The following is a 55,813-nucleotide window of genomic DNA, read 5'->3' on the forward strand; positions in this document are numbered from 1 at the left end:
ATCGCAGCTGATGAACCAGCTCGATTACCTGACGACGAAGTCCTCGCATCTCGTGGACAGCAGCGGCTTCCTGGACGGGAAGACGAAGCTCGAGGCATCCGAGATCAAGGACCTGACGGAGCGGTTCGCCAAGCGCTGGAGCGCGGGGTTCAAGCCCAAGCTCGGGCAGACGACGCATATGCTCATGTCCTACCCGATCGGCACCCGGGGCGAGGACGTGCGCGACATCACCGCCAATGTCGCGGAGCGGTTCTTTCAGTCCGACGAGGGGCATTTCGACTACATCATCGCAGTGCATGAGGATCGCGATCATCCCCACGCGCATATAGTATTGAACCGCCGGTCCCAGGAGGGCGAGTTCTTCTTCCTGGGTCGCGATCACAGGTTCAACTATGACGACTTCCGCCTCGCCATGGTCGAGGAGGCCGAGAAATTCGGCGTGCGTCTGGAGGCCACGCGGCGGCTCGACCGAGGTGTCGTGCACTACCCGCCGCGCACCCGCGAGGTCTATGCGGCCAAGGTTGAGGGGCGGGCCGCGGAACCACGGCCACGGGTCGGGGCAGACTTGGATCGCGCTCTCGAAGAGATCGCCAATACACGGATCATCTATCACTCGCTCGCAGCCGAGGCCTCCGCGGACAACCGCGAAGATATCGCCGATGCCCTGTTCCGGTCCGGAGAACTGCTGGCGAAGGGCGGCAAACTCACATCGGAAGGAGGGGTCTACATGGCTGAGGAGCAATCGTTCGACGACCTGAGGACCCGCTATGCCGATCAGGTCGCGCGCGTGCAGGGCATGATTGATGCGAAGCCGGAGGCCGAACGGCCGAGGCTCGAGCGCAGCCTCAACGAGATCCAGTCGCGGCTCGCGCATATGCAGCCCTTGGGGCTGCGCTCCGTGACACTGACCGAGAAGCCGTCCGACGGCGGGATCTATTCCGAGACCAATATCGATGCGGCCCGGCTCGACCGGTTGCGCGACCCCGAGGTGCGGGCGCATGTCGACACCGCGCTGCGCGGAACCGGGATCAGTTCGTCCGTGGTGGTCGCGCGGATGGAGACGGGCGCGCAGAACGCGGCGCTCGAGCGGCAATGGATCGCTGACGATCTGGCGCGGGTGGCCGAGAGGGACGGTCTCAACCTCGAGCGCCGCGCGGATCTGGAGACGGCGCGCGAGACCCTCAACCGGGCCCATGTCCAGCTCGGCGTCGCGCTGGAGCGGGCAGGGGTCTTGCGTGAGGACGGTGTCGTGGAAGATCGCACCGTGACGGAGAGGGTCCATTATCATCGGGACGCCACTGAGGACATGGAGCGCGCCATCCGCCAGGACATGCGTTCGGAAGGTCTGACCGAAGACCAGATCGAGGCGCGGGAGTCGGAGATCGTCTCCCGCGCGGAGCGGCGTATCGAAGAAGAGCAACGCAGGTACCTCGATGCGCATCCGGAACTCCTCGCGCGCCCCGGTGACGTGATCGACCGGTCCGTACCCTACCGGGAGCACATCACCGACGAGGATCGGGCCCGCGAGATCACCCGCGAAGTCGACCGGATCATGGAGGGTCGCGACGCGCGGACCCCCGTTGCGGAGGCCGTCACGGACGCGTTCCGCGCGCGCTATCCCGACATGCCGTCGCATCTTGCCCGCGGGCTTGGCGCGACCTATGCGGCCGTCACCGAACTGCGTGACACCGAGGCCATCGACCAGGTTCGCCGCGAAAACGAATTGCAGGAGGTGGCGCTCGACCTGCGCGACGGGCGGCTTTCGGACGTGCGCGAGGGGGACGCTGTCGAGGGCGCGCCGATTGCCGATCCGGACATCCGGCGGGTCGTCGACCATGAACGGGCCGGCAATCTGCATGGGCCGTTCCAGGATGACGGTCAGCGACTGGCCTATCGCGCCGCGGTCGAGCGCGAGCTGGACGCGGCGCAGATCGACCGGCTGCGGGACGGTGATGTCGACGTGCTGAAGACCCAGATCGAAGACCGTCTCGACCGGCTCTACGCCGCCAAGACCTACCTGCAGACGGATCCGGCCACCGCCAACAGCGAGGCGACCCGCGCCGTGGTCGAGGAGATCGCCGACCGCGAGTTCGAAATCCACCGCGCCGATCTTGTCGATGGTGAGACCGAGCGCGGGGAGACCCACTGATGGGAGGGATGGGGAAAGGCCGCCTCGCCCTCGGCGTGGTGCTGGTCACACTCGTCGCCATCGCGATCGGCTACGTCATCGCCTCGGCTGTCGTGACGTTCCGGGACCTGGGTTTCCAGGCCGAGATCGATTTCTTCTACATCGCGCAGAACTACCGGGCGATCGGTGCCGCCCGCCCCGATGATTTTCGCCTGATCAACCTGATCATGGGCGGGGCCGGGCTGGCGGGCCTCATGATGAGCCTGGCGATGTCGGGCTCGGCCCTCACCCGCTTCGGCTACACCCATTGGCAGACCCGCCGCGAGATGAAGCGGAACGGCTTCTTCGGCGCGCCCGGCACAGGTTTCGTGATCGGCAAGTTGGGCAAGCCCGGTTCCCGCGCGCCCTTTCTCTGCTCCCGGACCTTCCCACACGCGCTCATCGTGGCACCGACCGGGCGCGGCAAGACCACCGGCTTCGTCATCCCGAACCTGCTGACCTGGCAGGGATCGGCGGTCGTGCTGGACGTGAAGGGCGAATGCTTCGAGGCCTCGGCCCGCCACCGGGCGGCACAGGGCGACGAGGTGTTCCGGTTCGCGCCCACGGATTGGGAGGACCGGCGCACCCATCGCTACAATCCGCTCCTGCGCATCTACGAGTTCAAAGACCCGGCCCGCCAGCAGATGGAGCTGCAGCTCCTGGCCACGCTCTTCCTTCAGAACGACAACGACCGCGTGCAGGGCCTCCTGAAGGGCGGGATCGATCTCTTCGTCGCGGCCGGGCTACTCGCGTTCCAACGCCGCAGGCCGACGCTCGGGGAGATCTACCGCATCGCCGCCTCGGGCGGGCAGAAGCAGAAGGAGTATCTCGCGCGCGCCCATGAGGTCCAGAACGCCGCGGCGCGGCTGATATTCACGCGGCTGGCCTCGACCAACAACGACACGCTGACCTCCTATGTCTCGCTCCTGATGACCTCGGGCCTCGATCAGTGGCAGAACCCGGCGATCGACGATGCGACGGCGGTATCGGATTTTGACTTCCGGACGATCCGCAAGACACCCTTCAGCGTCTATCTCGTCGTGCAGCCCCTCATGGTGAAACCGCTGGCGCCGTTGATCCGACTGTTCTTCTCTGATCTTCTCTCCGCCCTGCAGGACAAGGAACCGGGCGCCGACGAGCCCTGGCCGGTCATGATCATGCTCGACGAGTTCAACCGGCTCGGAAAGATGCCGATCGTGGCCGAGAGCATCGAAGTGCTGCGCGCCTATCGCGGGCATCTCGCGGTGGTCACCCAGACCATCCCGGCCATCGACGAGATCTACGGCGAGAACACGCGGCGGGCGCTGCAGGGCAATGCAGGCATCAAGCTCTACCTCACGCCCTCGGACGAAAAGACCGTCGAGGAGTTGAGCAAGGCCGTGGGCAAGACCACCAAGACCGTGGTCACCCGTTCCCGCGCGGTCGGGAAGAACCCGTTCGAGGGTCGCAGCCAGTCTGAGCGGACGGAAGAAGTCGCGCTCCTGCCGGAAGACGAGGCGCGACGTCTGCCGCTTGATGAGATCGTGGTGGTCGTGGACGCGCAGATGCCGGTCCGGGCGAAGCGGGTCGTTTACTACGAGGATCCGTTCTTCAAGGGTATCCACTCGGCGCAGGAGGGGGATCTGCCGTTTCCGAAGGGGCCGGTCCCTCCGATGGGGGAATTGCCCCTGAGTGTCCGGGCGATGCCTTCAGCTCCGCGTGGGTCTGGTCTCACGGAACGCGATTTCGAGGCCAGGATGGGACTTACGAAAACCGAAGGAAATGCACCCATTGAGCCCGGCCCGGCTCAAGCGCTTCGGTGCGGTCGTGCCGCAGTCCTCGCGGACGATCAGCGGCAGTTCGAGATGGAGTTCGGGCGGCAGGCAGATCTCGAGGTGGAGGCTGCGACAGAAGACGACGTAGTCCGGGTGCAGGACGCCGTGAGTGATCTGGAGCGGCTGGAGGCGGAGATGTCCGGTTCGGAAGCAAAAGTCAGCGAGGCGGGCGAGAAATTCGGGCTTGGCTAAGCCGCCATGCGGGCGACACGAAAGCATGCCGCGATGGCGCCTTGTGCCCGCGCCCCGGAATCGACCATTGTCACGGGTGAAGAAAACCAGGATCGTCGCGCTCTGGTCGAGGGGCTCGCTCAATCGTCGCAGGGTCGATCTCACGCATCGTCAACTGGGCGTTCACCCTGCGGGCCGCGGGGCCCGCACGAAACCACTTCGCGGCGGAAGCCAGGTTAAAGCGCGGACGACGCTGCCCCTTCGCCGGCTTTGAGGCCTCCATCAGAACCTCGATCATTTCATCGATGCGGTAGAGGCCACCGGCAACGGGGAGGGGCATCTTGCGCTGCTGGAGCGCCTGTCGCTTCACCTCGAGCTTCTCGGCGACATCCGCGAGAGACACCAGGTCGGGACGGACCTCGCGCAGGACAGTGCCCTGCGGCAACGCCTTGATCAGCGCCCGCGCCGCTTCAAGGATCGCGCTCTCGGCCTCATCCCCTTCAAGTTCCAGTTCTACACCTAGGAGACCGGCGTGACCGGTGCCCACGAGCGCATCTTCAAAACCCGCCTCGAAGACCGCGTCAGAGAGCGCAAACGCATCGTGCTCTCCGTCGGGGAGCGCAAAGACCAGTTCGAATTCGAATTCTTCAGCCATCGGCATTACCTTCGTCGTTCTTCTGAAGCTTCACGCAGGCCAGAGCCTTCTGTCGGATCCTTTTCGCGAACTGCTGTGGATTCTTCGGGGTCGACCAGACAGACATCTGACAAAACTCGCAACAGCGGCAATCCTTATCGTTGGCCGGGCATCGGAGGATCCCCCACGCGTGCCCCTTGCCCTCAATAAGGTCCCATCCCAGCTCTTCGAGCTCCTGGATGACGGCCTCGATTTCCTTTGATGTGTGCTTCTTCCTTGGCACCTTAGATACTCCACTCTCTTAAATTGTCAAGTGACAAGTTAAAAATTCAACGAGAACATCGCGGCAATTTACTGCCCGCTACCGGCAATTTCCCAAAGGAAGCTTGCCGTCGAATGCTTTGATGTAAGAAGGGGATACAGGATAGACGTCCCAGACAGCAACACCGGCGCCGATGCCGTTCCACTTCACCCGGACATGGCATGATGGTGCCAAGGTAAATCCGTTCAGGCAGTTTGCCGCGAGCTCTGCTGAAGGCAAAGGTATAGGCTCGCAAAGAACATGTTCCCGCTGGTGAAGCCTTTGACGGTCAATGCTACCTTCGGCCCAGCCTGCTTAGGCGGGCCAACTGTGCCAGCATTCGCGCGCCTGAGCTGCCCGAACCAGTGTCAGGGTTCGTCGGAACGGTTTGGCTAACACCCGGCCTCTGCGGCATTGTCTGCACCCCGAAGAACTGCCGCGCACGCAGCGCAGCATATTCAGCGCCAGTCGCTCCTCCAATGAGATACCGATTATAAGCCTGCTGACTGCCGCCAAGCGCCCGACCGAACCCGTATGTACCGCCAAGGCCTGCTGATAGTGCTGGCATCATGATGTTCCCCGAGATCGCGCGGACAATGAACGGCGTCGCGATGATGAACCCCTTGGCCATGAGCACCATCATGAAAAATGGGATGAGGGCCCCGATGTTGGACGCGCCCTCAGGGTCGCCGAGCTCGCCGATCAATGCCGAACTGACGCCGGTGATTGTCGCGAAAACGCCTGCAACGACGATCGGATAGAGCGCGAAGGAGATCAGCGCCGAGAGCCAGCGCGCGAAATAGTCCTTGGTCACCTCGAAGAGGGTGAGGAAGATCATCACCGGCGCGATGCCTATCAGGAGTGCGATCATCAGCCGGGATGCCACGAGAATGAATGCGGCGAGCCCGCCCAGGATCGAGAGCAGGAGTACGCCAAGAACGTCAAGCAACGCCCCGGCCATCCAGTTCAGTTCAGAACCGGCCGCATTCAGGTATTCACCCAGTTCGGCGATCAGCCGGTCGAATTCCTCGGCGAAGGTCCCCGACGGTCCGGGCGTGCCGCCGCCGACCGAGGCGACAAGCGATCCGGCGATGCTGTCGATGCCGTTTAGGACAGCGGAGGAGAAGGCGTTAAACTGCACCCAATTTGTCGCGAAGACCCCTATGAGGCCGACTTTCACCGCGAGCCAGAACGCAGTGCGTCCATCCATGGAGCGGTACTGGTAGATCATGTTGACGCAGACCAGAATGACCACAAGCGTCGTTCCGAGAACCAGCATCGTGCCGACTGTCGCCGCCACCGCGCCGAACTGCGTCTCTGCGGCAGAATCCAGGTAGCCCTGGGAGGTCTCGACGAAGTAGGTGACGACGCTCATAATCTGCTACCAGTTGCCCTCGGCTTCGCAGATTGCCATCGCGTCAGGTCTCAACGCGTTGGCGCGCCGGTTGTAAGTGTCCGAGGCCTCCAGCATTTCCCATCGTTCGGCTGTGTTGAAACGCTCCCGAAACTCCGTTTCCGCCGCTTCCCAGGACGGGAAGCGTGTGTCGCAGGTGCAGGATCCGGTTTCGACGATACGTTCAAGGTTCTGAGCACGGTAAATGTCTTGCACCAGGACACGTCTGTAAGCCTCTCGCACGGTGATGTTCTGCATCCACTCAGGCTCAGCGGGCCGATCGATGCAGACATCCGACGTGCTGTCGAGAGAGGGGACGAAGTCGCGTTCGGCGGCAGCCGGAAACCCCACAACGGTGATCGAGATGCAAAGCAAGGCGTTTCTCATTTCGCGCCAGCTCCTTCGGCAATCTCGCGCTTCAGAAACGCGGTGTGGCCAAGATGCGCGAACTCTGACGAGCTGACCGATACGACTTCCCAGCCTTCTTTCCCACGTGCGTTCAGATCGTCCTGCATCGCGATCAGGCTGGTTTTCTTGTCCATCGGATAGGTGATGATCTGGTGTTCAAACCGCTTCATGGGTCATGCCTCCGCTGAGATCGGTTCCGGGGAGATAGAATTCGGTGATGCCGCGTTGGCCGTCCTCGCGGCCCGCCTGGATGATCACGTCGATCGAGCTTTCGATGTATTGGACCATGTCCTGGTAGGTCATCGGGATCTCGGTCTTGAGCGCGGCGATGGCGAGACGCTGGACGGCGAGCTGCGGGGTTTCGGCATGGAGGGTTGTCATCGAACCGCCATGGCCGGTATTGATCGCCTCGAGGAAGGTCATGGCCTCCTTGCCGCGCACCTCTCCGAGGATGATCCGGTCGGGCCTCATGCGCAGCGTCGCGGTTAGAAGCACGTCGGCGGATTGGAACTCCGCATCGCGGTTGGCGATCAGGGTCACCGCGTTCGGCTGAGCGGGGAGAAGCTCTGCGGCTTCCTCGATGGTGACGATCCGTTCCTCATCGGGAACGTAGGAGAGGATTTTTCGAGCCGCGACTGTCTTACCGGTCGAGGTGCCGCCGGAGACGATCATGTTGAGCTTGTTCTCGACGCAGAAGCGGATGGCCGCGTAGATGTCACCGGCGGCAACGACCTCGCGCAGCGCGCGGTTTTTCTCCTGGCGCAGTTCCTCGAGCTTGCGCTCTTCGCCATAGAGGAAACGAAGCTCGATATGGTCCAGCGGTAGGCTCGAGAAGAACCGGAGCGAGATCGACATGCCCGAGAGCACCGCGGGCGGGGTTACGACTTGGGCACGGATGGGGCGGCCCCGATAGGTGATCGAGACCGAGACGATGGGCTTGTCCTTGCTCATAGTCGTGTTGGCTGAGGAGGCGATCTGGTTGCCGAGATCGCGCACCTCCGTGACCGTCAGACGCTGATCCAGTGCCCGCATGAAGTGATCCCCCTGGAACTCACCCCAGCAAGAGCCATCCGGGTTGATGCATATCTCGATCACGTCATCGCGGGCGGCGTCCTTCAGCTTATCGAGCGAGGTCTGGAGGTAGGAGAGCGTCATCTCAGAAAATCTCCAGATCCCGGTCGACCATGACGGTGACGCGTGCGCCCTGGTCGACGTAGATGACGGGACCGATGGAGAGATATTCACCGATCACACTGTCGGTGGCGTTGGCCAGGTCGTCGCCCACATCTTCAAGTACGTCCGCGGTGGTCTCATCCTCGACCTGGGCGGCGGCCACACTCGGGGCGGCGGAGATAATCGAAATCAGTGCGGCAGAGCCGAAACGCTCGTCGAAGCGCGTGTCCACGAAACCGGTGACGCCCGAGCGCCCGAGTTCGTCGCCGCCGAAGGAACTGATCTGAACGGTCTGGTTGTTGGGCAGGATGATCCGGTCCCAGGCGATGGTGACCCGGCGCTGCGCGATCTCGATGCCGGAACGAAAGCGTCCGATGAGGCGCGAGCCGCGCGGGATCAGGAGCCGTGAGCCGTCATAGCTGAAGACGTCTTCTGAGATGATGGCACGGGTCTGCCCAGGGAGCGAGCTGTCGAGTGCGGTCTCCATCACGGCCTGGATCATCGTGCCCTGGATGACGGTGTTCGAGGGATTTGCGATGACTTCGGCTTGTGTGATGGCGCTCGGCAACGCGCCGTTCAGCACGAAGTCTGTCACCTCGCCGAAGGTGCGCTCGGTAAGTTCTGTCTCGCCCGCATTGGCGCCGCCCGTTCCGCCGAAGGCGATGACGGGGGAGGAAATCCGCCGTTCCTGGAAGGCACGCTCCTCCTCGGCCCGGCGTTGCAGTTCGGCCAGCCGTCGCGCCTCTTCCTCGCGCCGCAGCCTCTCTTCTTCGCGGGCGCGCAACTCTTCGTCGGTGGGTCCGAGCGGGGCGGGCGTCGGCTTGTTGGCCTCCAACCGCGCGAGGTCCAGGTCCATACGCAGCTGTTGCAGCTCTCGATCTCGTGCGGCGAGTTCGGCCTGGAATTGTTCCTGAGCATTCTCGGAGGCGTCCTGTAGGTCGGCGATCCGTGCGGTCAGCGCATCGATCGCCTCGGCGGCCGCGCTGTCCGCCCCGGCGTCGGAGTCCGGCGCATCGCGCAGTTCTTCGATCTGGGCCTGGAGCGCGGCGATCTGCGCCAGAAGTTCGGCGTTGGGTTCTGGTTCGACGAGAACGATCTCGGGTTCCGGGGCGGGTGGTGGCACGAAGAGTTCGATCTCTCCGAACCCGTCACCCTCGGTTTGGAACTCGTCCGGGGTGGCCGTCGGCAGGGCGACCTCTTCCCCAGGGCCCGAGAATAGCAAGAGGACCAAGCCGCCCGCAAGGATGAGCCCTGCGAGGAGGAGGGCGAGGAGCGGCGAGCGGCGTTTCGGAGCGGGTCCGAGGCGCGGGTTGCCCCGTTCAAGCGCAGCGAGGCGCTGTTCGAGATCCGGGTTGTTGTCACTCATGAGGCGGCCTCCGCGGGCGGCGTCGCCTCGATACAGACCACGTCCTCGCCCAGACGCAGCACCCATTGGCGCCCCACGCCCGAGACACGGATCACACCGTCTTCGACCGGGCCTGTGTTCACCGTGCGCTCGCGCCCGTTCGTGTACCGGAAGATCGCCGGGACGGGTGCGTTCCGCGGGAAGGCGAAATAGGTGAAGGTGCCGTCGTCCCAGACCCGGGTCGGCGTGAACTCCGTCCGTGCGCTGGCCGCGTAATTGGTGTTCGGTGCGGCGCGCGCGATGGCGTTGGAAGGGCGGCGATTGTCCTCGGGGTAGCGAAACTGCACGACATAGAAGGTCGGGCTCGAGACCTCGTTCACATTAAAATAATAGCTCCGTCTGTTGGTGTAGACGGTCACGTTGGTATGGACGCCGCGGGCAACGGGTTTAATAGCAAAGGCCCGCCCGCCGGGCACACCGTCGATCTCGAAGCCTTCCGTGTCGCCGGCGATGATTGAGCGGATGCTCTCGCCTGTCCCGAACTCGATGGTCGTGACATGGGTCAGGGAAACGTTCAGCCTGTAGACCTGGCCTTCCTGGTAGGATGCGACCCGGACGCGGTGGTCGTTGGGTCCCCCGCGCGGGATCGCCTCGGCTGACGCGTAGGACGCAAACAGTGAGACCATCAAAAAGGTCGCGAGGAACGCCTTGGCGTGTCCGGCGTGTTTCGCATTGCAAAAAGCCTGGCGCCTCTCGCGCTTTTGGGACGCTGGCAAGGCGTTCCCTGATTTCTTGTTCCGGAAGCGCACTTACTGGTTCTCCAATCTGTCCGAGCGGATCGCGTATTCGACGACCGTGAAGCCAAACGGGTTGGTCCAGACCTGGTCGATGGAGCGGCTCTCTTCGGGGCGGAACTCGAAGAGGAGCGTCGCGGTGAAGAGGCCCGCTTGGACCCCCTGGATCGAGGTCAGGCGCTTGCGAAGCCGCACCGTGGCCCGGTTGTTGCCGATCAGGTTGATGCTGAGAATCTCGACATCGAGCCGTGCATTTGGCCCGTAGACTGACGGCGGATACTCTGCATTGGCCGAGTTCCAGATCTGGCGCAGTGAGGCCCCTGCTGCACGGTCCGAACGGCGCAACACGCTGCGGATGCGCACGTCATTGTCGAGCTGGTTGTAGACCTCGCGGTCCGTCACGTAGCGGAAGACCTCCGCCTCGATAATGGCGCGGTTCTCGGTGACGGTGGTGGCCCCGACGGTGGCTTCGGGGAGGGCGAAGCCGGTGGCGGGATCGTAAGGCACAACAACTGGGGGCGGATCGACATCGAGGATGGCCACGGCGGCCGCGCTGAGGCAGCCCAGGATGCCAAAGCCGAGGCCGATGAGTCCCAGGCGCTGCCAGAGCCGTTCCCGTCTCAGTGCGCCGTAGACCAGTTCCTCCTCGATGATGGCGGTTTCTTCGTCCAACAATCAGTCCTCAATCCGCGCTCAGTTCCGGAAGCGTGAACTCCATGAAGCGTTGTTCTTCGGCGATGGTGGCGGCATCGATCACGCCGCCGGTGCCATCTCCTACGGTCTGGATCGCTTCGAGCTGCCACATGGCGACGAGCGCGATGGCGAGCTCTGCCGTCACCCGCGTGTTGAGATCGACGCTCTCCTTGAGCTCATCCATGTCGTCGATGAGCCCGACGAGCCGGTCGACACGTTCGAGCGACTGCCCGGCATCCTCATAGCTGTTCTGGGCCGCGGCCGAGACCAGCGCGCCGGTCGTGGCCTGTGTCGCCACGCGCACGGCCCCGGGATTGCCGCTGCGGGCCATTTCCGAGAGCGTGTCCTCGTCGAAGCCGAGATCGGCCAGCACCCGGTCCATCTGGGTTTCGATCTCGACGGCGCCGGATCCGGTGAGCCCGGAAAAATCCCCCGTCTTGATGGCTTGAATCGTGGCGATGATGTCGCCGAACTCCTGGTCCAGGAGACCGTTTAGTTCGTCTTCCATCTGTGTCCGGATGATCTCGGGCAACTCTGCGAGACGCGTTAACGCCTCATACGTTCGTTGTAGCTCGGCGAGCTGCTCCGTGAGCGTGGCAAGCTGTTCGCGGAGCTGCACGAGTTGCTCGTTTTGCAGGATCTCGTCCTCGATCATCTGCCGGAGCTGCTGGATGTTTTGGGCGATGTTCTGGGTGTCCACGACCGGCACGCCCTGGGCCAGGGCGGGGGCACTGGTCACGAAAGGCGAGCAAAGCGCCAAGACGCTGGCCAGGGTCAACGCGCGAAATGGTGCTGAAATGAACATTCTGCGGGCCATCAATCCAGATCCTCCAATGTGAACTCCATGAATTCGTTCTCGACCATGCGGGCCGCGGCCTGGGCCAATTGGGCCGCACTGAGCGGTTGGGTCCGTGCGGCTTTCAGGCGAATGCGCGCGGCCATCAGCCGGACCAGTTCGGCGCGGGCATAGGTGTTGAGCGCCATGCTCTCCTGGATGTCCTGGGTCGCGCCGATCATGGTGACGATGTCCTGGACGCGCAGGGCGGCCTGCCGGATGGCGGCGGGGGAATTGCTGCCGTAGAAGGCGGCGCCGAACCCGCTGAACGAGAGATTGGCGTTGGTGAGAAGCGCGGGGTCGATCGTGCCGAGCGCTTCGATGCCGCCGATCCGCGCGAGGTAGAGATTGTAGCGTTCGGGGATGACCCTGATGTAGTGCTGGGTCTCCTTGAAGGGCGGTACACCGCCATATTCGAACACACGGCCAGGCCCGGCGTTATAGGCCGCGAGCGCGTTGACGACGTTGCCGTCGAAGGTGGTGAGCTGGGCCGCGAGGTAGCGCGCGCCGCCCTCGACCTGCAGGTAGGGGCTGTCATAATATTCCGGGTTGATCCCGAGATCGCTTGCGGTGCCCGGCATGATTTGGGTGAGGCCGAAAGCGCCCACGGGCGAGCGTGCGCCGATGGAGAAGCGGCTCTCCTGCCAGATGAGCGCCTGCAGGAGGGCGCGCCATTGCACGACGGAAAGACCGGCCCGCCCGACCCCGGGCCGCCCGTGGGTCTCCTGGGCGACCCGGATGATCAGCTGCTCGATGTTTTCTGCCGCATCCCCGAACATACCCGCGCCGCCGGGGTTGGGATCGACATCGCCGGAGCCGTAGACCGCCGCTGCGGATCGGTCCGGATCGCCGCCGCCGCCCTCGAAGTCTGCGACCATACCCGGCAGCCCCTGGCCGCCGAAGCTCGTCTGCGCGTCGAGGATGGCGCGCAGCGTGGCGAGCTGTTCCCGTTCGATCTCGGTCAGCAACTCTTCGACGGTGAGTTTCTCACGCTGGACGGCGAGGTCAGCGTCCCGGTCGCCCGTCTCGACGATATCGCGGGCCGTCAGCCCGGAATCGTTGGTGGGAACGCCCTGGCCGAGCGCGGCTGCCGGCAGGAGAGCCGCAAGGAGGATATGTGCGACCCTAGGCCTCAACGCTGTCGTCCGGGTTTCCGATGGGTGTGAAAATGCAATCCGGCTCGGCGCGGTCGAGCGAGGCGCGGAAAGCGAAACAGTTGGCCTTGGGTTCGCGATATTCGGCGCAGGAAGAGAGAACGCCGAGCGCGGCGAGGAGGATAAGGGGTCGGATCATGAGAGCCTCCAGAAATCAGGACGGTCGCGGTAGTCGGGGCCGACGAGGGCCTCGCCCTTTTCCATGCCGCCGAGGATGGTGAGGAGGGGGCCGAGGGCGGAGAGGTCGGCATCGACCACCACCGAGCCACCGTCGTCACGGATGAGCGCGAGGCGGCTGTCGCTGCCGGTGTTCAGGAGCACGTCGAGTTCCTTCTCGAAGAGGTTCAGCATCGCGTAATCCGAGGCGTGCGCCCGGATGTTGGGGAGCAGGATCTGGGTTGGCACCGCCTCGACGATGGTCTTGCCGGTCCGCGTGCGTTCGAGCTGGCTCGCATATTGCGTCATCATCACCGCGACCGTGTTCTGTTTCCGGGCGGTCACCAGCCAGTTCGAGAGCCGTTCGGCAAAGTATGGGTTGTCGAGCGCCTTCCATGCCTCGTCGATCACGATGATGGTGGGACGCCGGTCCTCGATCTCTCGCTCAATCCGGCGGAAAAGATAGGAGAGCACCGCCATGCGCTCCTTCTCGCTTTCGCTGTCGAGAATGCCGGTCAGGTCGAACCCCACGACGTCGCCATCAAGCGAGAAAGTGTCCTCCAGGCTTTGGCCGAAAATCCAGCCGTATCGCCCATCCTCGGTCCATTCGAGAAGCCGCTGGTGAAGATCGCCATTGTCGTCGGTCGAGACAAAGAGCGAGGCGAAGTCCTTCCAGTTCCGCAAGGCCGGGTTGGTGGCTGTGGAGTTCTGGCGGACCACCTCCTTGATGCGGTTCGTTTGCGCCGGGGTCAGGGGCTTGTCGGAGCGGTAGAGCAAGGAGGCGAGCCAATCCGAAAGCCAGGCCGTGCCGCGCTCATCGATCTCGGTCCAGAGCGGGTTGAGGCCGGTCGCCTGTCCCGCCTTGATCGAGGCGTAGCGCCCGCCATTGGCGCGGACGGCCATTTCCATCCCGAGCCGGTAGTCGAAAACGAAGATGCGCGCGCCGACCCGCCGGGCTTGCGTCATGAGGAAGGCCGAGAGGACGGACTTGCCGGAACCGGGGCGGCCTAGAATGAGGGTGTGGCCGCTGGTGGGCTCCGTCTCGGGGCTGCCCTGCTCGTGGTAGGAGAACCGGTAGGCGCTCTGCTCCGGGGTCGGGAAGAGTGTAATCTCCTGGCCCCAGGGAAGCTGGTGTTTTTCCTTGCCGAGTTGCGTCCGGTGAAGTGCTGCGAAGTCCGCAAAGTTGCGGTTGGTGACGGCACTGGCGCGGACCCGTTTTGGCTGGTTGCCCGGATGCTGGCTGAAGTAGTGAGATTTCGCGGCCATCCGCTCGCCGATCATCTTCACGCCCTCGGCGGCCGCGGCGTTCACGATCTCGGCTCCGAGGGACTGCAACTCGTCAAGACTGTCACTGAAGACCGTCACGACCATGTGGTGCTCACCGAAGCTTTGGCGTTTGGCCTCAAGATCGTCGTGCGCGATGTCGAGCGCCTCGAGGAGCGAAAGAGCGGCATCCTGAGAGGCCTGCATTTGACGCTTCTGGCGTTTGATCCGGCCCGCCATCAGGTTTGAATTGATCGGCGTGAAGGAATGCGTGACGATCATGTCGACCGGCAGGTTCAGCATGTCGAACATCGTGCAGGTCGTTCCTTCGGCATATTCGCCGATGGTGAAGCTCTTGCCGAAGCGATGGCCGACAACGCCATTGGAAAGCTCGAAGTGATCTTCGAGAAACGTCACGCGAGTGTTGGCAATGTTGTAAGCCAGAAACCCGTAGCGGTTGGCGGGGTAAAGCGGCAACTCGCGGCCCGTGTTGAGCGCGCCGAGGAATCCAACCAACTCGCCAGAAGCTGCTGAAAGGATGCGGGGCTTGAGTTCCGCCAGGCCGGAGGTGAAGACCCCGACCGCCTCGTTGAGGCGCCTGATCCGTTTCGCGGTCTCCGCCTTAAAGCGTTCCGGTGCGGAACGGTTCACGAAACCAAGAAAACTACTGGGCGTCGGGCGGTGGATGATTGTGAGTGTGAGGGTCTTGTCCCGGAGACCTGCCGAGGCCAGCTTTGCGCGCCAGGCATCATCCACGGCGTGAGCGAAGCCGTCCCCCTTGACCGGGAGCAGGTCCGGCGTGATCGACTTCGAGACCTTGTGCACGTAGTAGCTGAACTCGGGGCCCAGCTGCGCGATGATCCGGGCAAAGAGCGCCGTCACCTTGTCGAGATAGGCGTCGTCCGTGGTGTAGCTGTTCACCCCGCTCAGGCGGATGCATTGGAAGAGTTCGTTGACCCGGGTGCGGACTGTCTGATCATCGACGAGGCTGACATAGGGCAGCATGTGCGCGAGGCGTTTCTCGCGGGCATACCAGGCCGGCATGAGGGTGCGTTCATCGACGGTCTCGTCCAGGGCTTCACTATGGCGCATAGCTATCGCCCCCGTGGATGGACCGGTTCCGCGTCGGCGGCGTCTCCTGCATCGCCGTCATCATCACGTCGATGAAACGCGGATCCCAGTCAGCCGCTTTCCAGAGAACCGGATAGAGCACCGCCGTGATGCCCAGGACAACCAGGTGCTGCACCCAGACGAAGAGCAGCACAGAGCCGAAGAGCCAGACCATGGCATACATGATCGGCAGGCCGAGGAGCTTGGGCGGGCGTACGAGGCCCAGAAAGAGCGGCGATCGTTCGGCCACGTTCGCCTCCTCTCACGACCCGAAGACGGCGGCAACGATGGTCGGCGCGGCCGCAACACCCGCGATGCCCACCAGCACCCAGAGGGCTTGGCGCAGATCGATGATGTTGAAGAACCAGCTGAGGAACACGCCGAGGACCGCGAGGGTGGCGATGACGACTCCAAGCGGTCCGGTCAGCGCGTCCACGATGCCCTGAAGCAAGCTCTGAATCGGTGAGAGGTCGATGCTCTGGGCCAGGGCCGGTTCTGCCGCAACGATGAGGAGAGCGGCAAGGGTGATCAGGGATTTCGTCAATGGCTTCATGGGGACGCTCCTTCCAGCCGGTTGAAGACGGCCAGCACCCGCTGGACGTGGTTTTGGGTTTCTCGAAACGGTGGAATGCCGGAATGCTCGCGCACGGCGTCGGGTCCGGCATTGTAGGCGGCGAGCGCGAGTCGCGCGTCGCCAAACTCGGCCAACATCAGGGCGAGGTAACGCGCGGAGCCGTCGAGGTTCTGTTTCCAATCATGGGGGTCGACGGCAAGAGCGCGGGCTGTATCGGGCATCAACTGCCCGAGCCCGACCGCCCCGACATGGGAGACGGCGTGCGGATTGTACGCACTCTCGATCTCGATATTGGCGCGATAGAGGTGGAGCCAGTCCGTGACGGTGATATCGGCTGCACGGAGCCCAGGGTGGCTCGCATAGCGCAGTCCGGTCTCCTCGATCGCGGCGAGGATATCCGGGCGTGGTGTGAGCGCGCGAGGGATCATCGCCGCGACGCGCACCCCTTCACGTCGCTCAGTGCGGCGCTCCTCGCCCAAGATGCGCAAACCGTCCGAAGCCGAGCCAACGCCAACCCCGTCATTGTAGTTGCGCGCGAACCGCTCCTGGGCGCGCGACGGCGAAAGAGAACCGTCCCCCGCCATCACCAGGACCATGTCTGCCGATGCCGGGAGGCCCAGGTAGGAAAGGAAAAGGGCGCTAAGCCCGGCTGGCAGCCATCTCTTCGCTGGAGAGTTTGTGAACCGTCCGCTTGCCCTCTTCCAGAGGCACGTCGGCGTGCGAGAAACCGATCCCTTGCAGGAAGGAGATGACCCCGGTGACGGTCTTGATCTCGCGGATCTTGATGTCGTTGCGCGAGGTTCGGGTCCGGGCCGTGACCAGAAGTTTCTCGATCCCATCGTCGCTGACAGCGCGCATGATCCAGACCCCATGCCAGTTGGGGCCTTTCTTGAAGGCGTCTTCCTTGCAGACAACTTCGACGCGATAGCCGCTGGCGACCAGATCGCGGAATCTGGGTTCGGTGACCACATTCGGGGCTTCTTTTTCTAGGTCCATCACCCGGATCACGTTCTCCAATAGGGCGAATGACCAGGCTTCAGGTGTTGAAGTCCAGGCATACGATGATATAGTATTGGCGCACAAGATAAACTTTTGATGCGACAAGCGGATTGTTGCTCAATTGACGAATAGACGGTTCCCATGCATTTGATCAAGAAAATAAGGGGCTTGGACGCCTTCAGGTTGTGCGTGTCGATCATGGCACAAGCTATACTTCTGGTCGCGTGCCTGGCAGGCGAAGTCTCCGCCGCGTCCTGTTTGCCGCCGCCCAGGCCGTTCGTGCCAAGCGATTCTCAAGCCGCGCGGGACTATGTCGATCTCATCCGCAGCGACTTTGAGATCTACATGCGGGACATCCAGAGCTACTTTCGGTGCCTTGAGGTTGAGCGCGCGCGGGCGTTCGAAGAGGCGCGCGAGGTGAGCCAGGACTACGGACGCTTCCTGGAATTGATGGACGAGTGAATTGGCCGCGACCTTTTCGAAGGGCCGCCGTCTTGTGAAATCTGGCCGTATCGGCGGCGTGCAGTTCGGAGTCTCTATCATCATGTAAACGCCCACTATCCACTTTTTAGATAATCTATAAAGTAGATTAGCCCTGTCACAAGAGGTTTGTGACACGTGGCGAAAACGATCAGGAGTTCGGGACATGAGGCACTTCGCGACGCTTTGATTGCGGCGCGGAAGGCGGCTGGCTTAACGCAGGCCGAGCTCGCTTTACGTCTCAGATGCCACCAGTCCTTCGTCGCTCGTCTGGAGAGCGGAGAGCGTAGGGTCGACGTAGTTGAGTTGATCGTACTCGCGCGTGCTCTGCAGATCGATGCGGTTACGCTACTGGCAGCGGCCGAGGCGGCGACGGAACTCGATCACCGGATTTAAGACGAGGCGAAGGGCTGTCGCCTCGGATGGTATGACGAAATCAAGCCTCGGTGGGACCGAAGGGCAATGATAACAGCGGATTGTTATGGGACGCTGCGATCCACGGTCTCAAATGCAGGTTTGGTGCAGAGGACAACGTCTTAGTAGTTCACCTGCTCGAACCCGTAATTGCCCTCATAGTCTCGCCAGTCGACGAACACCGAGCGGTGATAGATGGAGGGGCAATGATCGCCCCAACGTTCCAAGCCGACATGCGCCTCGGGCAACGCGGCGACGGACGAACGAGACCAGTAAAAATCGCCCTGGATTCCATAGGAACCGAGAAGGACTGTTTCGAAACGGCTGCAATCGCTGTCGCGGGATTCGTGTTGGCGCGCATACCGAACATCGAAGACACGGATCGAGCGGATGAAGTTGAACTCCGGTCCACTGATGTCGATGTCGGCTCGGTCCTGGATCAGATGTAACGCAAACCCGTCAGGGTGAGGTAGTGGCTCGACGCCTTTCGACCGCACGACGGCAGGCAAGAGGGCGCCAGCTTTTTCGGGGTCAGATTCCGCGAGGTTCTGGGGCAGGGTAGAAGCGTTGGAGAAGAGGATGTCAATGACACGCCGAGTGCGACCGGGGTCGTCTACAGGTTCGAAGGAGGCCCCCATGGGGCAACGCCAGATCTGGAGGGGAGGCTCGACAGGCCATGGCGTGATCCGTCGTATGAACTCTGCACGTGCCCGCGAACAGGGCTCTGATGCCGGCCAGCCGCCGGAGAGGCAGAGCAGGATGGCGCAATCGATCGGGTAGGTCTGCGCCGACGCGCTGTTTCCACCTCCGCTCAGCGAGGCCGTTCCCGCGACGACAGCGAGAAAAAAATTACGAAGGAAATTGCGCATATCCAAGAGCTCGATTGACTGTGATGCAGAATCTGAGGATTACGATAATATACTATCGTCGAGCGGTCAAATTCGAATTTTTGTAACTGTCTTGGAGCGCCTTGATGCTAAAGCAGATCGGCTGAGCCCCTGAGCGACAGCTCCTCCAAAAGGTCAGTAACCTCATCGGTGGTGACAGTCTTTGCATTCGCAATCGTGTTCCGGCTTAACGGGGGATCGATATGGTGTGCCGTACGTTTGGGATCGAGCCAGAGGATGGACAGTTCTGACGTATTCCAGCGATAGACCCAACCAACGGTTCGATCACTGCGACCGTCAACAAGCCGCGCGACCGGAACCGCTTCTTCCTTTTCGATGCTCACCGGTTCGTGTCCGCCTTTTCTGCTTCGGTTCTTCAGTCCTATTCGGCTGGGACGTTCCCGTGATCTGATCTCGGTTGAACTTATTCCTGGCTCGTTAAAAAGGGGCGACACCGACCGCGTCGGTGCCGCCAGAGGTTCGCCCACAGGGAGGTGGTAGAGGGCGAAACCTATTGAAAATAGGGGAATTTCATGTTGCGCATAATCCTTCTTATGTTAATTTCCAGACCCCGCCATCTTGTACCACCCGCGACTCAGACAACAGCTTCTCCAGATGCGCCGCAACGTTTCGTCCTGCGGCCATTGCGATTTGTGGGTCGGTTTTCTTGTAGACGGAAGCGGCGATATTCTGGACCGAATCCGGGGTGTTTGAGAGGTGGGCGAGGATCTCCGCCTCGCGACGCATGCGGTTGGAAAGCAACCGTTTGACGTAAGGTTGCGGATCCCGGAGTATAGGTCCGTGCCCCGGAAAGTAGATCCTATCGTCGCGCTCAATCAGCCGCTGTAGCTGCGCGCAGTAGTCGTGCATGTTTCCGTCAGGGGGGCTGACGATCGAACTGTTCCAACTCATAACGTGGTCGCCCGTGAAGAGCACTCCGTCAGGTCTCGCGAAACAAAGGTGGTCGCTCGCGTGACCAGGTGTGTGCAGGACGGTAAGACCGGCAATGACCTGTCCGTCCTCCAGAAACCGGTCAGGTCGAAATGCATCGTCAGGGAATGCCCGTGAGGCATAAACAGGTGCGTCTGTCCGTGCTCGCAGGGCTGGGACGACTCCAAAATGATCAGAATGGTGGTGTGTGAGCAGAATCCCAGATGGTTTGGCCCCCAAATTTTCGATGATTGCCCCGAAATGTGTACTGTCTTCTGCTGGGCCGGGGTCGATTATGAACCGACCATCAGGCGTATCAATGATGTAGCTATTTGTCCCGTGGTAGGTCATCTTTCCGGGATTGTTCGCGACGATCCTCAGAATTCCAGGGGCCAATTCGACTCCCTTCGCGCGGCAAGGCTCCGGCTCTGAGAAAAACATGCTGCTTCTTTTCATTGTGTGCGACCAGGTATTGATTGCGAACAATTTGGTTCGCACAGTTTTGCGCATTGCTCTCGCATGGCGCCGGAAACCTCAGGCTGGCGTCCGATGCCTGTCAAATCCGGCATCGGACTATTTCAACTTACATTGGACCAGGCCCGTATGAGACTGAAACAGTCTGATACAGTCTTGGGCTGGCAGTCACACAGCGCGGCGATTATGGTAAGCAGTATACAGAACTACAGCAATTGTCGCCTTCGTCAGATCCCCGAGAAGGAACGGGTAAAGACCGGCGTTCAGCAACTTTTCGCCATAGCCGACAAAGCCACCCAACCAGAGCAGCCCTGCGCAATACATGACTATCGAACCCAAAAAGACCGCGACAGATGCTCTGAACGCAGGCCGAAGTCCTTGCAGTGCTTGAACAATCCACCCGGCGGCGGCCGCCGCAAGTGCGAAGCCTACCAAGTATCCGCCTGTGGGACCCGCAATATACGCCGGTCCGGCCAGAGCCGGAGGCGTGCCTGCGAAGACCGGCAGGCCAAGCAGACCTTCAAAAAGGTAGGTCACAACAACAAGACTACTGCGCACCGGCCCCAGGAAAAGGCCCAGACCCAAGACAACCAGGGTTTGTGTAGACATGGGAACCGGGTAGAACGGCACCACGATTTTGGCGGATAGTGTCAGAAGAATTGTGCCGACGAGAATTATCGAGATCTCTTGGGTAAGTTTTGCGAGTGTTTGGCTTTGAGTGGTTTCCAGATTCATCTTTTTCGTCCTTGTTTCTGTAGATTGTTAATTTTTTGGATAGTAAGCTCACATGCGCTTGGCGACTTCTTCCAACATGACTTCGCTCGCCCCGCCGCCGATGGCCTGCACACGGGCATCGCGTGACATGCGTTCCACCGGTGTTTCGCGCATATAACCCATACCGCCGTGAAACTGGACGCAGTCATAAAGCACGCTGTTCACCAGTTCGCCGCAATAGGCTTTGACCATCGAGACCTCTTTCACGCAGTCACCGCCCGCGGCATCCAGACCGGCGGCGTGATAGACCAGCTGACGTCCTGCAGCGATCCGCGTCTGACAGTCGGCCAGCCGTTGGCGCACGGCCTGCTTGTCCCACAGAACGCCGCCAAAGGCCCTGCGCTGCTTGACATAATCCACGGTCATGTCCAGCGCGGTTTGCGCTTCGGCACAGGCCATCGCACCCAGCACAATGCGTTCGTTCTGGAAGTTCTTCATTACCGAATAGAAACCGCGGTTGACCTCGCCCAAGACGTTTTCGGCCGGGATACGGACATCTTCGAAGATCAGTTCGGCAGTGTCCGAGCACAGCCAGCCGGTCTTGTTCAACGCCCGTCCGACCGAAAAGCCCGGCGTGCCTTTTTCGACCGCAAATATGGTGATCCCGCGCGACCCCTTGGCATCGGGATCGGTCTTGGCACCGACAAAGTAGAGATCGCCATGCACGCCGTTGGTGATGAACATCTTGGTGCCGTTCAGCACCCAATCCGACCCGTCCCGCACCGCGCGGGAGCGCATGCCCGCCACGTCCGAGCCCGCGCCCGGTTCGGTCACAGCAACGGCGGTGATCATTTCGCCCGAGACGATCGACGGCATCCAGCGCGCCTTCTGTTCGGGCGTGCCGGCGTTTTCCAGATGCGGCGAGGCCATGTCGGTGTGGACCAGAACGGTGGCCGAGAACCCGCCGAAAGTGGATCGCCCGACCTCTTCGGCCAAAACCACGCTGGACATCACGTCCAGCCCCGCGCCGCCATACTGTTCGTCATAGCGCATCCCCAGCACGCCGAGATCACCCATCCGGCGCAGCACGTCGCGGGGTACCTTGCCCTCCTCCTCCCAAGGCTCGGCCTTGGCGGTCACCTCGGCTTCAATGAACCGGCGCAACTGGTTGCGGATCATCTCGAGGTCTTCGTTGAACGGGCCGGTGACCTGAGTAATGCTGTCTTGTCTGGTCATGTGTTTTCCTCTGGATCGAGTTTGATAAGTGGGGCGTGCCCGGCGACCGTATCGCCGGGTGCACAATAGATTTCAGTCACCACGCCCGCGACCGGCGCGGGCAGGCTTTGCAACAGCTTCATGGCCTCAAGCACCACCAGCGTGTCACCGGCTTTGACGCGGTCGCCGAGTGCGACGCGCACCTCGGCCACGGCGCCGGGCATGGGTGCGGACAACAGGTCAGCGACGCCAGACCCGCCGGTGGCACGTTGCAGATGCTGGTCTTCCAGCGTACGCAGGTCTGTCGCGGTCATTCCAGCAGGGGTTTGCAGGTGCACTCGCCAGTGACTCGGCGCGCGCACGACGTAAGCGATGCGCGAAAACGGAACCCCGTCGATGCGTCCGCTCAGACGGCATCCTGTTAAAACGGCACTCTCGACCGTGATGGTCTGGCCGTCCGGTTGAATGGCAGTCAACCCCGACCCGGAGCCGTACATGCGGATCGGTTCGTCTTTGGTTGTGTCCCAATAGAAGGCCGCGCCGGACTGTCCCGCAGGGGCTGTGAGTCGCCATGACCCTAGGCTTTCCCAGGGCGACGCGCCCGCCGGCACGAGACGCAGATGCAGCGCCATCGCGGCAAAGGCCATGTCCCGGGGATCAGCGGACGGTTCAGTCCAGCCGCCTGGAAACATCTCGGGCAGGCCCGAGGTATGGTGACGGAACGCCGCAAAATCCGGGTGTGCCAGTAACGCGCGTTGATAGGCCAGGTTCAGGCCGACGCCGCCGACGGCAAAAGCATCGATCGCGGTGATCGCCCGGCGGATCGCCCCGGTCCGATCCGGCGCGTGGACGATCAGCTTGGCAATCATGGAATCGTAGTGGTGGCCGACGACCGAACCGCACTCTACCCCAGTGTCCAGCCGCACATCCGCAGGCGGCGCCCAAAGGGTGATCTCGCCCGTTTCGGGGTGAAAATTCTCGGCCGGGTTTTCGGCGGCGATGCGGATTTCAATGGCGTGCCCGTCAAACTGCACATCGCCTTGCGTCAGCGCCAGCGGCTCGCCCCGCGCGATGCGCAACTGCCATTCGACCAGATCGATGCCGGTGATCGCCTCGGTCACGGGGTGTTCCACCTGCAACCGGGTATTCATTTCCAGAAAGTAGTATTCACCGCGCCCGGGGTCATAGAGGTATTCCACCGTTCCGGCGGAGCGATAGCCGATCGCCTGCGCCAACCGCACCGCTGCCGCACGCATGCGGTCGCGCACAGCCTCGGGAAGATCGGCGGCGGGGGCTTCTTCGATCAGCTTTTGGTGGTTGCGTTGCAGCGAACAATCGCGGTCGCCCAGATGCAGCACGGTGCCGTGAGTGTCGCCCAGAACCTGCACTTCGACGTGGCGGGCACGGGGCGCATAGCGTTCGAGGAACACCGCCGGATCGCCGAAGGCGCTCTGCGCTTCGGCCCGGGCAGATGCAATCGCTTCGGGTGCGTCGCCCAGATCGGAGACAAGCCGCATCCCGCGTCCGCCGCCGCCGGCGCTGGCCTTGACCAGAAAGGGGGTGCCAAGCGCCTCGGCCTCTTGTAGCAGGCGCGCATCGGACTGATCCTCGCCGCGATAGCCGGGCAGGACGGGCACGCCTGCGGCTTCGGCGGCAGCCTTGGCCTCGATCTTGGAGCCCATCCGCGCGATAGCGTCGGGTTCCGGCCCGATGAACACAAGGCCCGCCGCCTCGACCGCCGCCGCGAAACCGGCATTCTCAGACAGAAAACCATATCCCGGGTGCACCGCACCCGCGCCCGTCGCCCGCGCGGCCTCAAGGATGGCCTCGACGTTCAAATAACTGTCTGACGGGGCGGCCCCACCGATGCAGACGGCATGATCGGCCTCGGCCACGAAGGGCGCGTCGCGGTCCGCGTCCGAAAACACCGCTACGCTTTCCAGCCCCAGTTTGCGGCACCCGCGCTGGATGCGCCGGGCAATCTCGCCCCGGTTGGCGATCAGAACGCGGGTGAAGCTCATTTCACCCGCCATGACGGAACGCCCTTGTTGATGAAGCTGTTGATGCCTTCGATACCTTCCTCCGTCTCCCACGCATCGGCCAGCCGGTCGGCGGTGTAGATCATGTTGGTCTCCAGATCGTGGGACGCGACATAGGCGATCAGCGCCTTGGTATCGGCCACGGCACCCGGCGCGGCCTGAAGGTGATCATGCACCACCCGGTTCACCGTGGCGTCCAAGTCGCCCGGCGCGACAACCTCGGTCAACAGACCGATCCGCTCGGCGCGGGCCGTGTCGAACAACGCCCCCGACAGCATGGTTTCACGCGAATGCACCTTGCCGATGCGGGCCACCACATAAGGCGATATATTCGCGGGCAGAAGGCCCAGTTTGACCTCGGTCAGACCGAAGCGCGCGCCTTCGGCGCCGATGGTGTAGTCGCAGACGGAGATCATGCCGACACCGCCACCGTAGGCCGGGCCGTTGATCCGCCCGATCAAGGGCTTGGGCAGCGTGTCAAGGCGGCGCAACAGCCGCGCCAGCGTGGCGCTTTGTGCGACCCTTTCACTACGGGTTTTCTCGACATTAGAGGCGAACCAGTTGAAATCGCCGCCCGCGCAGAAGCTCTTGCCCGCGCCGGTCAGGACCACAATACGCACATCGTCATCTGCAGCCAGCTTTTCGGCGGCATCGTATAGCTCTGCGATCAATTCGCCATTCAGCGCATTGTGTTTGTCGGGGCGGTTGAGCGTCAGCCTGGCGACGCCACGCGCATCGGTTTCGATAAGGATCGTGTTGTAGGTATTGGTCAACTTGAAGCCTCACATTCTGAATACAGGCGTATGGCGACCGGCTTCGGGCACCGATGTCACGATGGCCAGACACAGGCCAAGGATATCGCGGGTTTGCGCGGGTTCGATCAGCCCGTCATCCCAAAGCCGCGAGGTGGCATAATAGGGATCGGACTGTTCACCGTACTGGGCCCGAACCTGCTCCTCGATTAGCTTCATGTCGGCCTCCATCTTGCCCGGGTCGCCCCCTTTCTGGCGGCGCAGTTCCAGCATCACATTTGTGGCGATGTCGGCAGACATGGTGGCCAGTTCCGCCGTGGGCCAGGCGAAGAGAAAATTCGGGGCGAAACCACGTCCGCACATGCCGTAGTTGCCTGCCCCGTATGAGCCGCCCAAGAGGACCGACAGGCGCGGCACCTTGGCAACCGACATGGCATAGACCAGCTTGGCGCTGTCTTTGGCAATGCCGCCGCGCTCGGCTTCGGTGCCGACCATGAAGCCCGAGATGTTGTGGAGGAACAAAAGCGGGATGTTGCGTTGATCGCACATCGACACGAATTGCGCGCCCTTGAGCGAACTGTCGGACACAAGCGCCCCATTATTTGCGAGAATGCCCACTCGATAGCCGTGAATCCGCGCGGTGCCGCAGACCAGCGTCTCACCCCATCCGGGCTTGAATTCGCGGAATTCGCCGGCGTCGATCATGCGCAGCAGAACCTCGCGCATGTCATAGGGCTGTTTGCGATCGGCGCTGATGACGCCAAGCAGTTCCTCTGGGTTGCGCGCCGGCGGCGCGCAGGTTGCATCGGGACCCATCGGGCGCGACAGGCCCAGTTCGGATACGATGTCGCGCATCAGAGCAAGCGCATGATACTCGTCCTCGGCCAGATGGTCAGACACACCGGAGAAGCGCGAATGCATCTCGGCCCCCCCCAATGTTTCTCCATCAACCTCTTCGTTGATCGCCACCTTGACGATCGAGGGGCCGCCCAGATGGATGCGTGCGTTGCCGCGTACCATGATGACTTCGTCCGACAGGGCCGGGATATAGGCCCCACCGGCCGTGCAGCCTCCAAAGACCGCCGAGATCTGCGGCAGGCCGCTCGCGGACATGTTGGTTTGACGATAAAAGGAATTGCCGAAATGGCGGGCATCGGGGAAAACCCGGTCCTGCTCTGGCAGATAGGCACCGCCGCAATCCACCAGATAGAGGCAGGGCAGCCGGTTCTCGGCTGCGATTTCCTGGGCGCGGATGTGTTTCTGCACGGTTTCGTGATAGAAAGACCCACCCTTCACTGTCGCATCGTTGGCGATCACAACGCAGGGCAGCCCGTGGACGATCCCGATACCGGTCACGATCCCCGCACCGGGCACCTCGCCCCCGTATTGACCGTAGGCGGCAAGCGACGACAGCTCAAGAAACGCAGTGCCCGGATCCACCAGCAGGTCGATCCGTTCGCGGACCAACAGCTTGCTGCGCTTGCGATGCCGCGCGACCATATCGGGGCGGCCGCCAGCCGTTGCTTCGGCGATCCGCGCGCGCAGCGTTTCGACGCGCTCGCTTAGTGCGGCGTGGTTGCGGGTGTAGGTCTCTGATGCGGTCAGCACCGCTGTTTCAAGACGTGCCATGAAGTCAGGTATCCTGTCTTTGGAGTATCCCGTTGAGGAACACATCGGCATAGGTGCGTGACAACGCATCGGCGCTACCGCGGTCCGGGTCGAACCAATCGAGCGTGGCGTTCAATGTACCGATCAGCATCAGGCGCAGGCGACGGATATCGACGTCTTGCTTCAGCGTGCCGTCTTTCTTAAGCTGGGACAGAAGACTGTCCCACTCTGCCTCATAGGCCCTTCGCGTAGGCAAGTTGGCATCCCGGACGGATTGCGGCACCTGCCCGAAAATACGCACATTCGCCGATGTATAATCGCTCACATCAAGAAGTGCGCGCAGATGCGCCCGGATCGCGGCGCGCAGTACCGTTTCGCCGTCGGTATCGGCCCGCAGGTCGGTGATGGCGTCTCTCATGCTCGCGTGAACGACTCGAATCCCTGCATCAAGAACGGCCGCGACGATCTCGTCCTTGGAACCGAAATGATAGTATATGCTACCCGCCTTGATCCCGGCGGCCTCGGCAATTTTTCGGAGCGAAACGGACCCGTAGCCTTGTTCGCGGAAAAGCCGCGCGGCAATGTCCAGCACCCCGTCCCGTCCAACCGCGCTGCGCGATGTCTCGTTGACTTTGATTGCCGTGTTTTGTGCCATAGACTTTCGTATCCCCCAACGCCTAACTAACGCCCGTTAGGTTAATAACTCAAGTGAGTCAATCGTCGTGATCGTGCCAGACTAGAGTTTGCGGAAAATTCCGCATTGGCGACCGCCAAGAGGCCGCCCAGACATTAATGTGCTTGCCCGGACCACGTCATCGGGTCCGGGCAACTGCCTTAGATCACGAAACCGCCACCGCAGATGACGTGCTGGCCTGAAATGAAGTTCGATTCCGGCGCACAGAACAGATAGACGGCACCGGCAGCTTCTTCCGGAGTGCCGACCCGGCCCAGCGGGATCATGCGCTCCATCTGGGACAGGAGATCGGGATTCACGCCGACCTTGATCTCTTTTTCTTCGACCTTGATCGTGCTGTCGCCATCCGCGCTGCCTTCGGTCAAGCGGGTGCGAATCGGGCCGAAGGCGACGGCGTTGACGTTGACCTTATAGCGGCCCCATTCCTTGGCCATCGTCCGGGTGACCCCTAGGATACCGGCCTTAGCGGCGGAATAGTTGATCTGGCCAGCATTGCCGCCGGTCCCTGCGATGGACGAGATGTTGACTACCTTGCGGAACACCTCTTGCCCGGCGGCGGCCTCTTCCTTGGCCTTGGCGCTGATCACCGGCTGGGCAGCGCGCAGGATCTTGAAAGGTGCCGTCAGGTGGACGTCGATGATCGCCTGCCACTGTTCGTCGGACATCTTCTGAACGACGCTATCCCAAGTGTAGCCTGCGTTGTTCACGATGATGTCTAACCCGCCAAAGCTGTCCACGCCGGTCTTGATGAACCGTTCGGCAAAACCGACTTCGGTAACGCTGCCGGCACAGACCACGGCCTCAGCTCCCATTGCGCGCACCGCCTCGGCGGTTTCATTGGCCGGACCGGCGTCCAGATCGTTGATCACCAGCCGGGCCCCTTCCGAGGCCAGTTTGAGAGCGATTTCGCGGCCAATGCCCCGGCCCGAGCCCGAGACCAGCGCCACGCGCCCGTCGAGTTTTCCAGTCATATTGATTCCTCCCGAAAGGCGCTATCAGGCTTTTTCATAAAGCGTGGTGACGCAGGCCCCGCCGAGGCCCAGATTGTGCTGAAGCGCCAGACGTGCGCCATCAACCTGGCGCGCATCTGCCTGGCCGCGAAGCTGCTGAACGAGCTCGGTACATTGCGCTAGGCCGGTCGCCCCAAGCGGATGGCCTTTGGACAAAAGACCGCCCGACGGGTTGGTCACGTATTTTCCGCCGTAGGTGTTGTCGCCATCATCAACGAATTTCGCCGCTTCGCCGCGACCGCAAAGGCCAAGCGCCTCATAGGTGATAAGCTCGTTGTGGGCGAAACAGTCGTGCAGTTCGACCACATCCACGTCCTCGGGCCCGATGCCCGCGTCCTCGTAAACCTGATCGGCGGCGCGCTTGGCCATCGAAAAGCCGACCACTTCGCGCATGTCATGGGCTTCGAAAGTTTCCGGGCCGTCGGTCGTCATGGCCTGCGCCGCGATCCGAACCGAACTGTCCAGTCCGTGCTTGTCGGCGAATTCCTTGGAACAAATGATCGCGGCGGCCGCGCCACAGGTTGGCGGACAGGCCATGAGCTTGGTCATGACGCCGGGCCAGACGACCTGGGCGGCCATGACGTCTTCCGCCGTCACCTTCTGCCGGAACAGGGCAACCGGATTCTTCGCAGCATGTCGGCTGGCCTTGGCGCGGATTTTTGCGAAGGTTTCTAGGGGGGTGCCGAACTCGTCCATATGCGCCTTGCCGGCACCGCCGAAGTACCGCAGCGCCAGCGGGATCTCGGCACTGCCAACCAGTTCGTCGGTTTCATTGTCGAATGCCGCAAACGGGCTGACCCGGTCATGGAACATCGCACCGATTGCGCCAGGCTGCATCTGTTCGAACCCAAGTGCCAGAGCACATTCGACCGCGCCGCTTTCAACTGCCTGCCTGGCCAGGAACAGGGCGGACGATCCGGTCGAGCAGTTGTTGTTCACATTCAGAACCGGGATGCCTGTCATTCCGACATGGTACAAGGCGCGCTGACCGCAGGTGCTGTCGCCATAGACATAGCCCACATAGGCCTGTTGGACTTTATCATAATCCAACCCCGCGTCTGCCAGAGCGGACCGGGTCGCAGCGGTCGCCATCACATCGTAGCTTTCGGATTTTCCCGGCTTCTGGAACGGGACCATCCCAACGCCTGCAACATAGGCTTTGTCTGTCATTTCTCTCTCTCCCTAGTTCGGTCAGGCCACCCTAATCGGTCCGCCAGCCTATTTTCTACCATTTGTTAGATTTTAAATCCCAACCTTGGGAAGTGTCAATATCGCCAAGCTGTGACGTAGGGAGCTTGCGCTATTTTCTAACTTGTGTTTGTTTTCGGGCCACACGCCCTGATCGGCGGCACAATTGAGGGATTCTGGTCCCGGCGCAACCGCTGACAAGCGTTTAGCACTCAGCTTACGAAAGGTGGTCGGAATGGCATACTGTTATGAGTTCAAGGGTTTTATACCCGTCGTGCCCGAGGATACATATGTCCACCCCCAGGCCGTTCTGATCGGAAATGTCATCTTGGGTCATGGATGCTACATCGGCCCCGGAGCAAGCTTGCGGGGCGATTTCGGCAGGATCGTGATCGGGGATGGAGCCAATGTTCAGGACAATTGCATCATCCATTCCTTTCCCGGCCGCGACGCCGTGGTGGAAAGCGACGGCCACATCGGCCATGGCGCGATCCTGCACGGTTGCACAGTGGGCCGGAACGCTCTGGTCGGAATGAATTCCGTCATTATGGATGGTGTAGAGCTTGGGGCGGAATCGATTGTCGGCGCGCAGGCGTTTGTGCGTGGCGAAACCGTGATTCCGGCGCGTTCGATGGTGGTGGGATCGCCGGCAAAGGTGATCCGCGAGGTCAGCGAGAAAGAAATCGCGTGGAAAACGCGCGGCACCGCGGAATACCAGCAACTTGCGCGCGATTGTCTGGCCGGATTGAGGCCGGTCGAGCCGCTGAAGGCGGTCGAGGCAGACCGGCCCGGCATGGCGGCCTCTGACGTCGTCTCCATTCAGGAGGCGCGGCGGACATCGTCCTGACCTGTCCGGGAACCGGACCGGTCAGGACTACTTCAGATTCCGAAAGCGCCAGATGCAAGCGCCTTGACGCGGAACGGCACCCCCCGACCCGGTGTGCCGTCCCTCAAGCCTTTACAGACGGAAGATCCCGTAGTGCGGATCGTCGATCGGTGCATTGAGCGAGGCAGAAATCGACATGCCAAGCGCGTTGCGTGTGTCCGCCGGGTCGAGGATGCCGTCGTCCCACAATTCCGAGGTCGAGGTATAAGCCTCGACATCGCGCTTGTATTTTTCCAGCACCGGTTCGCGGATCGCGGCGATTTCTTCTTCGGTCAGCTCTTTGCCTTCGCGCTGAAGCTGCCGAATCTTGACGTCCGCCATGGTATTTGCGGCCTGATCCGCCCCCATCACGCCGATCTCGGCCTGGGGCCACATGAACAGCGTGCGCGCGTCCCAGGCCCGTCCGCACATCCCGTAGTTGCCGGCCCCGTAAGACGCATTGGCGATTACTGTGAACTTCGGCACGACCGAGCCGCCCTGCGCCATCAGCATCTTGGCGCCATCCTTGGCGATGCCTCGTTCTTCGTATTCGCGGCCCACCATATAGCCGGTGATGTTCTGGAAAAAGACCAGAGGCGTGCGGTTCTGGTTGCACAACTGCATGAAATGCGCTGCCTTGAGCGAACTGTCGTTGAACAGCACCCCGTTGTTGGCAAGGATGCCGACCTTGTAACCCCAGATATGGGCAAAGCCGCACACCATCGTGGTGCCATAGTCCGGCTGGTATTCGTGAAAGCGTGAGCCGTCCACGATCCGGGCCAGAACCTCGCGCATGTCGAACTGGGTTTTCCGGTCTTTTGGAATGATCCCGTAGAGTTCTTTGGGGTCATAGTAAGGCTCTTCATAGGCCGCGGTTTCGATGATCGTTTTCGGCGTGCGCTTCCACTGGCCGACAATCTCGCGGGCCAGTGAAAAGGCGTGTTTTTCGGTCGCGGCGCGATAGTCGCCGGTGCCCGATACCGAGGTGTGCATGACCGCGCCGCCAAGCTCCTGAACACCGACCTCTTCGCCGGTAGCCGCCTTGACCAGCGGGGGACCGCCAAGGAAAATCGCCCCTGTGCCTTCGATGATGATGTTGTAGTCGCTCAGCGTCGGCACATAGGCGCCGCCAGCCGTGCAGTGACCGCCGACCACGGCAATCTGCGGGATATTGGCCTGGCTCAGCTTGACCTGGTTGCGGAACACCCGCCCGCCCAGATACCGGTCGGGAAACACCCCGTGCTGCAGCGGCAGGAAACCGCCCGCGCTGTCACAGATATGGATGACCGGCAGGCGGTTTTCCAGCGCGACATCCAGAAGACGCACGACCTTTTTGACCGTATGTGGATACCAAGCCCCGCCCTTGACGCTAGCGTCGTTGGCGTGGATGGCGACCTCGCGACCCTGCACAATACCGATGCCCGTCACCACAGCGGCGCCAGGCACGGTTCCATCGTATTCGCGACAGGCGGCAAGTGTGGAAAACTCCAAAAACGGAGTGCCGGGGTCCAGCAGCAGTTTCAACCGCTCGCGCACGCCCAGTTTGTTCTGGCGGGCAAGGCGGTCGATATCGCGTTGCGGGCGTTCGAAACGCGCCGCGTGCTGGCGGGCGTGGAATTCCTTCAGCCGTTCAGACATGGCGGCATAGTTTGCCTTGTAGTCGGCGGCATTGGTGTCGATCAGACTTTCAATCCTGCGCATTGTCACTCCTCCTCCGGGGCCAATTGGGCCAGGATGTCTTTCAGACCAAAACTGTCGCCTTCGGCGAATGGCATTTCGGCAACGACCCCGTCGCGCGGGGCCGTCAGTGTGGTTTCCAACTTCATGCTTTCGATCACCAGAAGCGGCTGGCCTTCTTCAACCGCATCGCCGGGTTTAACCGCAACCGACACCACGACACCCGGCATGGGCGCCACCAATCGGTCGTCGCTCGCGCCACCGTCGCTTCCGGCCAGGCGTTCGGCGGGATCAACCCGCCCGACTTCGTAGGTTCGCCCGTCCATGTGCACAAAAGTTGCTTCCGGCCCCACGGCCAGTCGCAATTCGCGCACAACACCCTTGGCCCTCAGCTTGTAACCGCCCGGCAGACCCGTCGGGTCCAATTGGCAGGCAACAGCGCCAGTGGGGGTATTGAGCACGAACCGGCTGCCATCATGACCCAGCCAGCAATCAGTCTCTTCTCCGTCCATCTGAAAAATCCGTTGCATCAGTTTCTCCACCCACCCATCTTGCGGTACATTTCCGGTATCTGCATTACGTCACTCACCAGGCGCTCGTCCGATAGGGCCGCCGCCGCCATCAGCAAGTCAGAGACATCTTCGCCCGGCGCGGTCAGCGTTTCGGATTGTTCAGCCAGGAAGCCAGTTGAAACGTCACCAGAGGCGAAATCCGGATGTGCAAGGATTGCATCCAGGTAACCAGTGTTGGTCGTTACCCCGAGAATCACATAGCTTTGCACCGCGCTCCGGGCACGGGCGATGGCCTGCGCGCGATCCGGGCCATGCACGATCAGCTTGGACAACATCGGGTCGAAGTCGGTCGTTACCTTGCCGCCATCCAGAATGCCGCTGTCTACGCGGATCCCCTCGCCCTGGGGTTCGTCCAGCAGCAGGATATTGCCGATCGCGGGGCGAAAATCGGCGGTCGCATCCTCGGCACAGATGCGCAGTTCGATCGAGTGTCCGGTTTGGGGAATATCCGCCTGCACGGCGCTCAGCCCGTCGCCCGCCGCGACACGCAGCTGCTCGGCAACCAGATCAAAGCCGGTTACCATCTCGGTCACCGGATGTTCGACCTGAAGGCGGGTGTTCATTTCCAGGAAATAAAAGGCCCCATCCTGTGCATAGATGAATTCGACAGTCCCTGCCCCGCGGTATTTGACGGCGCGGGCAATTCCGGCAGCGGTCTCGCAGATCTCATCCCGTTGCTCGGGGGTCAGCGCCGGTGACGGCGTTTCCTCGATAATCTTCTGGAACCGGCGCTGGATCGAACATTCACGTTCCCAGAAATGGACCACGTTGCCCTGTCCGTCGCCCATCACCTGCACCTCGATATGGCGCGGGCGTTCGATATAGCGTTCGACGAAAAGCCGCCCGTCGCCGAAATATCGTTCGCCTTCGCGGCGCGCGGTTTCGATTTCGGTCTCCAGCGTGCTGTCCTCGCGTACGACGCGCATGCCCTTGCCGCCACCGCCGGCCGAGGGCTTGATGAGCAGCGGATAGCCAACGGCGCGGGCGCGTTCGACAAAGCTCGCCGGATCATCATCCTCGATGGCCGAGGGGGCGACGGGAAACCCGCGTTCCTCGACGAAGGCGCGGGCGCGGACCTTGTCCCCCATCAGGTCGATGACCTCGGACGTCGGGCCGACAAAGGTCACTCCGGCTTTTTCCAGCGCCGCGACAAAACCGGCATTCTCTGACAGAAAGCCATAGCCGGGATGAACCGCGTCCGCGCCGATCCCTTTGGCGGCTTCGACGATCTGAGGAATATCGAGATAGGCGGCCACGGGCGTCGGGCCGTCGATCATCACGACCTCATCTGCAATCAGATGCGCCGGCCCCTCTTGCTCGGCGACATGACGCAACACGGCAGTCGCAAGCCCGCGGGCCTTAGCGGTGCGCAACACGCGCGCCGCGATCTCGCCCCGATTGGCGACCAGGAGTTTCGAAATGGTCATGGTGTCGTCCTCTTAGTTCCGGGCCGCGGCATTCAGTCCGTCACGTGCGGCCAGATCGGCTGGCACGGGAATTTCGATATCAAGCAGCATCTGCGCGAACCCTTTGCCCTGCGGGTCTATGCGGACCGAAGCGATGCCCCCCCCGCCCAGCGAGTCATGCAGCAGGAAATTCAGCGAATGGCTTCCGGGCAGGTCGAACCGTTCTACCCTGCCGTCGCAGACATGGGCGAAATAGTCCTTCACCACCTCTTCGCTGAGAGCCGAGCGGATATATGGCAGGTAGTCCGGCTTGCGCGCGAGGATGCCGATATTGGCGATGTCCCCCTTGTCGCCCGAGCGGCCCCAGGCCAGATCGACGAGGCGGACCTTGACAACGTCCGGACCGGGCTCGCGGCTATCTGCGGGCGGTGCGGCAGGCGGATCAAGGTGGACTGGCGTGGCGGCCACGCTCACGGGCACATCCTTGCCGTCGACCTCGACCGCGACGGGGGTCTCGGCCTTGCTCTGAAGGAAGGAAAATAGACGGACCACCGGCTGCACCTTTGGCCGTCCGGCGAAGAACCCGGTCAGACCCTGCGCGGTCGAAATCGCCATCGGTGCGATTTCGCCGGCAAAGATGTTCAGCGCGGCGCGATCGTCATGGACCGCGCCGATCTTGAGCACCACCTCGCGGGTCCGGGCGCGCGCATTTGCGCCATAGGCCGCCTCGGCCCCCAGCACCTCGACGCTGACCTGCCGGAAATCTCCCATGTTGCGGTCGCGGAAAATCCGGCGACAGCGGGTCAGGATCGCCTCGGCCACACGTTCGGCCTTGGCGGGTGCGTCAATCGCGGCCAGTGTCAGGGTAGAGACCGCGCGCCAGCCATCGGCATGGGTCGCCGACACCTTGTAGCTGTCGGTGCGCCCAAGCCCCCTGCCGCCCTTGACCAGCACCCGGTCGGGTCCGACCTGTTCCAGGGTGACCCCGGACCAGTCGCAGATCACGTCGGGCAACAGGTAGGCGCGCGGGTCCCCGATTTCATAGAGCATCTGCTCTCCGACTGACCCGGGCACGACCAGCCCGCCGGTGTCAGGCGTCTTGGTCATGATGAAACTGCCGTCTTCGGACACCTCGACGATGGGCATGCCCATATTGTCCCAACCCGGCACGTCCTGCCAGTCGGTGAAGTTGCCGCCGGTTCCCTGGGGGCCGCATTCGATCAGGTGGCCGGCCAGCGATCCCTGGCTGAGCTTGTCCCAGTCATCGTCGCCCCAACCGTATTCATGCATCAGGGGACCAAGCGCGACCGCGCTGTCGGCGCAGCGTCCGGTGATCACGATGTCGGCCCCGGCATCCAGCGCGGCAGCGATGGGGCGGGCACCCAGATAGGCATTCATGCTCCAGATATCATCTGGAAATGCGACACCCGAGAACATTTCCGTCTGACCGTTTTTGCGAATTTCATCGGCCCTAGGCAACAGGTCATCGCCTAGCACGACTCCGATGGACAGATCGATCCCGGCCTGGGCGGCGGCTTTGGCAAGCGCATCGCTGCAGCCACGCGGGTTCACGCCCCCTGCATTGGCAACGACCTTGATCCCTTTTGCCTTGATATCCGACAACCAGGGTGCCAGCGCCTTGACGAAGTCCGGCGCATAGCCCGACTCGGGCGCTTTGGCGCGGGCCCGCGCCATCAGCGACATTGTCACCTCTGCCAGATAGTCAAACACCAGATAGTCGATCTCGCCCTTTGAGACCAGTTGACCGATCGCTTCCGGCGTATCGCCCCAGAAGCCCGACGCGCATCCGATGCGCAGCTTTCGTTCCGACATATTCCTCTCCTCCCCGTTTGATCAGCGGCCCGTCCATTCGGGTTTGCGCTTCTCAATAAAGGCATCAAAGCCTTCGCGCGCGTCTTCGGTCTGCGCCACACGCGGTAACAGTGTTTCTGCAAACCGCATCTGCTGCGGATAGGTCATGTCCTCCATCGCGTGACAGGCGTATTTTCCCAGCCGGATCGCGCTCGGCGACTGCGCGGCGATCTGGGCAACCAGTTCTGCAACCTTGTCGTCCAGCCCCGCGGCATCGGTCACATAGTTGACCAGATTGAACTGCAGGGCTTCCTCGGCCGTCAGAGGAACGCCGGTGATGAACATCTCCATCAGCCTCCGCCGGGGCAGCACGCGCATCATGGGTGGCACGATCGTCATGGGAAACAGACCTACCTTCACTTCCGGCGTTCCGATGCGGGCATGATCCGCCATCACAGCCAGATCGCAGGCACAGATGATGCCCGCTCCCGCCCCCATCGCGACGCCATTGATGCGCGCGATCGTTGGCTTTCGGCACGCCTGTATCGTCTCGAACAACCTTCCGGCAAAATGATCCGGGTCCGCCGGATCCTGAACAAACGGGCCGCCATCCGCCCCCGCCTTGATGTCGCCCCCGGCACAGAAGGCGCGCTCGCCCTCGCCGGTCAGAACGATCACGCGGCAATCGCTGTCCGTCTCGGCAGCACATATGGCGGCCATGATCCCGTCTGCGACCTCACGGTTGAGGGCATTTCGATTGTCAGGACGTCGAATCGTGATACGCACTTCTTTGCCGAGCGCCTGCGATTGAACAACGCTCTCAGTCATTTCCGAAGCTCCCCCCCTGTATTCAGGACACCGCGCTTTCTTACGTCAGGTCGTCAAAAGCTTGGCTTGATCTATTTTCTAACATATGTTTGATTTTGGTCAACACTGCGGACGACATTTTTCGGGAGGATGATATGACCACTCAAAGTGAGGCTATCGCGGCTGATCTGGAAGCCATCAGGGCGAACTATTCTTTGACTGATGAGCAAAGCCAGATCGTCGATCACGTGGATCGGGTATCGCGCGAGGTGCTGCACCCGCTGCAGGCGCGCATGGATGACGAGGAATGGTGGCCCGATGATCTGTTCAAGCAGATGGGCGAGCTGGGCCTGCTGGGGATTACCGCGCCGGAGGAGCTGGGCGGATCGGGGCAGAACGAGTTCACCCAGGCGCTGGTGTCCGAGGTGATTTCGAAGTGGAACCCGGCTGTGGGCCTCTCGCACGGGGCGCATGACAACCTGTGCCTGAATAACCTGCTGCGCAACGGCTCCGAAGAGCAGGTGAAGAAATACGTGCCGGGCCTTTGCTCGGGCGAGCTCGTCGGTGCTTTGGGCCTGACCGAACCGGGTGCGGGATCCGATGCGCTCGGATCCATGGCCACCACTGCCCGCCGCGACGGTGATGATTATGTCATCAACGGCTCGAAGATTTACATCACCAACGGCCCCATTGCCGATGTGATCCTGCTTTATGCCAAAACCGACAAGTCGAAGGGCGCCAAGGGCATTTCTGCTTTCATCATCGAGACGGACAATCCCGGTTTCAAGGTGGCGCAAAAGCTTGACAAAATGGGCTTTCGCGGCTCGCCAACCGGAGAACTGGTGTTTGAGGATTGCCGCGTACCCGCATCCGCCATGGTTGGACCGGAAAACACCGGCGTTTCGGTGGTAATGAGCGGGTTGGATCTGGAGCGTGCTATGGTTGCCTCAGTCTGCGTTGGCATGGCCGAACGCGCCCTGGAACTAGGGCTGGAATACGCCAAGATTCGCGAACAATTCGGCAAACCGATTGCAAGTTTCCAGATGATGCAGTCGAAACTGGCCGAGATCTACACCGAGGTCGAAACCGCGCGCGCATTCGGTTATCGGGCACTGGCCGCCTGTACGGGCCTACCAAAAGGGGCCGGGGGCCGTGGCGAAATCCACAAACTGACCGCGGCGGCCTGTCTTTACGCAGGCGAGGCATTCAACAAGGCGGTGACCGAAGCCTGTCATATTCATGGTGGCTCTGGCTACATGCAGGACACCGAGATCAACCGGCTGTTCCGCGCCAACAAATTGTTGGAGATCGGCGCGGGAACAAGCGAAGTCCGCAAGATCATCATTGCCGAAGAACTTTTGCGCGCCTGAGGGGGACGAGACAATGAACAAGCAACTGCGCAACGACACCGCTCTGCCAACACATTTCATGACGGACGAACAGCAGGCCCTGGCCGATCAGGCCGGCAAGTTCTTCATGTCCGAATTCCACCATCTGAATGCGGAAATGGACGATACTGATGACCTGCCGTCTTCGGTTTTCCCCAAGCTGGGCGAAATGGGCTATCTGGGACTGAACGTGCCGCCGGAATTCGGCGGCGCTGGTTTGGATTTCACCTCGGCCTGCATCATCACCGAACAGCTGTCGCGGGCCTCTGCCGCGATTGGGCTGACTCATGTGGCGCATGACAATTTGTGCGTCAACAACATCTATCGCAACGCCAATGACGATCTGCGCCGAAAATACCTGCCAGGTCTGTGCAACGGAACGCTGATCGGCGCCCTGGGTCTGACCGAACCCGGCGCGGGGTCTGATGCGCTTGGCTCGATGCGGACCACGGCCAAAAAGGATGCCGACGACTACATCCTGAACGGCGCCAAGATCTACATCACCAATGGGCCGATTGCCGATCTGGTGCTGGTCTATGCCAAGACATCGCCCGAAAAAGGGGCCAAGGGCATTTCCGCCTTTATCGTGGAAACCGACACGCCCGGTTTCAAGGTGGCGCAGAAGCTCAACAAGATGGGATTCCGCGGCTCGCCGACGGGCGAACTGGTATTCGAAGATTGCCGTGTTCCGGCCAGAAACATGGTCGGCAAGCTGGATGGCGGGGTTGCCGTTACCATGTCCGGACTTGATCTGGAACGTGCCATCGTCTGTTTCAACGCTCTGGGCATTGCGCAGCGGGCGCTGGATATTTCCATCGACTACGCCAAGACACGCCAGCAATTCGGCAAACCGATCGCCAGTTTTCAGATGGTTCAGGCGATGCTGGCCGACATGTATACGCAGATCGAGGCCGCGCGGAGCCTGTCCTTGCGCACCGCTGCCATGTGTGAAGGCCTCGAAGAGGGCGAAGGCGGGCGCGGCGAAATCCACAAGCTCACCGCTGCGGCGATCTACAAGGCCGCTGAGGCGACATCCTTCGTGCTGGACAAAGCTGTCCAGATTCACGGCGGCTCGGGTTACATGCGTGATACAGAAGTGAACCGGCTGTACCGGACCGGTCGCGTGCTTGAGGTCGGCGCAGGCACCCAGGAGGTTCGCAAACTCATCATTTCTGGCGAATTGCTGAAGAATTAGGGGCGGAACATGAGCGAAGCGAAATCAAGGCGTTACGCGTCGGATCTCATGGCGGGCCAGGTTGCCCTGGTCACGGGGTCCGGATCTGGAATGGGCCGGGCGACGGCGATCGAAATGGCCGCTTGCGGGGCCAGGCTTGCGCTGTTCGCGCGCCGCGAAGAGCCGCTGGAAGAGACCGCCGAAATGATCCGGGCGGCGGGGGGCGAGGCCTTTGTCGTGCCCGGAGACACCCGCGACGAAGACAGTATCGAAGCTGCGATGGGGCGGATCAAGGACCACTATGGGCAGTTGGATGTTTTGGTGAACAATGCCGGCGGCCAGTATATCGCGGCCGCCCGCGATATCACCAACAAGGGCTTCGAAGCCGTGATCCGCAACAACCTGATCGGGTCTTGGCAGATGACCCGGGCAGCGGCGGATCACTTCATGTACGACAATGGTGGATCGGTTGTGTTTGTCACCGCCATCTCGGCGCGCACCGCGCTTACCGGCTTTACACACACCGTCGCCGCCCGCGCCGGTGTAACGGGCATGATGAAAACGCTGGCCGCCGAATGGGGCGAGTACGGCATCCGGCTGAACTGTGTCGCGCCGGGCACGATCAAGACCGATGCGCTTGGCCGCTATCCGATTCCGCCGGAACAGTGGAAAAAGCTGAACCGCTCGGTGCTAAACCGGATGGGGGCGGCCGAGGACATCGCAGGCACGATCATTTTCCTGGCCTCGAAACTTGGCGGTTTCATCACCGGAGAAGACATTTATGTAGACGGCGGTGAGACCTTGCATATGGGTCATGACGCGCGGGACATGATCAACCCCGCGATGTTCGAGAAACGCGAACGGGGAGATGGCAAGAATGAGTAAACACCCAGTCCTTCTGGAGATTTCCGGCAGGATCGCCACGGTTACGCTGAACGATCCCGAGCGGCGCAACCCGGTCACCGGAAACGACATGATCGCTGCCCTTCTGGAGACCTTCGCCAAGGTGCAGGCCGATCCTCAGGTCAGCGTGATGATCCTGACCGGCGCCGACCCGGCCTTTTGTGCCGGCGGCGACATCAAGGAAATGAACGATCCCGACAGCGTGTTCCGCAAGGAGCCGCTGGCGGCGGCGCAGAGCTATGTTGATGGGGTGCAGCGGCTGCCGCTTGCGCTCTACAACATGGATATTCCGACCATCGCCGCAGTCAACGGCCCGGCGGTGGGCGCGGGGTGCGACCTGACCATGATGTGCGACATGCGCATCGCGTCGGAAAAAGCAAGGTTCGGCGAAGTGTTTCTGAATCTCGGAATCATTCCGGGCGATGCGGGCAGCTGGTTCCTGTTGCGTCGTCTGGGCCACCAGAAGGCCGCCGATCTGACCTTCTCAGGGCGCATGGTCGAGGCCAAGGAAGCGCTGGAGCTTGGTATGGTGCTTGAACTTGTGCCTCATGAAAAATTGATGGAACGGGCCCGCGAACGGGCCGCTGTCATCGCCGCGAAACCGCCGCGCGCGGTGCGGGTCGCCAAGCGTCTGATGCGCAATGCCGAACGGATGGACCTGCCGGATTTTCTGAATTCCGCGGCGGCCTATCAGGCGCTCATGCATCAGACCGAAGACCACCACGAGGCGGTTGCTGCGTTCGTCGAAAAACGAAAACCCAATTTCACGGGGCGTTAAAGGAAAGATCGCATGTCAGACATCACCCAAAAGAAGATGGAGCAAATCGCGCAGATGTGGAATGCGCGCGGCAAGGGTCTGATAACGCATATGGCGCTTGAGATCGAAGAGGTCTCGACCGAACGTGTTCGGGTTCGGATGCCGTTCAATCCGGACTTTTGCGTCGATGCGGAACAATCGCTGCTCCACGGTGGTATCCTGACGGCACTTCTGGACAGTGTCTTTGGACTGGCGAACTTTGTTGCCATCGAAGGCGTCAGTACCATGGCCACTCTTGACCTCAGAGTTGATTACCTGCGCCCGGCCCGTTCGCGCGCGGATGTCATCGTTCAAGCGCATTGTTTTCGCAAGACCCGCCACATCGCCTTCAATTCCGGCAGCGTCTGGTTCGCGGGCCATGAGGATGCTGAAATAGCCAGGGGAACCGCCTCGTTTGCATTGACGCGCGGCGAAACCAGCCTGTTTGACGCAATGACAAAAGGAAAAACCTCGTGATGGACGTGCAAACTGTCAATGCCAATGTTTCCCGGGTGCCGTTCTTCCGATTTCTCAACTTTGAGGTCAGAAGTCTAGACAGTCTCCATGCTGAGGCGGAGATGACCTTTGATGACCCCCATATCGGTAACCCGATCATGGAGTACTACCATGGCGGCATAATCGCGAGTTTTATGGAGGCCACTGCCGCCATCGCGGTACAGCCCGATTTCGCCGACGTTCCGGCCAAGCCGATCAACCTGACCGTCGATTACCTCAGACCCGGTGTGAAGGGACCGCTTTTTGCGCGCGCTAACGTCACGCGCAAAGGCAAGCGGATGGCAAGCGTCAGCGTGCTCAGCTGGCAAACGGATCGGGAAAAGGCGGTTGCCGAAGGGCTGTATCACTTCCTTCTGGTCTGACCGGGGCAACCGCTTTCAGGGCTACCTTGTCCTGTGGACGGGGCCGCTTCCCGGTTACAAATGCCTTCCAGTAACAGATAGATGAGCATGCTGGAGAATTCAGGCAGTGATAGATATCCTTCCACTCCTGCCTTGTTCGGGTCGAACCATTCCACCGTCCAGTTTAAGGCACCCAACATCACCTGGCGCAAGGGGACGATCTTGATATCCGACCGTATGGCACCGTCGTCCTGAGCTTCACGGAGTATCCGATCCCAGAGTTTTCCATACTCATGGCGAATACCCCTGTGCCTCTCCCTGAAATGATTGGGGAGCATTCCATAGCTTCTGATATTCGCCGAGGTGAATTCACTTGCCTTGAAGAGGAAATCCAGGTGCGCCCAGATTGCAGTCGCTATCTTGGCGTGATGATCGTACGGGGCATCGAATTTCCGAACGGCGGCTTCGACACCTGATAGCAAGTCCCTCAGTCCGGCGTTTAGAACTTCGTCAACGATCGCTTCTTTGGAGTTGAAATGGTAATAGACGCTGCCCGCTTTCATGTCCGCTTCTTCCGCGATCTTTCTCAGCGTGGTCGCCTTGTAGCCATTGTCCCTCAGAACGCGCGCTGCGGCCTTTAGAATTTCTGCACGGGTCTTAGCCGCCTTGCTGTCGGGATCCGGGGTTTTGGCGGGAGTGGCGGGGCACAGCTTCAAGCCTTCGGTACCCGCCTTGCGATGTGGACACATTCCGTCAAGTATCAGCTTACTCATTCGTTCCGCGAGGATGCGCACCGGATACTTGTCGACATCGTACCATTCTACGGTCCAGTTCATGGCACTCAGGATGAACTGGCGGATCACAGCAGTGGATATGTCGCTTCGAAGGTGGCCGGCGCGTTTGGCGTCATTCAGGAATTTGCCCCAGGCCCCTGCATATGATGCACGCAATTCGCGATGCGGGGCGCGTGTTTCGTCCGACAACATCGGATAGTTCCGAATATTGGCTGACGTGAAGTCGCTGTCGGTCAAGAGATAGGTCAGATGTGTTTCAATCAGCAGTCCGAAAGTCTTGCGAAAATCCTCCGAACTTGTCGGTGCCGACCGAACAATTTCACTGACCGCCTGATATAGTTGACGGACGCCAAGATCGAGAACTTCGCTCAGAATCTGGTCCTTGGATTGAAAATGATAATAAATGCTGCCGGCCTCAATGCCAGCTTCCTGCGCGATGTCGCGCATAGTCGTTGCGTGATAGCCTTCATACCGAAAAAGTCGCGCGGCCGCAGCGAGTATGGCTTCGCGGGTCCTCTCCGACTTGCTTAGATCGTCATTCACTATCCTGGTATCTTCAATCTGTCGTGCCATCCAGTGTCGATACTTGTCGTAGATGAGGCTGTCCATTGCAATTAATCTAACAACCGTTAGATTACATCGGAGAGAGTGTCGAATCAAGCTCTTTTCAAGGTGCAACGGAAGAGGAGGACCTCCACATGCGAGGGTTGAGTGGAAAACGGGTCGTCGTGACCGGCGGTGGGAGCGGCATTGGCCGAGCGGTTTGCGAACGGTTCGGCGCGGAGGGTGCCGAAGTCGCCGTTTTCGATCTGAACAAAGCCGGAGCGGATGAAACCGCCAAACTAATCACTGAATCCGGCGGAAAAGCGACTGCATTTCAGGCGGATATCACCGATCGCGCACAGGTCGACAAGGCCGTCGCCGAGTTCGAATCCGGCGGACCGATTGATGTGCTGGTGAACAACGCGGGCTGGGACGTGATCAAACCGTTCCTCGACACCGATCCCGACCTTTGGAAAAAGGTCATCGACATAAATCTTTACGGTCCGCTGAATATGCATCACGCGGTGCTTCCGGGCATGGTCAAGAACGGCGGCGGCCGTGTGGTCAACATCGCGTCCGACGCCGGACGCGTCGGATCATCCGGCGAAGCCGTGTATTCGGCCTGCAAGGGTGGCATCATCTCGTTCACCAAAACCGTAGCGCGCGAACTGGCGCGTAAAGGTATTCAATTGAATGCGGTCGCCCCCGGCCCGACCGATACGCCGCTGTTCGCTCAGGTTGCCGAGGGCGAGGCCGGTCAAAAGATCGCCGAAGGTCTCAAGCGGGCGATTCCGATGAAGCGTCTTGCGCAGCCGACGGATTACCCTGGCATCATCTGCTTCCTGTCGTCGGACGACGCAGGGTTCATTACCGGCCAGGTGATTTCGGTTTCGGGCGGCCTGTCCATGCACGGTTAAAACGCTGGCAGCAGCGCCGGACTCAAGGCGCTGCTGCCATACCGTGCCAAGAGTTACCTCCCCGACTGGCCGCGCCTTATATGCGGCCCTTTTTCATTCTAGAAAGGTTGCGAATGTTTCAGCCAGGCTCTGACATCCAGCGGACAAGCACGCTGACCGCATTTCTGAGGGGCTGCGGCATTGACAGTTACGAGGAACTCGTCCGCCGTTCGAATGAAGACCCAGACTGGTTCTTGGGGCAGATCATTGACCATGCCGGGATACGGTTCGCGCGGCCCTACAGCCGGTTGCGAGATATCTCCGAAGGGCCCGAATCGATCCGGTGGGCCGTCGGGAGTACTTTGAATCTGACGGAAACCTGTCTTGACGCCCGAATTGCCGATGGCTTGGGCGACAAGGTCGCAATCGACTGGGTCGGCGAAGACGGAAGCCGCCGCCGCTGGACCTATTCCGACCTTACCGCCGAAGCCTCCCGCGTCGCCTCGGCCCTTGCCACGCGCGGTGTAAGGCCCGGTCAGGCGGTGGGCATCTATATGCCGATGATCCCCGAAATCGAGGCCGCGCTTCTGGGTATTGCCCGGCTGGGCGCGGTTGCGGTGCCGCTGTTTTCCGGTTTTGCGCCCCATGCCATCGTATCGCGCCTGAACGACGCGGATGCCGTGGCGGTGTTGACGGCGGATGCCACACCCCGGCGAGGCAAGCCGGTCTGGATGGAAGCGACCCTTGCCCAAGCTTTGACCGACGTACCATCGGTTCATACCGTGATCAGCCTGCGACGGTTCGGCGATGCGGTGGCCGATCCGGCCCGCGATCTGGACTGGACCGAAACAGTGGGCCGCGCCAGTCCGGAGTTTGCCGCCGTTCCCGTCAGTGCCGATGACACCTTTCTCATCGCCTATACATCGGGCACCACCGGGCGGCCCAAGGGTGTCGTGCATACCCATTTGGGCGTGCAGGCCAAGGCCACGGCCGATTTCCTGCTTTGCCTCGACATGAAACGGGATGACCGGCACCTCTGGATGACCGACATGGGGTGGGTCATGGGACCGCTCACCCTTTTATCGGTGCTCTTGTCCGGTTCGACTCTGGTGCTGGCCGAGGGCGCACCATCAATGCCCGGCGATCCCTTCAGGCTGCTGCGTCTTGCGTCCGAGATGGAGGTCACGCATCTCGGCGTGGCCCCGACCCTGGTACGGCAGTTCATGACGCAGGATACTGAATCTTTGTCGGGCTACGACTTGTCGTCCCTGCGCATCGTCGCCTCGACCGGCGAGCCCTGGACCGAGGATGCCTGGCTCTGGCAGCTCGATCATATCTGTCGCCGCCGCGCCGTGCCGCTGAACATCTCGGGCGGGACCGAGCTTTTTGGCGCGATCCTGACCTCGACCGTGCTGCACGAGCTCAAGCCCGGCGGATTTTCGGCCCAGGCCCTGGGTGTCGGGGCCAAGGTTCTGCGCCAGGACGGCAGCGAAGCCGCACCGGGCGAGGTCGGCGAACTGGTCGTGACCCAGCCGCCTCTGGGTCTGACCCCGGCCATCAGGGGGGACCGCGATCGCTACCTTGACACCTACTGGTCCACCTTCCCCGGCCTCTGGCGGCACGGCGACTGGGTGCGCTGCGATCCGGACGGGACATGGTATATCCTGGGCCGGTCGGACGACACGCTGAACATCGCCGGCAAACGCATCGGCCCGCCCGAGATCGAGGCGGCCCTGACCGAAACCGGAGAGGTGGTGGACGCCGCGGCCATCGCGGCACCTGATGACATCAAGGGCGTGGCTGTCGTCTGCGTCTGCGTGGCGGCACCAAATGTGTCGCCGGACGCGGAGCTCGTGAACCGGCTCAAGGATCGTGTCGGGGAGATCGTCTCGAAACCCTTCCGCCCGCGCGAGATCCACTTTGTCGAAGCGCTGCCCAAGACCCGCAGCATGAAAACCATGCGCCGTGTCGTGCGCGCCGCCTTTCTCGGTGAAGATCCAGGCGATCTGTCGTCGATCAGCAACCCGGAAACCATTCAGCCCATCGCAGACCTGCAAAAGGAAAAGTCATGATCACTGTTTTCGGAGCCACGGGCACGACTGGTGCGCCCCTCGTCGACACGCTTCTGGCAAAAGGCGCGACCGTGCGCGCTGTCACCAGCGACCTCTCAAAGTTAGACGCGCTAAAGGCCAAAGGATGCGAGGCGGTCGTCGCGGATTTCACGGACCCTGCCGCGCTGGCGCGGGCCTGTGACGGGGCAGAAAAGATATACCTGGTCACGCCTGCCCATCTGAACATGCGCCAGTGGAAGGCGAACGTGATCGAGGCGGCCAAGGCCGCGGGCGTGCGCCATATCGTTGTGGCCACGGGGCTTGGCGCGTCGCCCAAGGCGGGGCTGACCTTTGGAAAGTGGCATTCCGAAACCCAGGAGCTGCTGAAGCAAAGCGGCCTTGACTGGACCTTTGTCCAGCCGACCTATTTCATGCAGAACCTGCTGTGGCAGGCCGGTAACATTGCAAAGGACGCCGTGTACTATGACGATCTGGGCGGCCCCGTGGCCTGGATCGACGCCCGCGACATCGCGGATGTCGCCGCCGAGGCGCTGACCGCTCCGGGTTACGAAGGCAAGGCTCTTGGTCTGACCGGGCCCGAAGCTCTTACCGGAGAAGATATCGCCGCCCTCCTGTCCAGGGTGACCGGGCGCACTGTCTCCTGCGCACCCCTGCCGGCCGAAAATGCCAAGGCGGGCATGGTGGCTGGCGGAATGCAGGACGAGGTCGCCAGAGCCATGGTCGAATTGGCTTCCATCGCGCCCAAGGGCTACCTTGCCGGCATCGAGACCACGGTCAGCGATGTGATGGGACGCCCGGCGCGCCGATTTGCCGATTTCGTCGCCGAGAACCGGGATGCTTTCGTCAAGTAACCTGATGGCGGCGCCGCTTTATCTCGAACTGGCGCCGCCTGAGGAAGCGGCCAAACAGATCGACCATTTGTTCGTGTTCCGCGATACCGGTGTGCTGAGCGGTGGTGGACGCGGGCGGTTCGCAACCGACCTCTTTACCCTTTCGGTAACGCGCGACGACAGCGGCGGCGGGCGCGTATCGCTGGCAGAACCGCGCCCCTATTTTTCGCCCCGCCCAAGGCCATTCCAGGGTGTCGTGGCCGGGCTGCGACTGTCGTCACGACCGCAGCGATTTCCCGACTCCAAAGGGCTGGACATGCTGGCCTCAGAACTGGCCCGGGTTCAGACCGGGGACGATGACCTGCCTGCGCTCATCGCGGTGCTTGACGGCCTTGCGAGAGACCTGCGCTTTGCCGCACCACCCGGAGCTTACAGCGACCGGACCAAACGTCGAAAGGTGCGGGCGGAAACCGGCGTGTCGCGGCGGCGGCTTGCGACCTTGCGACGCTTTCGCCGGGCTCTCGGGCAGCTTGCGTCAAAGACCCTGCCGCTGAGCGATCTGGCGCTGGACGCCGGATATTACGATCAATCTCACTTGTCCGCCGCTTGCCGGATCTTCGCCGGCAAACCGCCCGGCGCGTTGCGCGCTCTGTCTATTCCGCGTCGTTTTGACCTTTCGCTACAAGATACGCGCCTCAAAGACCGCCTAAGATTGGTCATTGACGAATGAAATCGAAGAGGAAGACCCGCCATGACACAATTCAAACCGAAAAACCCCGACTATGACGCACGCGTGCGCAACAGTTTCGATCGCCAGAAGGTGATGAACACGTTGGGGATCAGCATTGCCGAGTTGTTACCCGGCCGCATCGTTCTGGAAATGGCACATCAGGTTGCACTGACCCAGCAGCATGGGTTTTTGCATGCCGGAATCGTGTCGACAGCGCTGGACAGCGCCTGCGGATACGCGGCCTTTTCGCTGATGCCAGCGGACGCGGCAGTGTTGACGGCCGAATTCAAGATCAACCTACTCAACCCGGCGGACGGCGAACGGTTTCGCTTCGTCGCTGACGTGGTGAAACCAGGCAGGACGCTGACCATATGCGAGGCGCGTGCCTATGCCGTGAAGGGCCAGGATGAAAAGCTCGTCGCAACGATGACCGGAACGCTCATGGCGCTGATCGGGCGGGCGGGGGTCGCGGACTGAGCGCAACCCGGCCGCAGCACATCCGATCCGGGCGGCCGGGCCGATTATTCAGACAGCTGGATCAGCTGTTCCAGCGGCTCGCGACCTCGGCCAACCGTTTCCCGTAGGCGCGCGCGGTATCCAGATCGCCGCCAGCAGGTTCAGACCTGTCAAGCGGTAATGTTAGCTTTTAGCAGTGCGGTCGCCGATTGTCCGTCGTCAGGGTTTTTCGGAGAGCTGAGACTGTATCGTAACGGAGGATCTGGTTCGGTTTCTGTTCAAGTTTATGCGGCAGCGGCCTGATGCTGCAACCGTAATTGGAACGGATGGACGCCCACGGTGCCGATGGGCTGCCGTCACGCCGGAGTTTCCAGTCAGGGCTGAGCTGGCGCACCATTCTGGCCAAGCGCGAGAACTTTCGTGCTGCCTTCGCCGGGTTCGACTTTCGGGGAGTTGCGAACTTTGACGACAACGACATTGAGCGCCTACTTGCCGATGAAGGAATTGTTCGCTATCGAGGCAAGATCGAAGCCGTGATCAACAACGCTCGCCGTACTTTCGAGGTCGTCCAAGAGGAAGGCTCCTTCGCCGCATTCATCTGGCTATATGAACCTGCCAAGGACGACGCACTGCCACAAATGCGGTCCAAATCAACAGCGTCCGAGACCCTTTCCAAAGACCTACGAAAGCTTGGCTTCAAATTCGTGGGACCGACCACCGTATATGCATTCATGCCGGCCATGGGATGTATCAACGATCACGCAGAAGTCTGTTGGATGCGAAAGGACGTCGAAACAGCCCGAAATACCCTTCGCACACCGACATAGGCAACTGTCGGCCAATTAACGTGAAAAAAATCAAGGCCACTTAGCGTGGAAAGTCACAGACAGGTTTCGCGTCAGTCGACCGAGACTTCAGAGCCTTGAGAGTAGCGTGGCCAATTGAGCGGCGTCTTTGGGTTTCAGCTTTGCGCCGATCCTTTCCGACAGAACCCGTTCATAGATCGGCCACATCGCCCTCCTGACAGATTTACCCTTTTCAGAGATAGAAATGTTTTGACCTCGCCCATCTTCCGAGCAGTCCCGTCGGTCCACCAGCCCTGCTTTCACCATGCGGTCCAGCAACCGCGATGTACCGTATTGGGGTAACAATATCCGGTCTTTGAGTTCGAATGGACGGAGTCCGTCCGGGCCTGCCTTCTCGAGTTCGAGAAGCGCGTCATACCATGCAAGTGGCGGGTATCCTGCCGATTTCAGAGACGATTCGACAGCCTCAAGCAAAACGCGGCTTTTAGTCATGAGGGCTGTCCAGGCGGCCTCAGTAGCATGGTCAATCTCGTTCATATCCAGCACCTATCATGTGCATGCAAGTGCATCAACCTTGACGTCGCATGTAACGCGCTATATATAGATGCAAATGCATCGACATATGGGATCATATCATGTCAAAATCGCACCTCACAGAATTTGGGATATTCCTGCTCCGTATAGCACTCGGTATCATGTTCCTGGCGCACAGCCTGTTTCTCAAGCTCTTCATTTTCACACTTCCCGGAACGGCGCAGTTCTTCATTTCGATCGGGCTGCCCGGCTGGTTTGCTTATATGGTATTTGCAGTCGAGGCGATTGCCGGTGCCTTTTTGGTCCTCGGCATACAGGCGCGGTGGGTCGCGTCGGCGACCGTGCCCATCCTGGCCGGAGCGACCTGGGCTCACTCCGGAAACGGCTGGATGTTCGGATACGAGAACGGCGGGTGGGAATACCCGGCCTATCTGACGCTGCTTGCCATCGTGCAAGGGCTTCTGGGCGACGGCCGTTTCGCCCTCAGCCCTTCCTTCGCGCCCGGTAACGTGCAGATGGAGGGAGAGACAACATGAGCCTCCACCTCATTAGCCATGCGGCCTGCCCATATGTGCAGCGCGCGGCGATCTCGCTCACTGAGAAAGGTGTCACGTTCGAGAGAACTGACATCGATCTTTCGAACAAGCCCGACTGGTTTCTTGCCATATCTCCGCTGGGCAAGACGCCTGTCCTGGTTGTGGACGGGACGCCGATTTTCGAATCTGCGGTTATCCTCGAATATCTTGAGGATACACAACCCCACGCGCTTCATCCGCACGACGCTCTTGATCGCGCCCGCCACCGTGCCTGGATTGAATTTGGATCTGCTGTCTTGAACGACATTGCGGGGTTCTACTCGGCGCCGAACGAGAAAGCGTTGGAAGAAAAAGTGGCGGCGCTCCGCGCAAAGTTCCTTCGGCTGGACGCGGAGCTTGGGGAGGGACCATGGTTCGATGGCCACCGGTTCAGCCTCGTCGATGTCGTATTCGGCCCGGTCTTCCGCTATTTCGACGTTTTTGACACCATCGGAGAGTTTGGCGTCTTCACAGGGCTTGCCCGTGTAAGGGCCTGGCGACATGAACTGGAGCGTCGGGTTTCTGTGAAGAATGCCGTCAGTGAAGATTACCCGACCCTTCTGCGTGACTTCATCAGACGGCGCAATTCTTACCTGTCCCAGATCATGCAGACAGGAGGGCCGAAGAAGACAGTTACACAGGTGCGATCGGCTGACCGCTGATCACTTGATATCGTTTTGTCGGGCCGCAGTACAGAACCGGACGTTTGAGGTCGCTTGGCGAATGTCCGCTTTGTCCCGCACATCGGATAGTCGCCGACTTTCCCTTGAAGGCCCGCAGCAGCCCCAACCGGCAATTGCCGGCAGTCCATGCCCGTCCGTGCGATGCGCAGGGTTACTGCTGCCCCCACAGCGAAACCGGGAACAAACCACCGATCGCATTGATGAATGGCTCAGGGATCTACGAATCCTCCTGAGCTCAAACACCCGGAAAACCCTAGCCGTGTAGTCCGACAGAGGGCTGCGCATCAATCGCGGGTCAATCTATCCCAGATGGTGGATCACTTTCAGGGGGTTACTCCAAAGGGCGGGGATAAGAAGCTCGTGGCAACGAGGATAAGAACGCTTTTATCGCTATTGGGGCGAACTGGCGTGGCTGGCTGACGATCGGGTCAGAGCGAAAATTAATCTGCGAGCCGGGCTTCGAGGATATGCCGCTGGATCTTGCCGCTGGTCGATCTGGGAAAATCCTCGAACGCGATGAAGCGAATTTCGCGTGGTCGCTTATAGCCAGCGAGGCTTTCGCGGCACAAGTTCAGCAGCGCCTCGGCATCCGGCCCGTCATCGTCACAGGCGACAAAGGCCACCGGGCTTTCCCCCCATTTCGCGTCGAAGGCCCTTACCACGGCGGCATCGATCACATCGGGATGAGAAAGAAGCACACGTTCGATTTCCGCCGGATAGACGTTTTCACCTCCGGTCTTGATCAGGTATTTCGCCCGATCCACAAAGTCGACGGTGCCGTCCGCATTGCGCCGGAACAGATCGCCCATGTGGAAAAAGCCGTTGCGAAAGTCACGGGCATTGGTGTCGTCGGCGTTCCAGTACCCGGAAAACAGCGTCGGACCCCGAAGCGCCATTTCGCCCGGCGTTCCATCGGGGACTTCGCGGTCGTCGGGATCGACCAGCCGCACCTCGCAAAAGGCGCTGATGCGCTTGGACAGCCGGTCCGGGGTCACACCCGGCGCGATCAGATCGGCGGTTCCCGGCGGCAGGCCGGTTTCGGTCGCCCCGAAGGAATTCAGATAGGGCGTGTCCAGAAGACCGGTCAGTTCCGCGATCTGATGCGGCGGCACCAGATCAGCCATTGCGCCGCAAACCTTGATCCCCTTCAGCGGCAAAGGGTTGGCGTGCCGTTCGTTAATAAAAGCCTCCAGTGCCCCGGGCATCATCACGAACCAGCCGATCCTGTGGCGTGACAGCGCCTCGTTGATGACGGCGGGCTGCAGCCCGTCCACCATCACCACGGTCCCACCCCGCAGGATCGTTGCCAGCGCATGATCGGTGGAGGCCATGTGGAACATCGGCGCCCAGGCGATGAACCCGTCGCCGGGATCCAGCGCCAGCTGGGCCGCAAAAACCATGGATCGGGCGATATGCGCGCGGTGGCTGATATGCGCCCCCTTGGGCAGGCCCGTGGTCCCCGAGGTATAGAGGATCGTCAGACCGGCCTCGGGGTCGTCAACCATGGTTCCGGTGCGCGGGTCCGGCTCGACCCCGGCAATGGCCGTTTCCAGGTCTGGCCCGACGGTTAGACAGGGTGTCGACGCGACGGCGCGGTAAGCTTCTGAAAGTTCCGGTTCGACAACCGCGAGAACCGGCTCGACCAGATCGATGCAGTGCCGCAGTTCATCGGGGGCAAGCCGCCAGTTCAGACAGGCGACGATCGCGCCGATTCCCGCTGCTGCAAGTTCGACCTCCAGGTATTCTGAGCGGTTATGCGACAGGATCGCGATCCTGTCTCCGGGCGCCACGCCTCGTGCCAGAAAGACAGCCGCCAGACGATCGACCCGCTCCAGCAGTTCTGCATAGGTCAGTTTCCTGCTGCCGTCCTCGATGGCGAGGGCGCGGGCGCAGTCATGTGCGCGGGTTCGAAAGATCGAATACAGATCAGCGCGCCCCGCGCGGATGACGCCGGTCAGCATAGTTTCCCCCTTGCCCGAGCCTCGGTTCAGAGATCCTGCGCCAGGCGCACGCCCTCATCAATGGCGCGCAGCGCATCCAGTTCGGCGGCCTCCTTTGCCCCGCCGATCATCGTAACCAGGACGCCGCGCGCTACAACCTCTTTGGCCAGGGCCCGTTCCGGTTCCTGACCGGTGCACAGCACAATTGTATCGGCTGCGATGACCGTCGGGTTTCCGTCCGCGACGATGTGCAGCCCCGCATCGTCGATATGTTCATAGGTCACCCCGCCCATTGCCTCGACCCCATGTTTGCGCAGCGCGTTGCGCAGGATCCACCCTGTCGAAACACCAAGCCCCGCGCCCGGTTTAGCGGTCTTGCGCTGCAGCATGACGACCTTGCGGCGCGACGGCTTCGGTGCCAGAGGGTCGCCCGCCAGGGCACCCGAGGAGACAAATTCGGGGTCCACTCCCCAGGTTTCGCAAAAGACGTCGGAATTCGCGGTCTCGGCGGGTTTGGTCACTAGGAACTCGGCCACATCATGACCGATGCCCCCCGCCCCCATCACCACGACACGGTCGCCCGCCTCGCGGTCACCGGACAGAATTTCGGCGTAGGTCGCGACGCTGGGATGGTCGATACCCGGCAGGTCGGGAATGCGCGGCGTGACCCCGGTGGCGATGACCACATGGTCAAATCCCTCAAGATCGCTCGCCTCTGCCCGCTGTCCCAGACGCTGCGTGACCCCGTGTTTCTGCATCTGACCGGCATAATACCGCAGGGTTTCGTCGAATTCGTCCTTGCCTGGTGCGGCGCGGGCCAGATTCAGCTGACCGCCCAATTTGTCCTGCGCTTCGAACAGGGTGACATCGTGGCCCAGCCGTGCCGCCTCGGCGGCTGTGGCCATGCCCGCGGCACCACCGCCAACGACGGCCACTTTCTTTGGCGTGTCGGTTGGCGTATCCCGGAATTCCGTTTCACGCCCGGCCCTTGGATTGACCAGACATCCGACCGGCCGGTCCGAAAAAATGAAATCCAGGCAGGCCTGGTTGCAGGCAATGCAGGTGTTGATCTCGTCTGCGCGGCCCTCGCGCGTCTTTTTCACGAAATGCGGATCGGCCAGAAACGGGCGCGCCATCGAGATCATGTCCGCATCGCCAGAGGCAAGTATGTCTTCTGCAAGCTGGGGTGTGTTGATCCGGTTCGAGGCGACTACCGGGATCGACACCGCCGCTTTGACGTTGGCTGCCGCCTTGCGCCAGGCACCGCGCGGCACCGGGTAGGCGATCGTCGGCACGCGGGCCTCATGCCAGCCGATGCCGGTGTTCAGGATATCCGCACCCGCAGCCTCGATCTTGCGGGCCAGTGCGGCAATTTCATCGGCGGGCGCGCCGCCCTCGACCAGATCGGCCGCCGAAATCCGGTAGATGACCAGAAAGTCGGGGCCGCAACGTTCGCGCACCGCGCGCACGATATCGACCGGGAATCGGTGGCGGTTCGCGGCGCTGCCGCCCCAGTCGTCTTGGCGCTTGTTGGTGTGGGTGACGGTGAATTCGTTGATCAGGTATCCCTCGGACCCCATGATCTCGACGCCATCAAAGCCTGCGGCCAGCGCATTGGCGGCCGCCACGGCAAAATCCTCGATGGTACGGAGAATGTCGGCTTCGGTCATTTCACGCGGGATGAAACGGTTGATCGGGGCGCGGATCGGCGACGGGGCCACACACCCTTCGATCTTGGCATAGCGCCCGGCGTGGAGGAGTTGCGCGCAGATCAGGCTGCCTTCGGCCTGCACCGCCTCGCAGATCGGGCGCAGGTCAAGCGCTTCTTCCGGGTCATCGATTCTCGGACCTTCTGGATCGAATATGCCCTCGGCATTGGGCGAAAACCCGCCGGTGACCAGAATCGCCGCCTCCCCCCGCGCCCGCTCAGAGTAAAAAGCGATCTGTTTAGCTATGCCGTCAGGCTCGGTTTCCAACCGCGTGTGCATCGACCCCATGATGACACGATTTCGCAATGTATGCTGGCCTGCGCGGATGGGCGAGAGCATGGTTTCAAAGCTTCCATCTGGTCTATTTTTCACTTTGGTTCTCCTCCTCAAAACTGCACTTGATATACATTCTAACATTTGTTAGATTTTTGGAAAGAAGATTTTCGCTCACGAGGAGGAGCACCGATGCAATTCCAGCCTACAGACGATCAGAAGGCGTTTCGCGAGACCGCAAAGCGCTTCGCAACTGAAAGGCTTTCGCCCACATATCAAGAACGCGCCAGCGGCCATACATTCGACCGTGCGCTGATCAAGGAGATGGGCGCACTGGGGCTGATCGGGGCCGATCTGCCCGAGGAATTCGGGGGTCTCGGCGAAAGCTCTGTCACGTCAGGGCTGATCGTCGAAGAGATCGCCTATGCCGATTTCAACGCAAGTTACGTGCAGCTTCTGGGCTCTCTCATGGGCGGAATGGTTGCCAAACATGCCTCCAAGGACATCGCGTCGGAATGGGTGCCCAAGGTTGTTTCGGGTGATGCGGTCATTGGCCTGGGCCTGACAGAGCCGCGCGGCGGTTCGGATGCGGCGAACCTGATTCTGAGGGCCGAGAAATCCGGCAACGGCTGGCGGCTGAACGGTGAAAAGACATCCATGAGTTTTGCCAGTCAGGCGGATGCGGCGGTCGTCTTTGCCCGTACCGGCGATCCTGACGGCGGCTCACGCGGGGTCAGCGCCTTTTTCGTCGATCTGAACCAGGAAGGCATCAAGCGCACCCATTTTGACGACATCGGCACCAAGCCTGTCGGGCGCGGCTCGGTTTTCTTTGACGATGTTTTCGTGCCGGCTGAAAACATGATGGCGGAACAGGACCGTGCCTTTGGCACGATCATGGCGGGCTTCGACTATTCCCGCGCACTGATCGGGCTGGAGTGCCTGGGGGCCGCGCAAGCGTCGGTGGATGAAACCTGGGCCTACGTTCAGGAGCGCGAGGCATTCGGAGCCCCGATCGTGCAGTATCAGGGTGTCAGCTTTCCCTTGGCCGAGGCCGAGACCCAACTGACCATGATGCGCCAGCTTTGCTATTACACGCTGGACCTGCGCGACCGTGGCCTGCCCCACACCTCTCAGGCCGCCATGTGCAAATGGTACCTGCCCAAAACCGCCTGCGAGATCCTGCACCAGTGCCTGATCCTGCACGGACATTACGGCTACACCACCGACCTGCCCCACCACCAGCGCTACAACGATGTGCTCGGCTTGCAGATCGGTGACGGCACCGCGCAGATCCAGAAGCTGGTGATCGCCCGCGAGAAGGTCGGT

At 61.4% G+C, this 55,813-nt stretch carries 56 protein-coding genes (1 of these 56 cut by a window edge); 20 read left to right on the top strand and 36 right to left on the bottom strand.

What is annotated here, in order from left to right:
* Positions 1-2,149: relaxase/mobilization nuclease domain-containing protein (locus ACP15U_RS18270; protein WP_425046599.1), on the top strand; the 2,149-nt coding region annotated here is incomplete at its 5' end.
* 8 nt (positions 2,150-2,157) lie between these two features.
* A complete protein-coding gene (locus ACP15U_RS18275; RefSeq protein WP_204115152.1) occupies positions 2,158-4,173 on the top strand; it encodes a type IV secretory system conjugative DNA transfer family protein in 2,016 nt (671 codons plus the stop codon).
* Between the two features lie 70 nt (positions 4,174-4,243).
* Here the strand turns inward: ACP15U_RS18275 and ACP15U_RS18280 are convergent, their stop codons facing one another.
* From ACP15U_RS18280 to ACP15U_RS18355, 16 genes are all read right to left on the bottom strand, one after another.
* On the bottom strand, positions 4,244-4,807 hold the full coding sequence (locus tag ACP15U_RS18280) for a hypothetical protein (protein WP_048534205.1): 564 nt from the start codon (positions 4,805-4,807) through the stop codon (positions 4,244-4,246).
* Between the two features lie 575 nt (positions 4,808-5,382).
* Complete coding sequence (locus tag ACP15U_RS18285; RefSeq protein ID WP_028093950.1) at positions 5,383-6,462, bottom strand: type IV secretion system protein; 1,080 nt, start codon at positions 6,460-6,462, stop codon at positions 5,383-5,385.
* Between the two features lie 6 nt (positions 6,463-6,468).
* A complete protein-coding gene (locus ACP15U_RS18290; RefSeq protein WP_028093949.1) occupies positions 6,469-6,867 on the bottom strand; it encodes a hypothetical protein in 399 nt (132 codons plus the stop codon).
* A complete protein-coding gene (locus ACP15U_RS18295) occupies positions 6,864-7,058 on the bottom strand; it encodes a hypothetical protein (protein ID WP_425046600.1) in 195 nt (64 codons plus the stop codon). The genes ACP15U_RS18290 and ACP15U_RS18295 overlap by 4 nt, the downstream gene beginning before the upstream one ends.
* Positions 7,045-8,043 carry an ATPase, T2SS/T4P/T4SS family gene (locus tag ACP15U_RS18300; protein ID WP_028093947.1) on the bottom strand — a complete coding sequence of 333 codons (999 nt, stop codon included), beginning with the start codon at positions 8,041-8,043 and terminating at the stop codon, positions 7,045-7,047. Before ACP15U_RS18300 ends, ACP15U_RS18295 begins: the two co-directional genes overlap by 14 nt.
* Before the next feature lies 1 nt (position 8,044).
* Positions 8,045-9,427 (bottom strand): TrbI/VirB10 family protein, encoded by a 1,383-nt coding sequence (locus tag ACP15U_RS18305; RefSeq protein WP_028093946.1) that lies wholly within the window; start codon positions 9,425-9,427, stop codon positions 8,045-8,047.
* Positions 9,424-10,092 carry a TrbG/VirB9 family P-type conjugative transfer protein gene (locus ACP15U_RS18310; protein ID WP_035366665.1) on the bottom strand — a complete coding sequence of 223 codons (669 nt, stop codon included), beginning with the start codon at positions 10,090-10,092 and terminating at the stop codon, positions 9,424-9,426. The genes ACP15U_RS18305 and ACP15U_RS18310 overlap by 4 nt, the downstream gene beginning before the upstream one ends.
* Before the next feature lie 123 nt (positions 10,093-10,215).
* On the bottom strand, positions 10,216-10,872 hold the full coding sequence (locus ACP15U_RS18315) for a virB8 family protein (protein WP_121066915.1): 657 nt from the start codon (positions 10,870-10,872) through the stop codon (positions 10,216-10,218).
* Positions 10,873-10,882: 10 nt separating this feature from the next.
* Positions 10,883-11,710: a type IV secretion system protein gene (locus ACP15U_RS18320; RefSeq protein ID WP_229861760.1), complete on the bottom strand. Its 828-nt coding sequence runs from the start codon at positions 11,708-11,710 to the stop codon at positions 10,883-10,885.
* A complete protein-coding gene (locus ACP15U_RS18325; protein WP_407682148.1) occupies positions 11,710-12,843 on the bottom strand; it encodes a lytic transglycosylase domain-containing protein in 1,134 nt (377 codons plus the stop codon). Before ACP15U_RS18325 ends, ACP15U_RS18320 begins: the two co-directional genes overlap by 1 nt.
* Before the next feature lie 10 nt (positions 12,844-12,853).
* The gene (locus ACP15U_RS18330; protein WP_185959040.1) at positions 12,854-13,021 is read right to left on the bottom strand and encodes a hypothetical protein; all 168 of its coding nucleotides are present in this window, start codon (positions 13,019-13,021) and stop codon (positions 12,854-12,856) included.
* Entirely contained in the window at positions 13,018-15,393 is a 2,376-nt protein-coding gene (locus ACP15U_RS18335) for a type IV secretion system protein B4 (protein WP_043753576.1), read from the bottom strand. The genes ACP15U_RS18330 and ACP15U_RS18335 overlap by 4 nt, the downstream gene beginning before the upstream one ends.
* Positions 15,383-15,661 (bottom strand): type IV secretion system protein VirB3, encoded by a 279-nt coding sequence (locus ACP15U_RS18340; protein WP_028093940.1) that lies wholly within the window; start codon positions 15,659-15,661, stop codon positions 15,383-15,385. The genes ACP15U_RS18335 and ACP15U_RS18340 overlap by 11 nt, the downstream gene beginning before the upstream one ends.
* A 12-nt stretch (positions 15,662-15,673) precedes the next feature.
* The gene (locus ACP15U_RS18345) at positions 15,674-15,964 is read right to left on the bottom strand and encodes a TrbC/VirB2 family protein (RefSeq protein WP_009803468.1); all 291 of its coding nucleotides are present in this window, start codon (positions 15,962-15,964) and stop codon (positions 15,674-15,676) included.
* Positions 15,961-16,581, bottom strand: coding sequence for a lytic transglycosylase domain-containing protein (locus ACP15U_RS18350; RefSeq protein WP_028093939.1), 621 nt, complete (start codon positions 16,579-16,581; stop codon positions 15,961-15,963). Before ACP15U_RS18350 ends, ACP15U_RS18345 begins: the two co-directional genes overlap by 4 nt.
* Positions 16,582-16,624: 43 nt before the next feature.
* On the bottom strand, positions 16,625-16,981 hold the full coding sequence (locus ACP15U_RS18355) for a hypothetical protein (protein ID WP_028093938.1): 357 nt from the start codon (positions 16,979-16,981) through the stop codon (positions 16,625-16,627).
* A 201-nt stretch (positions 16,982-17,182) separates the two neighbouring features.
* Between ACP15U_RS18355 and ACP15U_RS18360 the strand changes: the two genes are divergently transcribed.
* Entirely contained in the window at positions 17,183-17,446 is a 264-nt protein-coding gene (locus ACP15U_RS18360; protein WP_202076281.1) for a hypothetical protein, read from the top strand.
* A 156-nt stretch (positions 17,447-17,602) separates the two neighbouring features.
* Positions 17,603-17,860 carry a helix-turn-helix domain-containing protein gene (locus tag ACP15U_RS18365; RefSeq protein WP_043753586.1) on the top strand — a complete coding sequence of 86 codons (258 nt, stop codon included), beginning with the start codon at positions 17,603-17,605 and terminating at the stop codon, positions 17,858-17,860.
* A 140-nt stretch (positions 17,861-18,000) separates the two neighbouring features.
* Here the strand turns inward: ACP15U_RS18365 and ACP15U_RS18370 are convergent, their stop codons facing one another.
* The 11 genes from ACP15U_RS18370 to ACP15U_RS18420 all read right to left on the bottom strand — a co-directional run bounded on the left by ACP15U_RS18370 (position 18,001) and on the right by ACP15U_RS18420 (position 29,371).
* On the bottom strand, positions 18,001-18,747 hold the full coding sequence (locus ACP15U_RS18370; RefSeq protein WP_088626515.1) for a hypothetical protein: 747 nt from the start codon (positions 18,745-18,747) through the stop codon (positions 18,001-18,003).
* A 107-nt stretch (positions 18,748-18,854) separates the two neighbouring features.
* The gene (locus ACP15U_RS18375) at positions 18,855-19,109 is read right to left on the bottom strand and encodes a hypothetical protein (RefSeq protein ID WP_141102078.1); all 255 of its coding nucleotides are present in this window, start codon (positions 19,107-19,109) and stop codon (positions 18,855-18,857) included.
* A 208-nt stretch (positions 19,110-19,317) separates the two neighbouring features.
* Positions 19,318-20,205, bottom strand: a complete 888-nt coding sequence (locus ACP15U_RS18380; RefSeq protein ID WP_308423374.1) for an MBL fold metallo-hydrolase — start codon at positions 20,203-20,205, stop codon at positions 19,318-19,320.
* Between the two features lie 132 nt (positions 20,206-20,337).
* On the bottom strand, positions 20,338-20,904 hold the full coding sequence (locus tag ACP15U_RS18385; protein ID WP_043753595.1) for a biotin transporter BioY: 567 nt from the start codon (positions 20,902-20,904) through the stop codon (positions 20,338-20,340).
* Between the two features lie 48 nt (positions 20,905-20,952).
* Positions 20,953-22,119 carry an acyl-CoA dehydrogenase family protein gene (locus ACP15U_RS18390; protein ID WP_036540250.1) on the bottom strand — a complete coding sequence of 389 codons (1,167 nt, stop codon included), beginning with the start codon at positions 22,117-22,119 and terminating at the stop codon, positions 20,953-20,955.
* A complete protein-coding gene (locus ACP15U_RS18395) occupies positions 22,116-24,119 on the bottom strand; it encodes an acetyl/propionyl/methylcrotonyl-CoA carboxylase subunit alpha (protein ID WP_284483209.1) in 2,004 nt (667 codons plus the stop codon). Before ACP15U_RS18395 ends, ACP15U_RS18390 begins: the two co-directional genes overlap by 4 nt.
* Entirely contained in the window at positions 24,116-24,910 is a 795-nt protein-coding gene (locus tag ACP15U_RS18400) for a crotonase/enoyl-CoA hydratase family protein (RefSeq protein ID WP_138424255.1), read from the bottom strand. The genes ACP15U_RS18395 and ACP15U_RS18400 overlap by 4 nt, the downstream gene beginning before the upstream one ends.
* Positions 24,911-24,919: 9 nt before the next feature.
* Complete coding sequence (locus ACP15U_RS18405) at positions 24,920-26,518, bottom strand: acyl-CoA carboxylase subunit beta (RefSeq protein WP_204114559.1); 1,599 nt, start codon at positions 26,516-26,518, stop codon at positions 24,920-24,922.
* Positions 26,519-26,522: 4 nt separating this feature from the next.
* Entirely contained in the window at positions 26,523-27,152 is a 630-nt protein-coding gene (locus ACP15U_RS18410) for a TetR/AcrR family transcriptional regulator (protein ID WP_057817049.1), read from the bottom strand.
* A 179-nt stretch (positions 27,153-27,331) separates the two neighbouring features.
* A complete protein-coding gene (locus ACP15U_RS18415) occupies positions 27,332-28,162 on the bottom strand; it encodes an SDR family NAD(P)-dependent oxidoreductase (RefSeq protein WP_204114560.1) in 831 nt (276 codons plus the stop codon).
* 24 nt (positions 28,163-28,186) lie between these two features.
* Positions 28,187-29,371, bottom strand: a complete 1,185-nt coding sequence (locus tag ACP15U_RS18420; protein WP_204114561.1) for a lipid-transfer protein — start codon at positions 29,369-29,371, stop codon at positions 28,187-28,189.
* A 253-nt stretch (positions 29,372-29,624) separates the two neighbouring features.
* Here ACP15U_RS18420 and ACP15U_RS18425 point away from each other — a divergent pair, with 253 nt between their 5' ends.
* Positions 29,625-30,236, top strand: a complete 612-nt coding sequence (locus tag ACP15U_RS18425; RefSeq protein ID WP_204114562.1) for a transferase hexapeptide repeat family protein — start codon at positions 29,625-29,627, stop codon at positions 30,234-30,236.
* A gap of 111 nt (positions 30,237-30,347) precedes the next feature.
* Here the strand turns inward: ACP15U_RS18425 and ACP15U_RS18430 are convergent, their stop codons facing one another.
* The 5 genes from ACP15U_RS18430 to ACP15U_RS18450 are packed head-to-tail and all read right to left on the bottom strand — an operon-like array spanning position 30,348 to position 36,549.
* Complete coding sequence (locus ACP15U_RS18430; protein ID WP_138424259.1) at positions 30,348-31,955, bottom strand: acyl-CoA carboxylase subunit beta; 1,608 nt, start codon at positions 31,953-31,955, stop codon at positions 30,348-30,350.
* A gap of 2 nt (positions 31,956-31,957) precedes the next feature.
* Positions 31,958-32,461: an acetyl-CoA carboxylase biotin carboxyl carrier protein subunit gene (locus ACP15U_RS18435; RefSeq protein WP_233145717.1), complete on the bottom strand. Its 504-nt coding sequence runs from the start codon at positions 32,459-32,461 to the stop codon at positions 31,958-31,960.
* Positions 32,461-33,930 (bottom strand): acetyl-CoA carboxylase biotin carboxylase subunit, encoded by a 1,470-nt coding sequence (locus ACP15U_RS18440; protein WP_043753624.1) that lies wholly within the window; start codon positions 33,928-33,930, stop codon positions 32,461-32,463. The genes ACP15U_RS18435 and ACP15U_RS18440 overlap by 1 nt, the downstream gene beginning before the upstream one ends.
* Before the next feature lie 12 nt (positions 33,931-33,942).
* Positions 33,943-35,742 (bottom strand): acyclic terpene utilization AtuA family protein, encoded by a 1,800-nt coding sequence (locus ACP15U_RS18445; protein ID WP_043753627.1) that lies wholly within the window; start codon positions 35,740-35,742, stop codon positions 33,943-33,945.
* A gap of 21 nt (positions 35,743-35,763) precedes the next feature.
* Positions 35,764-36,549 (bottom strand): enoyl-CoA hydratase-related protein, encoded by a 786-nt coding sequence (locus ACP15U_RS18450; RefSeq protein ID WP_204114563.1) that lies wholly within the window; start codon positions 36,547-36,549, stop codon positions 35,764-35,766.
* 134 nt (positions 36,550-36,683) lie between these two features.
* Here ACP15U_RS18450 and ACP15U_RS18455 point away from each other — a divergent pair, with 134 nt between their 5' ends.
* From ACP15U_RS18455 to ACP15U_RS18480, 6 genes are read left to right on the top strand one after another with little or no spacing between them, the layout of a single operon-like run.
* Positions 36,684-37,898, top strand: coding sequence for an acyl-CoA dehydrogenase family protein (locus ACP15U_RS18455; protein WP_204114564.1), 1,215 nt, complete (start codon positions 36,684-36,686; stop codon positions 37,896-37,898).
* Between the two features lie 13 nt (positions 37,899-37,911).
* Positions 37,912-39,111: an acyl-CoA dehydrogenase family protein gene (locus ACP15U_RS18460; protein WP_204114565.1), complete on the top strand. Its 1,200-nt coding sequence runs from the start codon at positions 37,912-37,914 to the stop codon at positions 39,109-39,111.
* A 9-nt stretch (positions 39,112-39,120) separates the two neighbouring features.
* Positions 39,121-39,975 carry an SDR family NAD(P)-dependent oxidoreductase gene (locus tag ACP15U_RS18465; protein WP_057796873.1) on the top strand — a complete coding sequence of 285 codons (855 nt, stop codon included), beginning with the start codon at positions 39,121-39,123 and terminating at the stop codon, positions 39,973-39,975.
* A complete protein-coding gene (locus tag ACP15U_RS18470) occupies positions 39,968-40,771 on the top strand; it encodes an enoyl-CoA hydratase-related protein (protein WP_204114566.1) in 804 nt (267 codons plus the stop codon). Before ACP15U_RS18465 ends, ACP15U_RS18470 begins: the two co-directional genes overlap by 8 nt.
* Before the next feature lie 12 nt (positions 40,772-40,783).
* Positions 40,784-41,266 carry a PaaI family thioesterase gene (locus ACP15U_RS18475; RefSeq protein WP_204114567.1) on the top strand — a complete coding sequence of 161 codons (483 nt, stop codon included), beginning with the start codon at positions 40,784-40,786 and terminating at the stop codon, positions 41,264-41,266.
* A complete protein-coding gene (locus tag ACP15U_RS18480; protein ID WP_204114568.1) occupies positions 41,266-41,667 on the top strand; it encodes a PaaI family thioesterase in 402 nt (133 codons plus the stop codon). Before ACP15U_RS18475 ends, ACP15U_RS18480 begins: the two co-directional genes overlap by 1 nt.
* Here the strand turns inward: ACP15U_RS18480 and ACP15U_RS18485 are convergent.
* A complete protein-coding gene (locus tag ACP15U_RS18485) occupies positions 41,649-43,049 on the bottom strand; it encodes a TetR/AcrR family transcriptional regulator (RefSeq protein WP_425046601.1) in 1,401 nt (466 codons plus the stop codon). The genes ACP15U_RS18480 and ACP15U_RS18485 overlap by 19 nt on opposite strands.
* A gap of 89 nt (positions 43,050-43,138) precedes the next feature.
* Between ACP15U_RS18485 and ACP15U_RS18490 the strand changes: the two genes are divergently transcribed.
* The 6 genes from ACP15U_RS18490 to ACP15U_RS18515 all read left to right on the top strand — a co-directional run bounded on the left by ACP15U_RS18490 (position 43,139) and on the right by ACP15U_RS18515 (position 48,794).
* Positions 43,139-43,900: a glucose 1-dehydrogenase gene (locus ACP15U_RS18490; protein ID WP_204114570.1), complete on the top strand. Its 762-nt coding sequence runs from the start codon at positions 43,139-43,141 to the stop codon at positions 43,898-43,900.
* A 113-nt stretch (positions 43,901-44,013) separates the two neighbouring features.
* Positions 44,014-45,951: an AMP-binding protein gene (locus ACP15U_RS18495; RefSeq protein ID WP_204114571.1), complete on the top strand. Its 1,938-nt coding sequence runs from the start codon at positions 44,014-44,016 to the stop codon at positions 45,949-45,951.
* Positions 45,948-46,802, top strand: coding sequence for an SDR family oxidoreductase (locus ACP15U_RS18500; protein WP_218394044.1), 855 nt, complete (start codon positions 45,948-45,950; stop codon positions 46,800-46,802). The genes ACP15U_RS18495 and ACP15U_RS18500 overlap by 4 nt, the downstream gene beginning before the upstream one ends.
* Complete coding sequence (locus ACP15U_RS18505; RefSeq protein ID WP_028288568.1) at positions 46,786-47,511, top strand: AraC family transcriptional regulator; 726 nt, start codon at positions 46,786-46,788, stop codon at positions 47,509-47,511. Before ACP15U_RS18500 ends, ACP15U_RS18505 begins: the two co-directional genes overlap by 17 nt.
* A 21-nt stretch (positions 47,512-47,532) precedes the next feature.
* Positions 47,533-47,988 (top strand): PaaI family thioesterase, encoded by a 456-nt coding sequence (locus tag ACP15U_RS18510; RefSeq protein ID WP_027264411.1) that lies wholly within the window; start codon positions 47,533-47,535, stop codon positions 47,986-47,988.
* A gap of 305 nt (positions 47,989-48,293) precedes the next feature.
* Entirely contained in the window at positions 48,294-48,794 is a 501-nt protein-coding gene (locus ACP15U_RS18515; RefSeq protein WP_204114573.1) for a DNA-3-methyladenine glycosylase I, read from the top strand.
* Positions 48,795-48,881: 87 nt separating this feature from the next.
* Here the strand turns inward: ACP15U_RS18515 and ACP15U_RS18520 are convergent, their stop codons facing one another.
* Positions 48,882-49,265 carry a MarR family winged helix-turn-helix transcriptional regulator gene (locus ACP15U_RS18520; RefSeq protein WP_425046602.1) on the bottom strand — a complete coding sequence of 128 codons (384 nt, stop codon included), beginning with the start codon at positions 49,263-49,265 and terminating at the stop codon, positions 48,882-48,884.
* Between the two features lie 143 nt (positions 49,266-49,408).
* Between ACP15U_RS18520 and ACP15U_RS18525 the strand changes: the two genes are divergently transcribed.
* Together ACP15U_RS18525 and ACP15U_RS18530 are read left to right on the top strand one after the other, a co-directional pair.
* Positions 49,409-49,843 (top strand): DoxX family protein, encoded by a 435-nt coding sequence (locus tag ACP15U_RS18525; protein WP_028288569.1) that lies wholly within the window; start codon positions 49,409-49,411, stop codon positions 49,841-49,843.
* Positions 49,840-50,544 (top strand): glutathione S-transferase family protein, encoded by a 705-nt coding sequence (locus tag ACP15U_RS18530; RefSeq protein WP_204114574.1) that lies wholly within the window; start codon positions 49,840-49,842, stop codon positions 50,542-50,544. The genes ACP15U_RS18525 and ACP15U_RS18530 overlap by 4 nt, the downstream gene beginning before the upstream one ends.
* Positions 50,545-51,005: 461 nt before the next feature.
* Here the strand turns inward: ACP15U_RS18530 and ACP15U_RS18535 are convergent, their stop codons facing one another.
* Both ACP15U_RS18535 and ACP15U_RS18540 read right to left on the bottom strand, forming a co-directional pair.
* On the bottom strand, positions 51,006-52,526 hold the full coding sequence (locus tag ACP15U_RS18535; RefSeq protein ID WP_028288571.1) for a class I adenylate-forming enzyme family protein: 1,521 nt from the start codon (positions 52,524-52,526) through the stop codon (positions 51,006-51,008).
* 26 nt (positions 52,527-52,552) lie between these two features.
* Complete coding sequence (locus ACP15U_RS18540; RefSeq protein ID WP_142494838.1) at positions 52,553-54,553, bottom strand: NADPH-dependent 2,4-dienoyl-CoA reductase; 2,001 nt, start codon at positions 54,551-54,553, stop codon at positions 52,553-52,555.
* 126 nt (positions 54,554-54,679) lie between these two features.
* Between ACP15U_RS18540 and ACP15U_RS18545 the strand changes: the two genes are divergently transcribed.
* Positions 54,680-55,813 carry the 5' portion of an acyl-CoA dehydrogenase family protein gene (locus ACP15U_RS18545; RefSeq protein WP_028288573.1) on the top strand. It continues 48 nt past the right edge of the window, so 1,134 of the gene's 1,182 nt are visible here — the first part of the coding sequence; its start codon is at positions 54,680-54,682; the stop codon falls past the right edge of the window.

The organism is Primorskyibacter sp. S87 (assembly GCF_049801055.1).
Classification (GTDB): domain Bacteria; phylum Pseudomonadota; class Alphaproteobacteria; order Rhodobacterales; family Rhodobacteraceae; genus JBNAGF01.

Excerpts from the sequence above, each read along its gene's own strand:
- ACP15U_RS18275 (WP_204115152.1), top strand. The coding sequence starts at position 2,158 with ATGGGGAAAGGCCGCCTCGCCCTCGGCGTGGTGCTGGTCACACTCGTC.
- ACP15U_RS18280 (WP_048534205.1), bottom strand. The coding sequence starts at position 4,807 with ATGGCTGAAGAATTCGAATTCGAACTGGTCTTTGCGCTCCCCGACGGA.
- ACP15U_RS18285 (WP_028093950.1), bottom strand. The coding sequence starts at position 6,462 with ATGAGCGTCGTCACCTACTTCGTCGAGACCTCCCAGGGCTACCTGGAT.
- ACP15U_RS18290 (WP_028093949.1), bottom strand. The coding sequence starts at position 6,867 with ATGAGAAACGCCTTGCTTTGCATCTCGATCACCGTTGTGGGGTTTCCG.
- ACP15U_RS18295 (WP_425046600.1), bottom strand. The coding sequence starts at position 7,058 with ATGAAGCGGTTTGAACACCAGATCATCACCTATCCGATGGACAAGAAA.
- ACP15U_RS18300 (WP_028093947.1), bottom strand. The coding sequence starts at position 8,043 with ATGACGCTCTCCTACCTCCAGACCTCGCTCGATAAGCTGAAGGACGCC.
- ACP15U_RS18305 (WP_028093946.1), bottom strand. The coding sequence starts at position 9,427 with ATGAGTGACAACAACCCGGATCTCGAACAGCGCCTCGCTGCGCTTGAA.
- ACP15U_RS18310 (WP_035366665.1), bottom strand. The coding sequence starts at position 10,092 with ATGGTCTCACTGTTTGCGTCCTACGCGTCAGCCGAGGCGATCCCGCGC.
- ACP15U_RS18320 (WP_229861760.1), bottom strand. The coding sequence starts at position 11,710 with ATGGCCCGCAGAATGTTCATTTCAGCACCATTTCGCGCGTTGACCCTG.
- ACP15U_RS18330 (WP_185959040.1), bottom strand. The coding sequence starts at position 13,021 with ATGATCCGACCCCTTATCCTCCTCGCCGCGCTCGGCGTTCTCTCTTCC.
- ACP15U_RS18335 (WP_043753576.1), bottom strand. The coding sequence starts at position 15,393 with ATGCGCCATAGTGAAGCCCTGGACGAGACCGTCGATGAACGCACCCTC.
- ACP15U_RS18345 (WP_009803468.1), bottom strand. The coding sequence starts at position 15,964 with ATGAAGCCATTGACGAAATCCCTGATCACCCTTGCCGCTCTCCTCATC.
- ACP15U_RS18350 (WP_028093939.1), bottom strand. The coding sequence starts at position 16,581 with ATGGTCCTGGTGATGGCGGGGGACGGTTCTCTTTCGCCGTCGCGCGCC.
- ACP15U_RS18355 (WP_028093938.1), bottom strand. The coding sequence starts at position 16,981 with ATGGACCTAGAAAAAGAAGCCCCGAATGTGGTCACCGAACCCAGATTC.
- ACP15U_RS18360 (WP_202076281.1), top strand. The coding sequence starts at position 17,183 with ATGGCACAAGCTATACTTCTGGTCGCGTGCCTGGCAGGCGAAGTCTCC.
- ACP15U_RS18370 (WP_088626515.1), bottom strand. The coding sequence starts at position 18,747 with ATGCGCAATTTCCTTCGTAATTTTTTTCTCGCTGTCGTCGCGGGAACG.
- ACP15U_RS18380 (WP_308423374.1), bottom strand. The coding sequence starts at position 20,205 with ATGCGCAAAACTGTGCGAACCAAATTGTTCGCAATCAATACCTGGTCG.
- ACP15U_RS18385 (WP_043753595.1), bottom strand. The coding sequence starts at position 20,904 with ATGAATCTGGAAACCACTCAAAGCCAAACACTCGCAAAACTTACCCAA.
- ACP15U_RS18390 (WP_036540250.1), bottom strand. The coding sequence starts at position 22,119 with ATGACCAGACAAGACAGCATTACTCAGGTCACCGGCCCGTTCAACGAA.
- ACP15U_RS18395 (WP_284483209.1), bottom strand. The coding sequence starts at position 24,119 with ATGAGCTTCACCCGCGTTCTGATCGCCAACCGGGGCGAGATTGCCCGG.
- ACP15U_RS18405 (WP_204114559.1), bottom strand. The coding sequence starts at position 26,518 with ATGGCACGTCTTGAAACAGCGGTGCTGACCGCATCAGAGACCTACACC.
- ACP15U_RS18410 (WP_057817049.1), bottom strand. The coding sequence starts at position 27,152 with ATGGCACAAAACACGGCAATCAAAGTCAACGAGACATCGCGCAGCGCG.
- ACP15U_RS18415 (WP_204114560.1), bottom strand. The coding sequence starts at position 28,162 with ATGACTGGAAAACTCGACGGGCGCGTGGCGCTGGTCTCGGGCTCGGGC.
- ACP15U_RS18420 (WP_204114561.1), bottom strand. The coding sequence starts at position 29,371 with ATGACAGACAAAGCCTATGTTGCAGGCGTTGGGATGGTCCCGTTCCAG.
- ACP15U_RS18425 (WP_204114562.1), top strand. The coding sequence starts at position 29,625 with ATGGCATACTGTTATGAGTTCAAGGGTTTTATACCCGTCGTGCCCGAG.
- ACP15U_RS18430 (WP_138424259.1), bottom strand. The coding sequence starts at position 31,955 with ATGCGCAGGATTGAAAGTCTGATCGACACCAATGCCGCCGACTACAAG.
- ACP15U_RS18435 (WP_233145717.1), bottom strand. The coding sequence starts at position 32,461 with ATGCAACGGATTTTTCAGATGGACGGAGAAGAGACTGATTGCTGGCTG.
- ACP15U_RS18440 (WP_043753624.1), bottom strand. The coding sequence starts at position 33,930 with ATGACCATTTCGAAACTCCTGGTCGCCAATCGGGGCGAGATCGCGGCG.
- ACP15U_RS18445 (WP_043753627.1), bottom strand. The coding sequence starts at position 35,742 with ATGTCGGAACGAAAGCTGCGCATCGGATGCGCGTCGGGCTTCTGGGGC.
- ACP15U_RS18450 (WP_204114563.1), bottom strand. The coding sequence starts at position 36,549 with ATGACTGAGAGCGTTGTTCAATCGCAGGCGCTCGGCAAAGAAGTGCGT.
- ACP15U_RS18455 (WP_204114564.1), top strand. The coding sequence starts at position 36,684 with ATGACCACTCAAAGTGAGGCTATCGCGGCTGATCTGGAAGCCATCAGG.
- ACP15U_RS18460 (WP_204114565.1), top strand. The coding sequence starts at position 37,912 with ATGAACAAGCAACTGCGCAACGACACCGCTCTGCCAACACATTTCATG.
- ACP15U_RS18465 (WP_057796873.1), top strand. The coding sequence starts at position 39,121 with ATGAGCGAAGCGAAATCAAGGCGTTACGCGTCGGATCTCATGGCGGGC.
- ACP15U_RS18470 (WP_204114566.1), top strand. The coding sequence starts at position 39,968 with ATGAGTAAACACCCAGTCCTTCTGGAGATTTCCGGCAGGATCGCCACG.
- ACP15U_RS18475 (WP_204114567.1), top strand. The coding sequence starts at position 40,784 with ATGTCAGACATCACCCAAAAGAAGATGGAGCAAATCGCGCAGATGTGG.
- ACP15U_RS18480 (WP_204114568.1), top strand. The coding sequence starts at position 41,266 with ATGGACGTGCAAACTGTCAATGCCAATGTTTCCCGGGTGCCGTTCTTC.
- ACP15U_RS18485 (WP_425046601.1), bottom strand. The coding sequence starts at position 43,049 with ATGGACAGCCTCATCTACGACAAGTATCGACACTGGATGGCACGACAG.
- ACP15U_RS18490 (WP_204114570.1), top strand. The coding sequence starts at position 43,139 with ATGCGAGGGTTGAGTGGAAAACGGGTCGTCGTGACCGGCGGTGGGAGC.
- ACP15U_RS18495 (WP_204114571.1), top strand. The coding sequence starts at position 44,014 with ATGTTTCAGCCAGGCTCTGACATCCAGCGGACAAGCACGCTGACCGCA.
- ACP15U_RS18500 (WP_218394044.1), top strand. The coding sequence starts at position 45,948 with ATGATCACTGTTTTCGGAGCCACGGGCACGACTGGTGCGCCCCTCGTC.
- ACP15U_RS18505 (WP_028288568.1), top strand. The coding sequence starts at position 46,786 with ATGCTTTCGTCAAGTAACCTGATGGCGGCGCCGCTTTATCTCGAACTG.
- ACP15U_RS18510 (WP_027264411.1), top strand. The coding sequence starts at position 47,533 with ATGACACAATTCAAACCGAAAAACCCCGACTATGACGCACGCGTGCGC.
- ACP15U_RS18515 (WP_204114573.1), top strand. The coding sequence starts at position 48,294 with ATGGACGCCCACGGTGCCGATGGGCTGCCGTCACGCCGGAGTTTCCAG.
- ACP15U_RS18520 (WP_425046602.1), bottom strand. The coding sequence starts at position 49,265 with ATGACTAAAAGCCGCGTTTTGCTTGAGGCTGTCGAATCGTCTCTGAAA.
- ACP15U_RS18525 (WP_028288569.1), top strand. The coding sequence starts at position 49,409 with ATGTCAAAATCGCACCTCACAGAATTTGGGATATTCCTGCTCCGTATA.
- ACP15U_RS18530 (WP_204114574.1), top strand. The coding sequence starts at position 49,840 with ATGAGCCTCCACCTCATTAGCCATGCGGCCTGCCCATATGTGCAGCGC.
- ACP15U_RS18535 (WP_028288571.1), bottom strand. The coding sequence starts at position 52,526 with ATGCTGACCGGCGTCATCCGCGCGGGGCGCGCTGATCTGTATTCGATC.
- ACP15U_RS18540 (WP_142494838.1), bottom strand. The coding sequence starts at position 54,553 with ATGCTCTCGCCCATCCGCGCAGGCCAGCATACATTGCGAAATCGTGTC.